At 68.9% G+C, this 56,712-nt stretch carries 54 protein-coding genes and 1 pseudogene (1 of these 55 only partly in view); 29 read left to right on the top strand and 26 right to left on the bottom strand.

Annotation, left to right across the window (positions count from 1 at the left end; genetic code table 11):
- From LDQ05_RS04330 to LDQ05_RS04315, 4 genes are all read left to right on the top strand, one after another.
- Positions 1–766, top strand: the 3' portion of a protein-coding gene (locus tag LDQ05_RS04330) for an iron ABC transporter substrate-binding protein (protein WP_226435659.1). 281 nt of this gene lie to the left of the window's left edge; 766 of the gene's 1,047 nt are visible here — the last part of the coding sequence; the start codon falls outside the window, past its left edge; it ends in the stop codon at positions 764–766.
- Positions 767–778: 12 nt separating this feature from the next.
- The gene (locus LDQ05_RS04325) at positions 779–2,323 is read left to right on the top strand and encodes an ABC transporter permease (protein WP_226435658.1); all 1,545 of its coding nucleotides are present in this window, start codon (positions 779–781) and stop codon (positions 2,321–2,323) included.
- Positions 2,320–3,444 carry an ABC transporter ATP-binding protein gene (locus LDQ05_RS04320; RefSeq protein WP_226435657.1) on the top strand — a complete coding sequence of 375 codons (1,125 nt, stop codon included), beginning with the start codon at positions 2,320–2,322 and terminating at the stop codon, positions 3,442–3,444. The genes LDQ05_RS04325 and LDQ05_RS04320 overlap by 4 nt, the downstream gene beginning before the upstream one ends.
- A 238-nt stretch (positions 3,445–3,682) precedes the next feature.
- Positions 3,683–4,687 (top strand): hypothetical protein, encoded by a 1,005-nt coding sequence (locus LDQ05_RS04315; RefSeq protein WP_226435656.1) that lies wholly within the window; start codon positions 3,683–3,685, stop codon positions 4,685–4,687.
- Between the two features lie 28 nt (positions 4,688–4,715).
- Here the strand turns inward: LDQ05_RS04315 and LDQ05_RS04310 are convergent, their stop codons facing one another.
- Positions 4,716–6,179, bottom strand: a complete 1,464-nt coding sequence (locus LDQ05_RS04310) for an FAD-dependent oxidoreductase (protein ID WP_226435655.1) — start codon at positions 6,177–6,179, stop codon at positions 4,716–4,718.
- A 50-nt stretch (positions 6,180–6,229) separates the two neighbouring features.
- Positions 6,230–7,081 (bottom strand): LLM class F420-dependent oxidoreductase, encoded by an 852-nt coding sequence (locus LDQ05_RS04305; protein WP_226435698.1) that lies wholly within the window; start codon positions 7,079–7,081, stop codon positions 6,230–6,232.
- A gap of 137 nt (positions 7,082–7,218) precedes the next feature.
- Here LDQ05_RS04305 and LDQ05_RS04300 point away from each other — a divergent pair, with 137 nt between their 5' ends.
- The gene (locus tag LDQ05_RS04300; RefSeq protein ID WP_226435654.1) at positions 7,219–7,863 is read left to right on the top strand and encodes a TetR family transcriptional regulator; all 645 of its coding nucleotides are present in this window, start codon (positions 7,219–7,221) and stop codon (positions 7,861–7,863) included.
- 51 nt (positions 7,864–7,914) lie between these two features.
- Here the strand turns inward: LDQ05_RS04300 and LDQ05_RS04295 are convergent, their stop codons facing one another.
- From LDQ05_RS04295 to LDQ05_RS04270, 6 genes are all read right to left on the bottom strand, one after another.
- The gene (locus LDQ05_RS04295) at positions 7,915–8,757 is read right to left on the bottom strand and encodes a hypothetical protein (protein ID WP_226435653.1); all 843 of its coding nucleotides are present in this window, start codon (positions 8,755–8,757) and stop codon (positions 7,915–7,917) included.
- A 147-nt stretch (positions 8,758–8,904) separates the two neighbouring features.
- Positions 8,905–9,012, bottom strand: a complete 108-nt coding sequence (locus LDQ05_RS04290; protein ID WP_226435652.1) for a methionine/alanine import family NSS transporter small subunit — start codon at positions 9,010–9,012, stop codon at positions 8,905–8,907.
- Complete coding sequence (locus tag LDQ05_RS04285) at positions 9,009–10,577, bottom strand: sodium-dependent transporter (RefSeq protein ID WP_264184432.1); 1,569 nt, start codon at positions 10,575–10,577, stop codon at positions 9,009–9,011. Before LDQ05_RS04285 ends, LDQ05_RS04290 begins: the two co-directional genes overlap by 4 nt.
- Before the next feature lie 174 nt (positions 10,578–10,751).
- Positions 10,752–11,879, bottom strand: a complete 1,128-nt coding sequence (locus tag LDQ05_RS04280; protein ID WP_226435650.1) for a lysylphosphatidylglycerol synthase transmembrane domain-containing protein — start codon at positions 11,877–11,879, stop codon at positions 10,752–10,754.
- Positions 11,879–13,309, bottom strand: coding sequence for an HAD-IB family hydrolase (locus LDQ05_RS04275; RefSeq protein ID WP_226435649.1), 1,431 nt, complete (start codon positions 13,307–13,309; stop codon positions 11,879–11,881). Before LDQ05_RS04275 ends, LDQ05_RS04280 begins: the two co-directional genes overlap by 1 nt.
- The gene (locus tag LDQ05_RS04270; protein ID WP_226435648.1) at positions 13,306–15,681 is read right to left on the bottom strand and encodes a glycerol-3-phosphate 1-O-acyltransferase; all 2,376 of its coding nucleotides are present in this window, start codon (positions 15,679–15,681) and stop codon (positions 13,306–13,308) included. The genes LDQ05_RS04275 and LDQ05_RS04270 overlap by 4 nt, the downstream gene beginning before the upstream one ends.
- A 215-nt stretch (positions 15,682–15,896) precedes the next feature.
- Here LDQ05_RS04270 and LDQ05_RS04265 point away from each other — a divergent pair, with 215 nt between their 5' ends.
- The 4 genes from LDQ05_RS04265 to LDQ05_RS04250 all read left to right on the top strand — a co-directional run bounded on the left by LDQ05_RS04265 (position 15,897) and on the right by LDQ05_RS04250 (position 19,851).
- Complete coding sequence (locus tag LDQ05_RS04265) at positions 15,897–17,357, top strand: bifunctional aminoglycoside phosphotransferase/ATP-binding protein (RefSeq protein WP_226435647.1); 1,461 nt, start codon at positions 15,897–15,899, stop codon at positions 17,355–17,357.
- Positions 17,358–17,748: 391 nt separating this feature from the next.
- On the top strand, positions 17,749–18,525 hold the full coding sequence (locus LDQ05_RS04260; protein ID WP_308013157.1) for an iron-siderophore ABC transporter substrate-binding protein: 777 nt from the start codon (positions 17,749–17,751) through the stop codon (positions 18,523–18,525).
- Positions 18,526–18,547: 22 nt separating this feature from the next.
- On the top strand, positions 18,548–19,018 hold the full coding sequence (locus LDQ05_RS04255) for a MarR family winged helix-turn-helix transcriptional regulator (RefSeq protein WP_226435646.1): 471 nt from the start codon (positions 18,548–18,550) through the stop codon (positions 19,016–19,018).
- Positions 19,019–19,128: 110 nt separating this feature from the next.
- On the top strand, positions 19,129–19,851 hold the full coding sequence (locus LDQ05_RS04250) for a VIT1/CCC1 transporter family protein (RefSeq protein ID WP_226435645.1): 723 nt from the start codon (positions 19,129–19,131) through the stop codon (positions 19,849–19,851).
- Positions 19,852–19,917: 66 nt separating this feature from the next.
- On the opposite strand, the gene LDQ05_RS04245 is transcribed toward LDQ05_RS04250, so the two are convergent.
- The 3 genes from LDQ05_RS04245 to LDQ05_RS04235 form a co-directional block, all read right to left on the bottom strand.
- Positions 19,918–20,811, bottom strand: a complete 894-nt coding sequence (locus LDQ05_RS04245; RefSeq protein ID WP_226435644.1) for a universal stress protein — start codon at positions 20,809–20,811, stop codon at positions 19,918–19,920.
- Between the two features lie 62 nt (positions 20,812–20,873).
- Positions 20,874–21,866, bottom strand: a complete 993-nt coding sequence (locus tag LDQ05_RS04240) for a zinc-binding alcohol dehydrogenase family protein (RefSeq protein WP_226435643.1) — start codon at positions 21,864–21,866, stop codon at positions 20,874–20,876.
- Positions 21,867–21,944: 78 nt separating this feature from the next.
- Complete coding sequence (locus tag LDQ05_RS04235) at positions 21,945–23,462, bottom strand: CYTH and CHAD domain-containing protein (RefSeq protein ID WP_226435642.1); 1,518 nt, start codon at positions 23,460–23,462, stop codon at positions 21,945–21,947.
- 226 nt (positions 23,463–23,688) lie between these two features.
- Here LDQ05_RS04235 and LDQ05_RS04230 point away from each other — a divergent pair, with 226 nt between their 5' ends.
- Positions 23,689–24,213 carry a flavodoxin domain-containing protein gene (locus tag LDQ05_RS04230; protein WP_226435641.1) on the top strand — a complete coding sequence of 175 codons (525 nt, stop codon included), beginning with the start codon at positions 23,689–23,691 and terminating at the stop codon, positions 24,211–24,213.
- A 46-nt stretch (positions 24,214–24,259) separates the two neighbouring features.
- On the opposite strand, the gene LDQ05_RS04225 is transcribed toward LDQ05_RS04230, so the two are convergent.
- Positions 24,260–24,766, bottom strand: a complete 507-nt coding sequence (locus LDQ05_RS04225; RefSeq protein ID WP_308013161.1) for an SRPBCC family protein — start codon at positions 24,764–24,766, stop codon at positions 24,260–24,262.
- A 26-nt stretch (positions 24,767–24,792) separates the two neighbouring features.
- The gene (locus LDQ05_RS04220; RefSeq protein ID WP_226435639.1) at positions 24,793–25,713 is read right to left on the bottom strand and encodes a pseudouridine synthase; all 921 of its coding nucleotides are present in this window, start codon (positions 25,711–25,713) and stop codon (positions 24,793–24,795) included.
- 181 nt (positions 25,714–25,894) lie between these two features.
- On the opposite strand from LDQ05_RS04220, the gene LDQ05_RS04215 reads away from it, so the two are divergent.
- A complete protein-coding gene (locus LDQ05_RS04215; RefSeq protein ID WP_372461034.1) occupies positions 25,895–26,884 on the top strand; it encodes an alpha/beta hydrolase in 990 nt (329 codons plus the stop codon).
- The gene (locus LDQ05_RS04210) at positions 26,874–27,746 is read left to right on the top strand and encodes an oxidoreductase (protein WP_226435638.1); all 873 of its coding nucleotides are present in this window, start codon (positions 26,874–26,876) and stop codon (positions 27,744–27,746) included. Before LDQ05_RS04215 ends, LDQ05_RS04210 begins: the two co-directional genes overlap by 11 nt.
- 142 nt (positions 27,747–27,888) lie before the next feature.
- Here LDQ05_RS04210 and LDQ05_RS04205 read toward each other — a convergent pair whose 3' ends face one another.
- Both LDQ05_RS04205 and LDQ05_RS04200 read right to left on the bottom strand, forming a co-directional pair.
- Complete coding sequence (locus tag LDQ05_RS04205) at positions 27,889–28,524, bottom strand: response regulator (RefSeq protein WP_226435637.1); 636 nt, start codon at positions 28,522–28,524, stop codon at positions 27,889–27,891.
- Complete coding sequence (locus LDQ05_RS04200; protein ID WP_226435636.1) at positions 28,521–29,729, bottom strand: sensor histidine kinase; 1,209 nt, start codon at positions 29,727–29,729, stop codon at positions 28,521–28,523. Before LDQ05_RS04200 ends, LDQ05_RS04205 begins: the two co-directional genes overlap by 4 nt.
- A 129-nt stretch (positions 29,730–29,858) precedes the next feature.
- Here LDQ05_RS04200 and LDQ05_RS04195 point away from each other — a divergent pair, with 129 nt between their 5' ends.
- The 3 genes from LDQ05_RS04195 (at position 29,859) to LDQ05_RS04185 (ending at position 32,757) form a co-directional block, all read left to right on the top strand.
- Positions 29,859–30,941, top strand: coding sequence for an ABC transporter permease (locus LDQ05_RS04195; protein ID WP_226435635.1), 1,083 nt, complete (start codon positions 29,859–29,861; stop codon positions 30,939–30,941).
- On the top strand, positions 30,938–31,630 hold the full coding sequence (locus LDQ05_RS04190; protein WP_226435634.1) for an ABC transporter ATP-binding protein: 693 nt from the start codon (positions 30,938–30,940) through the stop codon (positions 31,628–31,630). The genes LDQ05_RS04195 and LDQ05_RS04190 overlap by 4 nt, the downstream gene beginning before the upstream one ends.
- An 86-nt stretch (positions 31,631–31,716) precedes the next feature.
- Positions 31,717–32,757 (top strand): YeiH family protein, encoded by a 1,041-nt coding sequence (locus LDQ05_RS04185; protein ID WP_226435633.1) that lies wholly within the window; start codon positions 31,717–31,719, stop codon positions 32,755–32,757.
- A gap of 70 nt (positions 32,758–32,827) precedes the next feature.
- Here the strand turns inward: LDQ05_RS04185 and LDQ05_RS04180 are convergent, their stop codons facing one another.
- Positions 32,828–33,388 (bottom strand): FBP domain-containing protein, encoded by a 561-nt coding sequence (locus LDQ05_RS04180; RefSeq protein WP_226435632.1) that lies wholly within the window; start codon positions 33,386–33,388, stop codon positions 32,828–32,830.
- 184 nt (positions 33,389–33,572) lie between these two features.
- The gene (locus LDQ05_RS04175) at positions 33,573–35,855 is read right to left on the bottom strand and encodes a DEAD/DEAH box helicase (protein WP_226435695.1); all 2,283 of its coding nucleotides are present in this window, start codon (positions 35,853–35,855) and stop codon (positions 33,573–33,575) included.
- A gap of 184 nt (positions 35,856–36,039) precedes the next feature.
- Between LDQ05_RS04175 and LDQ05_RS04170 the strand changes: the two genes are divergently transcribed.
- From LDQ05_RS04170 to LDQ05_RS04155, 4 genes are all read left to right on the top strand, one after another.
- Positions 36,040–38,460, top strand: a complete 2,421-nt coding sequence (locus LDQ05_RS04170) for an ATP-dependent Clp protease ATP-binding subunit (RefSeq protein ID WP_226435631.1) — start codon at positions 36,040–36,042, stop codon at positions 38,458–38,460.
- 540 nt (positions 38,461–39,000) lie between these two features.
- On the top strand, positions 39,001–40,086 hold the full coding sequence (locus LDQ05_RS04165; protein ID WP_226435630.1) for a 3-deoxy-7-phosphoheptulonate synthase: 1,086 nt from the start codon (positions 39,001–39,003) through the stop codon (positions 40,084–40,086).
- A gap of 40 nt (positions 40,087–40,126) precedes the next feature.
- Complete coding sequence (locus LDQ05_RS04160; RefSeq protein WP_226435629.1) at positions 40,127–40,942, top strand: MerR family transcriptional regulator; 816 nt, start codon at positions 40,127–40,129, stop codon at positions 40,940–40,942.
- Positions 40,939–41,802: a hypothetical protein gene (locus LDQ05_RS04155; protein WP_226435628.1), complete on the top strand. Its 864-nt coding sequence runs from the start codon at positions 40,939–40,941 to the stop codon at positions 41,800–41,802. Before LDQ05_RS04160 ends, LDQ05_RS04155 begins: the two co-directional genes overlap by 4 nt.
- Here the strand turns inward: LDQ05_RS04155 and thpD are convergent.
- A complete protein-coding gene (gene thpD / locus LDQ05_RS04150) occupies positions 41,786–42,676 on the bottom strand; it encodes an ectoine hydroxylase (RefSeq protein ID WP_226435627.1) in 891 nt (296 codons plus the stop codon). The two genes, LDQ05_RS04155 and thpD, sit on opposite strands and share 17 nt — an antisense overlap.
- A gap of 257 nt (positions 42,677–42,933) precedes the next feature.
- Between thpD and LDQ05_RS04145 the strand changes: the two genes are divergently transcribed.
- Positions 42,934–43,359, top strand: a complete 426-nt coding sequence (locus LDQ05_RS04145; RefSeq protein WP_226435626.1) for a VOC family protein — start codon at positions 42,934–42,936, stop codon at positions 43,357–43,359.
- A 29-nt stretch (positions 43,360–43,388) separates the two neighbouring features.
- Here the strand turns inward: LDQ05_RS04145 and LDQ05_RS04140 are convergent, their stop codons facing one another.
- Positions 43,389–44,393: an AraC family transcriptional regulator gene (locus LDQ05_RS04140; protein WP_226435625.1), complete on the bottom strand. Its 1,005-nt coding sequence runs from the start codon at positions 44,391–44,393 to the stop codon at positions 43,389–43,391.
- Positions 44,394–44,396: 3 nt separating this feature from the next.
- Positions 44,397–45,605, bottom strand: a complete 1,209-nt coding sequence (locus LDQ05_RS04135) for a pyridoxal phosphate-dependent aminotransferase (RefSeq protein WP_226435624.1) — start codon at positions 45,603–45,605, stop codon at positions 44,397–44,399.
- Positions 45,606–45,730: 125 nt separating this feature from the next.
- On the opposite strand from LDQ05_RS04135, the gene LDQ05_RS04130 reads away from it, so the two are divergent.
- Positions 45,731–46,402: a carboxymuconolactone decarboxylase family protein gene (locus LDQ05_RS04130; protein WP_226435623.1), complete on the top strand. Its 672-nt coding sequence runs from the start codon at positions 45,731–45,733 to the stop codon at positions 46,400–46,402.
- Here the strand turns inward: LDQ05_RS04130 and LDQ05_RS04125 are convergent.
- The gene (locus LDQ05_RS04125) at positions 46,324–46,740 is read right to left on the bottom strand and encodes a VOC family protein (RefSeq protein ID WP_226435622.1); all 417 of its coding nucleotides are present in this window, start codon (positions 46,738–46,740) and stop codon (positions 46,324–46,326) included. The genes LDQ05_RS04130 and LDQ05_RS04125 overlap by 79 nt on opposite strands.
- A gap of 2 nt (positions 46,741–46,742) precedes the next feature.
- A complete protein-coding gene (locus LDQ05_RS04120) occupies positions 46,743–47,693 on the bottom strand; it encodes a sigma-70 family RNA polymerase sigma factor (protein ID WP_226435621.1) in 951 nt (316 codons plus the stop codon).
- A 94-nt stretch (positions 47,694–47,787) separates the two neighbouring features.
- On the opposite strand from LDQ05_RS04120, the pseudogene LDQ05_RS04115 reads away from it, so the two are divergent.
- The 3 genes and pseudogenes from LDQ05_RS04115 (at position 47,788) to LDQ05_RS04105 (ending at position 49,238) form a co-directional block, all read left to right on the top strand.
- Positions 47,788–48,121 (top strand): annotated as a pseudogene (locus LDQ05_RS04115) (hypothetical protein).
- 86 nt (positions 48,122–48,207) lie between these two features.
- Positions 48,208–48,537, top strand: a complete 330-nt coding sequence (locus LDQ05_RS04110; RefSeq protein WP_226435620.1) for an ArsR/SmtB family transcription factor — start codon at positions 48,208–48,210, stop codon at positions 48,535–48,537.
- Positions 48,537–49,238 carry a cation efflux transmembrane domain-containing protein gene (locus LDQ05_RS04105; protein ID WP_372461032.1) on the top strand — a complete coding sequence of 234 codons (702 nt, stop codon included), beginning with the start codon at positions 48,537–48,539 and terminating at the stop codon, positions 49,236–49,238. Before LDQ05_RS04110 ends, LDQ05_RS04105 begins: the two co-directional genes overlap by 1 nt.
- A 40-nt stretch (positions 49,239–49,278) precedes the next feature.
- On the opposite strand, the gene LDQ05_RS04100 is transcribed toward LDQ05_RS04105, so the two are convergent.
- A complete protein-coding gene (locus LDQ05_RS04100; protein WP_226435618.1) occupies positions 49,279–49,638 on the bottom strand; it encodes an Rv2640c family ArsR-like transcriptional regulator in 360 nt (119 codons plus the stop codon).
- A gap of 96 nt (positions 49,639–49,734) precedes the next feature.
- Between LDQ05_RS04100 and LDQ05_RS04095 the strand changes: the two genes are divergently transcribed.
- Positions 49,735–50,190: an ArsI/CadI family heavy metal resistance metalloenzyme gene (locus LDQ05_RS04095; RefSeq protein ID WP_226435617.1), complete on the top strand. Its 456-nt coding sequence runs from the start codon at positions 49,735–49,737 to the stop codon at positions 50,188–50,190.
- A gap of 44 nt (positions 50,191–50,234) precedes the next feature.
- Here LDQ05_RS04095 and LDQ05_RS04090 read toward each other — a convergent pair whose 3' ends face one another.
- Genes LDQ05_RS04090 through LDQ05_RS04080 form a run of 3 tightly spaced genes read right to left on the bottom strand, consistent with a single transcriptional unit; the run spans position 50,235 to position 52,151 of the window.
- Complete coding sequence (locus tag LDQ05_RS04090; protein ID WP_226435616.1) at positions 50,235–50,645, bottom strand: arsenate reductase ArsC; 411 nt, start codon at positions 50,643–50,645, stop codon at positions 50,235–50,237.
- 4 nt (positions 50,646–50,649) lie between these two features.
- Positions 50,650–51,747, bottom strand: a complete 1,098-nt coding sequence (arsB, locus tag LDQ05_RS04085) for an ACR3 family arsenite efflux transporter (protein WP_287221666.1) — start codon at positions 51,745–51,747, stop codon at positions 50,650–50,652.
- Positions 51,744–52,151 (bottom strand): ArsR/SmtB family transcription factor, encoded by a 408-nt coding sequence (locus tag LDQ05_RS04080; protein ID WP_226435615.1) that lies wholly within the window; start codon positions 52,149–52,151, stop codon positions 51,744–51,746. The genes arsB and LDQ05_RS04080 overlap by 4 nt, the downstream gene beginning before the upstream one ends.
- 294 nt (positions 52,152–52,445) lie before the next feature.
- Here LDQ05_RS04080 and LDQ05_RS04075 point away from each other — a divergent pair, with 294 nt between their 5' ends.
- From LDQ05_RS04075 to LDQ05_RS04060, 4 genes are read left to right on the top strand one after another with little or no spacing between them, the layout of a single operon-like run.
- Entirely contained in the window at positions 52,446–53,552 is a 1,107-nt protein-coding gene (locus LDQ05_RS04075; RefSeq protein WP_226435614.1) for an ABC transporter substrate-binding protein, read from the top strand.
- Entirely contained in the window at positions 53,549–54,385 is an 837-nt protein-coding gene (locus LDQ05_RS04070) for an ABC transporter ATP-binding protein (RefSeq protein ID WP_226435613.1), read from the top strand. The genes LDQ05_RS04075 and LDQ05_RS04070 overlap by 4 nt, the downstream gene beginning before the upstream one ends.
- Positions 54,372–55,274 (top strand): ABC transporter permease, encoded by a 903-nt coding sequence (locus LDQ05_RS04065; protein ID WP_226435612.1) that lies wholly within the window; start codon positions 54,372–54,374, stop codon positions 55,272–55,274. The genes LDQ05_RS04070 and LDQ05_RS04065 overlap by 14 nt, the downstream gene beginning before the upstream one ends.
- A gap of 29 nt (positions 55,275–55,303) precedes the next feature.
- The gene (locus LDQ05_RS04060) at positions 55,304–56,659 is read left to right on the top strand and encodes an LLM class flavin-dependent oxidoreductase (protein WP_226435611.1); all 1,356 of its coding nucleotides are present in this window, start codon (positions 55,304–55,306) and stop codon (positions 56,657–56,659) included.
- Positions 56,660–56,712 lie beyond the last annotated feature (53 nt).

Genomic DNA, 56,712 nt, shown 5'->3' with positions numbered 1-56,712 from the left:
GTTCTACGGCCAGGACGCGGGCGCCCTGGGTGTCCTCGACGATGCGGGAGCGCTCGCACCACTACCGGACGACGTCCTGCAGCTCGTTCCCGAACAGTATCGGGCCGCCGACGGGACGTGGGTCGCCACGTCCGCGCGTGCGCGGGTCCTCGCGTACAACACCGATCTCGTGCAGCCGACCGAGCTCCCCGACGGCATCGACGGATTGCTCGACCCGAGATGGCGGGGGACGATCGGATACGCACCGACGAATGCGTCCTTCCAGGCGTTCGTCACCGCACTGCGTGTCCAGCGCGGCGAGGACGGTGCCCGGGAGTGGCTCGAAGGATTCGTCGCGAACGACCCGGTGCCGTTCGAGGGCAACGGACCGTTGATCTCGGCGGTGAACGACGGGCAGATCACCGCGGGACTGACCAACCACTACTACTGGTACCCGTTCACGGCCGAACGCGGTGGAGACGCTCCCATCGCATTGCACTACTTCGCACCCGGCGACCCCGGGGCGTTGGTCAACGTGGCGGGCGTGGGTGTCCTCGCGGCCTCGGACAACCAGGCTGCGGCACAGGAGTTCATCCGTGAACTGCTCTCCGCCGAATCGCAGACCTACTTCGCGAACGAGACCGCCGAGTACCCTGTGATCGACGGTGTCGAGTCCGACTACGATCTCCCGCCGCTGGCCGAGTTGGGTGTGTCCGACATCGACCTCGGCGATCTGGCATCCCTGGAGCAGACGCAAGCGTTGCTCGCCGAAGTCGGAATCATCTGATTGTCCTCGATCGTGCGCGGCCGTCCCCTTCTCGCGGGGACTGCCGCTGTCGTGGCCGTGTTCGCGCTCAGCCCGATCGTCCACCTGACGGTCCGGGTGTTCGAAGGGGGAACCGGCGCAGCCTTCTCGTTGTTGTTCCGGCAGCGGACCCTCGATCTGGCGGTGCGGACCCTCGTGCTGACCCTCGTCGTCGCGCTGGGATGCCTGATCGTCGGTGTGCTCGCGGCGTGGCTCGTCACCCGCACCGACCTGCCCGGACGCAGATTCTTCGCGGTTGCCCTGGCGGCTCCGCTCGCGATTCCGTCGTACGTGGCCGCCTACGTGTGGATCGCCGAGTTCCCCGTGCTCGCCGGCCTGCCCGGCGCTGCCCTCGTCCTGATCGCGTCGTGCTTCCCGCTGGTCATGTTGCCGGTCGCGGCGGCGTTCGCCAGCGCGGACCCCGGGGTGTCCGAGGTGTCGCGGACCCTCGGCAGGAACGCATTCCGGACGGCGTGGACCGTCGAGGCCAGAGGCGTGGTACCCGCGGCCGCCGCAGGCACGCTGCTGGCGTCGCTCTACACGATCAGCGACTTCGGGGCGGTGGCGTTGATGCGATACGACGCGTTCACGCTGGGTGTGTACAGCGCGTATCGGGGCGGACTCGACCGCACCGTCGCGGCGGTACTCGGGCTCGTCCTCGTCGTGATCGCCACGGTGCTCACACTCCTCGAACGCCGGTTGCGGCGCGGAGCGACGGCGCGAACGGGTTCGGGAGTGTCGCGTGTCGCCGAGCCGATCCCACTGAGACGCTGGGTCGTTCCGGCCTGGTCCGTGGTGCTCGCCGTGCTCACCGTGTCGGTACTCGTGCCCATGCTCGGGCTCGTACGGTGGATGATCCACTCGCTGCGATTCACGATCGCGTGGCGCGACGTGCTCACCGCGATGCTCACGACGATCCAGTACGCGACGGCGGCGGCGGTGGTCGTCGTGGTGCTGGCGGTACCCGTCGCCGTGTACGTGGCGAGGACGTCCTCGCCCGTCGGCCGGGCCGCCGAAACCGCGGTGTACATCGCGCACGGGCTGCCGGGGATCACCGTCGGACTGGCGGTGGTGTTCTTCGGAATACGTTTCCTTCCCGCCTTCTACCAGACCGCGGTGCTCCTGATCGTCGCGTACGCGGTGCTGTTCCTGCCCCTCGCGGTCGGACCGGCCCGCGCCGCGATCGTGTCCACCTCGGCGGCGGTCGACGACGTGTCGCGCACGCTCGGATCGGGACCCGCCCGGACGGATCGCCGCGTGACTCTTCCCCTGGCGCTGCCGGGCATCGCCGCGGGAGCCGCGCTCGTGTTCCTCACCGTGGCGAAGGAGCTGCCCGCCACCCTGATGCTGCGACCTCGGGGAGCCGACACCCTGGCGACCGAACTGTGGTCGGCGACGCAGGTTCTCAAGTACGGAGAGGCTGCTCCGTACGCGCTCGCCCTCGTCCTCGTCTCGGTCGTGCCCACCATTGTCCTCGACCGGGCGGTCCGTCGCCGGTCCGTTCCGGTGCGCGAGGCACCCGTGGAGGTTGCGTCGTGACGAGGATCGAAGCCCGCGGTGTGTACGCCTCCTACGGCAGGACCCGGGTACTGAACGATGTGGACCTGCACCTCGACGCCGGCGAGATGCTGGCGGTCCTCGGGCCGTCGGGGTGCGGTAAGACCACGCTGCTGCGCGCGATCGCGGGACTGCACCGGATCGACGCGGGTGTGATCGTCGCCGGAACCCGTGTTCTCGCGCGACCACCGGCGGTGCACGTCGACCCGGAGCGCCGGCGGGTCGGTCTGATGCCGCAGGAAGGCGCGCTGTTCCCGCATCTGACGGTTCGACGGAACGTCGAGTTCGGTTTGGTCCCGCCGTTGCTGCGTCGTCGCCGCGGTGGTGCGGCGGCGCGGCGACGCAGGGTGGACGAACTCCTGGAGTTGGTCGGGCTCGCGGACTCGGGTGACGCACGGCCGCAGGAACTCTCGGGTGGTCAGCAGCAACGGGTGGCGCTCGCGCGTGCGCTCGCGCCGCGACCGGACGTCGTCCTGATGGACGAACCCTTCGCCTCCCTGGATCCGGCGCTGCGCGCGGAAATCCGGACCGAGGTGAAGGACATGTTGAAGGCGGACGACACACCCGCGATCCTCGTCACCCACGATCGTGCGGAGGCGATGTCCGTCGCCGACCGGCTCACCATCCTTCGTGCCGGGCGCACGCTGCAGACCGGCACCCCGGTCGACGTCTACCGGAACCCGGTGTCGCCGGAGGTCGGTGCGTTCATCGGTGACGCGGTGATCGTCGAGGCATCCGCACGCGGGGCCGCGGCCGACACGCTGTTCGGGCCGGTCCGGGTCGCCGGTGCCGTGGGTGGGCCCGTCGACGGCCGCATCCTCATCAGGCCGGAACAGATCGAGCCGGCCGCCGACCCGGACGGCCGATTCGTCGTGGCACGCGTCGTGTTCGCGGGTGGGTACTCGCTGGTCACGATCACCGACCCGCGCTCGGGCACCACCGGAACGGCGCTCGTTCGCGGTGCGTCCCTGCTCGACGTGGGCGGTCGTGTCTCGGTCCGTGTCACCGGGGAGGCGGCGTTCTTCCCGTCGTCCGTCCCCGAGAGCGACGACGAATGCGAACACCGTTCGCCGGTGCCGGAGGCGCCCTCGGGTTCCCGGTGACCGCGACGGTCGTACGGGGACGGGACGGCGGGCCGGTACGGTGGACTGGTTCCGTTCACCCCCGAGTCGACCGGCAGATGCAGCGAGAGAACTGGATGTTCGTACGCTTCCCACGCAGTACCGAGTTGTCCCGCGCCCGGGTCGTTCCGCCGGCCCGGCATCCGGTGTCCGGTGCGGGGACACCTCCCGGATCCGGCCGTGACGGCGCGGGTGTCGCCGGCGCGGCAGGCCGCCCCTCATGACGGCGCGGGTCGCCCGCGGGGGTGTCGCCGCGGCGATGGCCCTGGGGATGCTCATGTCCGCCGGGTCGGTGGGAGCCGCCCCGCTGTCGGTGTCTCCGGACGGATTCACGACGCGATGCACCCCGACCGCCCCGGATTCGGACGCACTGTCCGGGTTGGTGTGGGCGGGGGACGTCGCCTACGCGATCGGAGACCGCGGGAACGACGATCGGCTGGCCGTGCTCGACACCGCGACGTGCACGGTGAACCGATGGATCGAACTCGACGGCACGATCGACGTCGAGGACCTGGCGCTCGACGGCAACGGTACGGTCTGGGCGGCAGGCACCGACGACAACGATTCTCGCCGGGACACCGTCGCACTGATCGGCATTGACCCGGATTCCGGGGCGCAGACACGGCTGACCCTGCGCTTCCCCGACGGCCCGCACGAGGTGGAGGCGGTTGCGCTCACCCCGCGCGGGGTCCCGGTGCTGGTCGGCAAGGTCGGTGACGGAACGGCGGCGGTGTACACCGCGGACGGTGAGGGCGCCGTGGACGCGGTGGCGGACGGGGCGACCATCGACCTCGTCGAGGCCGGACCGGTACGGGCGTCGGCGATGGACGGCACGACCCGACCGATCACGGGCGCGGCGGTCTCGGCCGACGGGACGATCGCGGCCCTGCGCACGAAGAAGGACGTCTATCTGTTCGCTGTCCACGACGGTGATGCCGCCGGTGCGTTCACCTCGGCGCCGGTCGTCGTGATCGAGGCACCGGAACAGCCGCAGGGCGAGACGGTCACCTTCACCGAGGACAACGCCCTGCTGCTGGCATCCGAGTCCGCCGGAGAACCGACACCACCGATCCTCGAACTCCGCGGCGCAGCCGATCTGGTGGCGCGTGGCGGCGCCACGGCCACCGCGTCACCGGATCCCGGTGTGGCGGTGGCCGTGGTGCTCCTCGCGGTGGTCGTCGGCTGCAGCGGGGGTTGGGCGCTGCTCCGGCGCGTGCGGGCGTGAACCGGCCGCGGACCGGAGAGGCCCGGGATCAGTTCGCAGCCGCCGACACACCCGCGCGACGGCCGAAGAAGCTGCCGTCGCCGAGCGAGGTGCCGCTCGCGTACCCCCACGCACACACACCGGACGTGCAGCGGCCGGCGGCGAACAACCCGGGGATCGGCTCACCCGAGACGTGCAGGACCTCCGAGTCCACGGTGGTGCGCAGTCCGCCCAGGGTGAATCCGGCGGTGCAGTTGCGCAGATCCAACGCTGCGACCGGGGTGCCGATCGGCTTGACCCACTCGCTCTTCTTCCCGAGCACGGGATCGACGCCGTCGGCAGCGTGCCGGTTGTACACCTCGACGGTCGTCTGCAGCGTCCCGCCGGGCAGGCCCATGTCGGATTCGAGTTCTTCGACGGTCTCGGCCACCCACTTGGGTTGGAAACGGAAGAACGGCGTGGAACTGGTTGCGGCGCAGCCTTCTTCGTACGAAGCTTCGTCGATGATCAGGAATGCCCGGTTGTCGTTCTTCAGCAGCGTGAGTTGGCCGATCCGACCCGGGTAGGTGTCTTCGGGAACGTACCGCTGGCCGCGGCCGTTGACGAGGATGCCGCGGGCCATGAGCTGCGGGTCGCCGAAGAACGCGACCTCGGTGGCGTCCATGTGTGCGAGATCGGCGCCGAGCGCCTGCGCCATGCGAATGGCCCGGCCGTCGTGCTCCTCGATGGCGGCTCCGGGCCGTCCCTCGAGCTGCGGGGCATACGCGGCGACCATCTCCTTGTTGTAGGCGAAGCTGCCGGTGGCGAGGACGACGCCGCGACGGGCGCGCACGGTGAGTTCCTTGCCGTACTGCTTGGCTGCGACCCCGACGACGCGGCCGTCACGGTCGACGACGAGACGCTGCACCCGCACGTCGTACTCGGCGCGCACGCCGAGTTCGGCAGCGACCCGCGACAGCGGTTCCATGATCATGTAACCCCCGCCCTTCTCGCCGGTTCGCTTGTCGCTCATCTGCGGAACGTGACCGCGCGGGGCCGGGGTGGCGATCTCGTTGAACGGTGCGGCGTTCTCGCCGCCCGAGAACATCAGGCCGTCGTCGCCGGGGATCTCCCAGCCGGGTTCGCCCCAGAAGCTCTCCTTGAACACGACGCCGTTCGCGACGAGCCACTCGTAGTGTTCGACGCTGCCGTCGCAGTACTCGGAGATCTTCGCTTCATCGGCGCCCGGGCCGAGCGCGGCGAGCATGAACGCTTTCATGTTCTCGGGGGTGTCCTCGAATCCGAGGGCCTTCTGCAGCCGGGTGCCACCGCCGAGGTAGAGGATGCCGCCGGACAGCGATGCCGCACCGCCCCACCCGCCGGTGCGTTCGAGGACGAGGACGTCGGCGCCGGCCCGCGCCGCCTCGATGGAGGCGGAGACGCCGGCGATGCCGTATCCGGCGACGACGACGTCGGCTTCGTGGTCCCACGAGGTGATCTCGTCGGCGGACAGGGGGTGCAGATCGGTGCTCAAGCGTCATCCGTTCTCGTTCGGTGTGTTCGTCGTGTGGCGGGTGCCGGTGCTCAGGGCAGGTCGGCGAGGGTGTCGGCGAGGCGGTCGAGGTACGTCAGGACCTCGGCCTCGGGTGCGTCGGGCAGTCCGAAGAGGACCTCGGTGACGCCGGCGTCGCGCCACTGCGCGAGCCGGTCGCGCTTCGGGGGGCCGGCGAGCGCGAGCACCTCGGGGGTGCCGGTGCGGCCCGCGTCGGCCCAGGCCTTGTGGAGGCACTGCACGTGGTCGACGATGTCGCGTTCGGTGGGGGTGGTGATCCAGCCGTCGGCCGAACGCACGATCCAGGCGAAGTTGCGGTCGGTGGCGCCGGCGCCGAGCAGCACGGGTGGGCGGGGCTGCTGGACGGGTTTCGGCCACGCCCAGCTCGCACCGAACTCGACGAACGTCCCCTCGTAGGACGCCTCCTCCTGCGTCCACAGGGCCTGCATCGCCTCGAGGTACTCGCGCAGCGCGGTCCGCTTCTTGTTCGGAGGGACACCGTGGTCGGCGAGTTCTTCGGCGTTCCAGCCGAAGCCGGTTCCGAGGACCACCCGCCCGCCGGACAGGTGGTCGAGGGAAGCGATGGTCTTGGCGAGCGTGATGGGGTCGTGTTCGAGGGGGAGGGCCACCGAGGTGCCGAGCCTGATGGTCGAGGTGACGGCAGCGGCGAGAGCGAGTGCGACCCACGGGTCGAGGGTGCGCATGTACCGGTCGTCGGGGAGGGTCTCGTTTCCGGTGCCGGGATGCGCGGATGTGCGTCGAGCGGGGATGTGGGTGTGTTCGGGAACGTAGAAGCTGTCGAATCCGCGGCTTTCCGCGGCCTTCGCGGCGACGTCGGGTCGGATACCTCGGTCGCTCGTGAACAGGGTGATTCCGTGGCGCACTGCGGCCCCTCTCATCGGATGATGCAGAAAATGTAACGCGTTCTACCGATGGAGGGAAGACTTTTCCGGACAGGTGTCCGGAAAATCTGTGGGCGCTTCGGTCGACTATCCTGGTTCGGCGACGAAAGGGTGTGTTCATGGCGGACGAGCGGTCCCGGGCGGCCAAGCGGGCCGCGACGCTTCCGGGCGCGGGCCTGCGGCCGGCGCAGCGGGCGCGTTACCTGCGCATCATCGACTCGGCGAAGGAACTGGCCTCCGAAGGTGGCTACGACGCGGTGCAGATGCGTGCCGTCGCCGAACGCTCCGAGGTTGCGCTCGGCACCGTCTACCGATACTTCCCCTCGAAGAACCAACTGCTCGTCGTCGCGATGGTGATGCAGTTCGAGGAGGTCGGGGACCGGTTCGCCGGCGTCGACCTACCCGGCGCCACCGAGCACGAACGGGTGATGAGCGCGTTGCGGGCGTCCGTTGCGCGGCTCGAGAGCGACCCGAGCCTGTACGACGCGCTGGTGCGGGCCGTGATGTTCGCCGACGCGTCGTCGGCTCCCGAACTCGACCGGCTCGGGGCGGTGCTGACGGGGTTGTTCGCGAAGGCCGCGGGGCACGAGGACCTGTCGGAGGAGATGCTCACGGCCGTCCGCATCATCGCGGACGTCTGGATGTCGTCGCTGGTGTCGTGGGCGGCCGGCCGGCAGAGCGCCGACGAGGTCATCGACCACATGGACACCGCGGTGCGTCTCGTCTTCGACCGGCTCGACGCGGCGCGGCGCCGGGCGAGCTGACGCCCCGACACCCCATCCTTTCCGGAGTTGTTCAGGAGACCCGGGAGTCGTTCACGGAACGTCGACGATCCCGACGGTCGGGAGGAAGAAGCACGACGTCTCGCCGTTGCGCACCGTCCCGAATGCCGCGGCGAGGACGGTGCCCGATCCGGTCTCCACGGGGACGACGCGGGCGCCGCCGAACGGGATCGTCGAGCGGATGACGTTCGAGGCCGTCTCCGCGATGCCGGCCCGCAGGACGGCGGGGGTGCTGTCCGGCACGGCCGCCGCGGCGACCTCGTCGATGCTGCCCATCGGGACCAGATCGCCCTGCAGTGTGGTGACGTTGAGCCAGGCCAACTGCATCCCGCTCGTGTCGTCGCCGTCCTGCTCGATGCCGACGGGGACGAAGGCGAACAGCGTCTCGCCGGGGGCGACGACGTGCAGGGGGATGCCCGGGATGCCCAGGTCCGGCCACGGGCCGGGCACGGCGCCGGCCGCGGCGGGCACGATGCCCAGCGGTAGGCCGCTGTCGTCGGAGCAGAACGGGGAACCGGTCGGGTGGAGGAACGGTTCGATGCCCAGTGTGCGGAGGAAGTCGACGGCGTCCCGGTAGCTGTTCAACGGTGCCGCGTCGGCGGCATCGATGGCGCTGCCGCGCGCCCCCGCGATCGCCTCGGCGGCGGCGAGCGCCACCCGATCGGCACCGGGGGTCGACCGCAGGGCGGCGAGTGCCGTCGCGAGAGTGGCCGCGTCGCTGTCGCCGACGGGGGCGGGTGCGTCGACGACGGGAACGTCCACGGGAACCACGGGTTGCGCGGAGGCGACCGCGGGTAGCGCGAGTCCGGCAGCGGCGGCCAGTGCGGTGGCAGCGGCTCGGGTGCGCATCCGGGTGCGGGTGGTCGTGCGAGGCATGAGTGCTCCTGGGGTCGACGAACAACCCTCACTCTAAAGTTCAGCTTTAGGGTTGTCGTGTCAGGAAACCACACGGGGCGGCGTGCCTGCCAGCGCGCCGCCCCGTGCGTTATCCAAACGACACCCCGCTCCCGGCGGGTCGTGTCGTCACTCCGGGTCGTCGGGGTGGTTCCGCAGGTGGATCACGCTGGTGATCAACCCACCCCACAGCGTGGCCAGCGCCAGGATCATCATCACGATCGCCGATGTGTTCACAGCACGCCTCCCGGCTTCGATGTCCCGTCCGTGTGGGTGTCGCCCGGCGGGGCAGGGACGGACACCGAGGGGGACGGATCGTCGTCGATGGAATAGGTGAGATCGACGTCGCGCCGCCACGGCACGAACGACATGGCGATCGCGAGCACGATCACCGCGCCCTGCACTCCCCAACCGAACGTGACGACCAGGCTGTCGGGCAGACCGCCGTAGCCTTCCTGCACACGGTCGCTGATCTCGCTGATGAGCATGTAGCCGAGCACGATCGGGGTGATCACCCCGACGAAGAGCTGCCAGACGAGGCCCACCTTGAACGACGACACCGAGTTCAGATGGTCGCGCAGCTCCGGAAGGCGCCGCAGCACCCAGGCGATCACCACGATCGCCGCGAACGCCACCCCGACGATGCCGAACTGGTTCGCGAACCGGTCGACGACGTCGAGCGTGTTCAGGCCGGTGGTCGTCGGGAACAACAGCAGTGACACGACCGCCGAGGCGCCGCCGATGATCAGAACCGCCGGGACCTTGCCGAGGCCGGTCTTGTCCTCGAACGCCGACACCGTCACCTGGATGATGCTGATCATCGACGTGAATCCGGCGAACACGAGCGACGCGAAGAACAGCACACCGAAGATCGGGCCGCCCGGCATCTGCGACACGATGGCAGGGAATGCGATGAACGCGAGCCCGATACCGCCTGCGACGACCTCGCCGACCTGCACACCCTGCGCCTGCGCCATGAAACCGAGCGCCGAGAACACCCCGATGCCCGCGAGTACCTCGAAGCTCGAGTTGGAGAAGCCCACGACCAGGCCCGAACCGGTGAGATTCGTCTTCTTCTTCAGATACGACGAATACGTGAGCATGATGCCGAACGCCACGGACAGGGAGAAGAAGATCTGGGCGTACGCGGCGATCCACACCCCCGTGTCGGTGAGTGCGTCCCAGTTCGGGGTGAAGAAGGCGTTGAGGCCCTCGACGGCGCCGTCGAGGAACAGCGCCCGGATCACGAGGGCGCCGAACAGCAGGACCAGCAGCGGAACGAAGATCCGGTTCGCGTTGCCGATGCCGCGCTGCACCCCGAGGGCCAGCACCCCGAGAACGGCCACCCACACCAGCAGGAGCGGCCACGTGACCCCGGGGACGAAGTCGAGCCCGAACGAGGCCGCGCTGTCGATGTGCAGGAACTCTTCGAGGAAGAATGCCTCGGGGTCGTCGCCCCACTGCTCGGTGATCGAGAAGTAGGTGTAGCACGCAGCCCACGCGACGATCACCGCGTAGTAGACGCCGATGACGAAGCAGACGAAGACCTGCCACCAACCCAGGAATTCACTGCCCCGAGCGAACCGGCGGAACGCCAGCGGCGGTGACCCCCGGAACTTGTGGCCCAGTGCGTAGTCGACGAACAACAACGGGATTCCGGCGGTGAGCAGTGCGATCAGGTACGGGATCAGGAACGCGCCGCCGCCGTTCTCGTAGGCCACGTACGGGAACCGCCAGATGTTTCCCAGGCCGACGGCGGATCCGATCGCGGCCATGATGAACACGGACCGTCCCGACCACATCTCACGTTTCTGTGTCACCTCGTGCTGTGCCACGGGCTACACCTTTCCACTCGATCCATGGCTACAGACGGTATCCCTCGGGGAAGCGCTGCACGAAGTTTTCGTGTCCGAGGGCCCCACCCCCGTGCGCACTTCTGGTAGCCCCGACCACCGGAAGAGCGCACGGGTCGGTGCTCAGTCCTCCCAGAGCTTGTCGAGCGCCGGACCCGGATCGTCGTCGCCCTCGTCCTCCGGATTGCCGCGATACCGGAACGCGAACACCACCCAGCCGATGACCGCGATGAGCAGGAAGCTGATCAGCCGGTACACCACCACCGCCGACAGGGCCTGGGCCGCGCTCATCCCGCTCGCCGTCAACGCGGGCACGAGCACCGCGTCCATCACACCCAGTCCGGCGGGAAGCAGAGGGATCGCGCGACTCGTCGCGGTGCCGGCCGCGTAGGCGACGGCGATGCCCGCGAGGCTCGGTGTTCCGCCCACCGCGTACGCGGCGAACGCGAGACACGCCCCGTCGCACAACCAGTTGAAGATCGACCAGCTGAAGGCACGGACCGCGTGCGGGCGGTCCAGTTGCACGGCACCGAGCTGATCGACGATTCGCTTCCACGCGCGGGCGCCGGCGTCGGCGGACTTCTTGCGCAGGCGGTTGAAACCGCGCAATGTGATCAGGCCGATCGACTCGAGCGAGCCGGGATTGCTCGCCGCGTACTGGATGAGGACGAGGAATGCGACGAGCCCGCCGATGGAGAAGATCAGGGAGAACGGGTTCGTCGTGGCTCCGATCAGGAGTGCCCCGACGAGGCCGAGCAGCGCCAGACCCGCCGCCTGCAGCAGTCCGGCCATCACCAGCTGCCACGTCGCGACCACCGGGGTCGCGCCCCATTTACGCATCTGCCGGTACGTGAACGTGGTCCCGACGACCGGCCCGCCGGGCAACGTGACGCTCATCGAGTTCGATGCCAACGCGACCGACAATGACTGGCGTTGCAACACTTTCACTCCCGCCGCGGACAGCAGGACGCGTTGCACGCTCGCGAAGCTCGTCATCTCCATGACGGACGCGGCGACCGCCGCGACCACCCAGAACCAGTTGAGGTCACCGAGATTGCGGACGCTGTCGCTGATCTCGGGCCACACGAGGATCGCCTCGACCGTGAGTACCACGACGAGCAGGATGCCGATCGCCCACTTGAGGTAGCGCTTGCGGGCCGGGGTCAACGCCGACGAGGTACCGTTGCCGTTGTCCGCGGTCTCGTCGCGCCCCGTGCGGCCCTGGTCTTCGGCACCGTCGTCGGTGGACATCACTCCTCCGGCCAGTTCGTGAGGGTCGCGCGGAAGAGTTCCTCGACGTCCGCGATATGCGTTGCGAGGTCGTCGAGAGTCCAGTCACCGACATCGATCGGATCGAGCACCGCAACGTCGACGATCCCCGAGCGAACCAGTGTCGAATGCTTCCAGAGCATCTCGCCGGCGTTGCGGATCACCACCGGCACGACGGGCACTCCGGCCTCCATCGCGATCCGGAACGCGCCCTTCTTGAAGCGCCCGATCTGCGGGGTCAGCGACCGGGTTCCCTCGGGCGCGACGACCACGGACATGCCCTCGCGGAGGGTGTCGACGACGGGGCCGAGCGCGGCGACGGCGCGTTCGGTGTTCTGCCGGTCGACGAAGGCGGTGCCGACGAAGCGCAGCAGCGGTCCGAACAGCGGATCGTTCGCCATCTCCTGTTTGGTGACGCCCGTGAAATCCTGGCGCAGCACCTTCGCGAGGATCACGGGGTCGAGTTGGCTCTGGTGGTTGAAGACGAACACTGCGGGGCGCCGCACCCACGCGTTCGCTTCACCGGAGACCCGCACGTCGATCCCCGCGAGCGCGAGCGAGACGTCCGAGCCGATGCCGAGCATGGAGTCCAGGGCCACCTTGCGGCTGCGATTCACCAGCCCCAGCCCGATTCCGGTCCACACCGAGCCGATCATGCCCGCGTACGCGGCGGCGGTGCGGACGACCTCCTTCGCGCCGGGTGTGCCCCGCGGGCGGAACCGGAGAATCGGCCAGTTCCGTTTGCGCGCAATGCGTTCGAGTGTTCCGTCGGGGTTGGTGGGGGTGGGGTGTCCGGTTTCGGAGAGGAACTCGGCGTCCTCGCCGCCGTTGGAATAGGTGTAGCTGTCGTCCGCGAGGATGTCGTGGGAGTCGATGAAGGCGCGCGTTGCTTCGGCCTTTCCACTGCGCCACAACGACTTTCCGTCCACCTTTCCGGTGAGGACGCCGTCGACGACCTCGAGCGGTGTGAACAGGATGTGCTCGACGCCGAGCGCGTCGGCGGCGGCCTGGATCTGGTAGCGCGACGCCGACGACGCGATGACGACGGTGTGCCCGGCCTCGCGATGCGCGGCGATCAGCTGCCATGCTTCCGGATACAGGTGACCGGCGATCGTCGACGCGAACAGCCGTTCGCCGATCTCGTACAGTTCCTGTTCCGTGTGTCCCCGCCACGCCTTGAAGGCGACCGCGACGAACCGTTCGAAGTCCGCCTCGCTGTCGGTGCCGCGCAGGCCGTTGATCATCGTCCCGGCGAGTTCGGCGGCGCTGACCTTGCCCGCCAACAGTCGGTCCCGGAAGAAGTGCACCCCCGAGAAGCCGTGCACGATCGTGCCGTCGAAATCGAAGAACGCCGCGACCCGGGGCCCCTGAGGTCCCGTGCGCACGCGTTCCAGTGCCTGCCCGATGTTCACCGTTCCGCCTTCCTGTTCGACACGTCGAGCGACTCGGCGAGCTCGACGTGCTCGCCGACGGCCAGTAGCTGGGCCGCGAAGACGCGCCGCTTCTCGGCGACCGCCTCGTCGTCCCGGTCGAGCAGACCCCGGTTGCGGGCCAGCTCCAGCGCCGCGGCGAACAGCTCAGAGGATACGGACTCCGGGCCGTAGAGGCGGCCCTGGAGCAGCATCTGTTGCCCCACGGCGACGCACTCCTCCAAGAAGGCCGACCGGTCGATCTCCAGCGCGGGATCGCGCGCCGTCAACCTTTCGGCGACGACGAGTTGGGCGTCGAAGAACGACCGCAGTGTGCGATGCGACATGAAGAAACCGGTCTCGACGAGGGCCGACAGCACCGCATCCGGGCCCGGGGGACGTTGCCCCCACCCCGTGCCGAGCAGCTCGAGTTCGTCGCGCATCTCTGCCTCGAACGTGTCGCGGTCGGGGAAGAAGAACTCGAATTTGAGCAGGTCCCGCAGGTCCTTGCACCGTTCCCACCCGGCGGTCACCGGATCGGTGTCGGTCACGGAGCGGGCGTGCAGTGCCGACAGCTCGAGGATCGCCCGGTTGACGAACCAGTGCACGCCGCTGTTGCGGTAGAACGCGGCGACCAGGTGCTGGCCGCGTTGGATCGAGTACACCGGCTCCACCCCGCCCGCGTACGTCGTCACCACACCCACGTCGGTGAGCGACGCCAACACCTGCTCGAGGCCGCCTTCGACGTCGAGGACCCGCAGGGTGCCCTGCGGCACGTCGCGCCGGTCCAGATACCGCCGGACCGGTGCGACGACCGCACGCACCTCCGAGACCGTCAGCGCACGATCACGCACACCCAGCAGCGCGAGCGTGACGAGGCAGTTCACGGTCACCGGGGTGTTCCGGTTGATCCCGACGGCGATCTCGAACGCGACCTTCTGCAGAGCCTTGCGGCGACGGTCGCGGGCGTCGGATGCCGGAACGGTCGTGCCGGTGCCGGTGCCGGTGTCTGTCTCCGTGTCCGTGTCGGTGAGGTCCGGGTCCCCGGCCGCGGTCAGCGAGGCCCGCATCGACAACGGTTCCCCGAACCGGACGTACACGTTTCCGGCGCGACGTTGCTGATTGCGTGCGTACCGGGCCAGCCACGTCAGACCCTCCGGCTTCTTCGCCGTCCCGGTCTGTTCCGCCGCGACCGCCGCGACCTCGGCGAGTCCCTCGTAGGTGATCGACACTGGTACGAGCATGGCGTCGTCGACCCGTTTGCGGCGAAGTGCGTTCGCGACGTAGTTCAACAGCCCGTACCGGGGGATCCGGAGCTTGCCGGTGCGGGTGCGTCCGCCCTCGAAGTACCACTCGAGGTTGAATCGTTTGCTCAGCAGGAACGCGAAGTATTCCTCGAGGGACGCCTTGTACACCGCGTCCTCGCCGAAGCTTCGACGGATGAACACCGTTCCGGTGCGCCTGGCGATCGGGCCGATCGGCCAGAACGTCAGATTCGCGCCACCCATGAGATGGTTGCCCGGAAAATCATTGTTGGCGAGGATGTCCCCGAGCACGAACGCATCGGCATACGAACGGTGCGACGGCAGGAACACCAGCGGATGGGTGCGGTTGAGTTCCCGCAGCCGTGTCAGCCCGGATGTGTCGGCGTGGACGGTCCACGCCGACGAATGCAGCGGTCTCATCGCCTGGGTGAACAGGTCCGTCACCAGGCGCGACTGGACGGCCACCAACTCGCCGAGCGCCGTGCGGGCCCGGGCCTCGACGTCGTCGCGTGGCAGCCGGTGCTCCACCGCGATCGCGTCGAGACGCTTCCGGAACGCTGCCGAGTCCATGATCTGCTCCGCCACCAGCCGCGGTACCTTGTAGCGGTCGCCGATGACGGCGCGTTCGGCCCGTTCCAGGGCCACCACTGCCCGGTGGGTGATGTATCGGGACAGCGACGCCGGATCGGGGTCGCCGCCGTCCTCGACGAGGCGGGCACGAAGATCGTCCAGGCGCGCGGGTTCGGCGACGACGACCCGATGCCGGTCGGGGGAGCGTCCGACCAGCCATTTCTGCAGGAACCGGTTGGGGTTGCGCGGGTTGGTCAGTGCGAGGGCATCGGAGAAACGGACCCGGCGCGCGCCGTCGCGTTCCGCGGGGAACCACACGACCCGCACCGGCAGGACCAGGGGATCGTCGGTGCGGGTGACGAGTTCCGTCTCGAGTACCCGTGAGTCGAGCGGGAGCGCGGGCGTTGTCGTCGGGGAGATCGTCGGGGCATCGTCGGAACGGAGCCACCGGTCGATCAGGTCGCGTTCGATCCGCGTGGTGGTTGCCGCGACCACCACCACCGGTACCCCCTCGGTGTCGTCGTGTTCGTCGCCGGTCATGTCGCTCCCACCCCGTTCCGTGCTCTGCTGTGTGCCCCGATGATCAGCAAACTACCGTCTCGACACCGTCGTCTCGGGTCAACGGGACAACTCGCCGGTGCGGTCCGGCCGTGGGTTCGGGTGGTGAGCGGACGGTGAGCGGGTTGTGGACACGGGTGGGGGCGGGGCGTGGACAATGGGCACGACACGACCGGGCGAGTGCCGGGGAGGCAGCGGTGGCCGGATACGCGCAGGTGCGGGAGACCCACACGTCGGTGGTGTTCTTCGTGGGGGACCGTGTGTACAAGATGAAGAAACCCTTGGACCTCGAATTTCTCGACAATCGCACGCGTCGGGCTCGGGAGGTCGCGTGCCACCGCGAGGTCGAACTCAACCGTCGGCTCGCCCCCGACATCTATCTCGGTGTCGCCGATGTGCACGGCCCCGACGGTGCGGTGTGCGAGCACCTCGTCGAGATGGTGCGGCTGGCCGACGACCGTCGGCTGGCTGCGCTCGTCGGGCGTGGCGAGCACGTCGACGAGATCGTGACGGAGATCGCACGTCGGATCGCGGAGTTGCACGCGGCCTCGCCGCGCGATCCCGCGATCGACCGGTGTGCGTCGCGGGAGTTCGTGGCGGGATTGTGGACGGCGAACCTCGATCACCTCGAGCGGTTGCCCGTCGGGCGGGACCTGCCGGACGCGCTCACCGGAATCCGATCGGCCGCCCACCGGTATCTCGCGGGACGGGGCGTGCTGTTCACCGACCGTATCGCCGCGGGCCGCGCCGTCGACGGGCACGGAGATCTCCTCGCCGACGACGTGTTCTGCCTCGACGACGGTCCCCGCATCATCGACTGTCTCGAGTTCGACGACGAACTCCGGTACGGCGACGGCGCCCTCGATCTCGCGTTCCTCGCGATGGATCTCGAACGACTCGGTGCCGTCGGTGCGGCGCGCCGGTTGCTCACCGCGTACGCGGAGTATTCCGGTGACCGTCCGCCCGCGTCGCTGCTGCACCATTTCATCGCGTACCGGGCGTTGGTCCGAGCGAAGGTCACGGCTCTGCGTCACGAGCAGGGAGACGAGGCGTCGCGGGAGGTGGCGGCCGCGTTCGTCGCGCAGGTCGCCCGCAATCTCGATCGGGGGCGGGTGCGGCTCGTGCTCGTCGGTGGCATCACCGCGACGGGCAAGACCACACTGGCCCGTCTCGTGGGCGAGCGGCTGGGTGCGACGGTGTTGCGCAGCGATGTGGTGCGCAAGGAGTTGGCGGGTCTCGCACCGACCGACCGCACCGGCGACGGCCTGCACACGGGCCTCTACTCGCCCGAGCACACCGCCGCCACCTACGACGAACTGTTGCGCCGCACCGAAACCCTGCTCACCCACGGCGAATCCGTGGTGTTGGATGCCACGTGGCTCGAGGAGCCGCAGCGCGTGGCGGCGCGGCGGCTCGGCGAGCGTGCGGTCGCCGACTCCGTCGAGATCGAGTGCATCGCGGATCCGGCGGTGCTGCTGCGACGAATCCGGGATCGGGTCGAGCGGGGTGACGACGCCTCCGACGCGACACCCGCGGTGCTCGACGAGCAACTGCATCGCCGCCACGAATGGCCCGGGGCGACACGGTTCGACACGAGCGAAGGGGCGATGCCCGGAGACGAACTGCTCGATCGGATCGTCGGAGTCGGTGGATGGTGACCGGGATCACGAAAGTGTATCTGAGTAAGAAGTATATGACATCGTGTTGCGAGGATAGCCTTACTGAAGTCGTCGGGTTCGATTCTCGGCGGCGGCCTCATGGACGGAAAGAGCGATGTTCGTACGACACACAACCATCCGCCGCGGAACGGTGCGGTCCGCATCGATCGGGATAGCGGCCCTCGCGTTCGCGCTTGCGGCCTGTTCGAGCGGGCAGGGCTCGACGTCGACCGTCGACACCGTGACCCCGCCGCCCGTCAGTGGCGGATTCGTGGCTCCGCGGACAGTCCCGGAGGGAATGGGCAGCGGGCAATCGGACGGCGAATTCCCGCGCACTGTGGTTCATTTCGCGGGAGAGACTGTCATCGGTGCTCAGCCGGAACGGGTCGTCGTGATCTCCACCGGTCAGGCCGACGCGTTGCTGTCCCTCGGCGTCGTCCCCGCCGCGTCCACGCGGGGCGACGGAGCCGACCTGATTCCGCGCTACCTCATCGACGCGTATCCGCAGTACGCAACCGAACTCGCCGCTGTCGTCGATGCAGGTGGCAGGTTCGAACCGAACTTCGAAGCCATCGCGAACCTGCAACCCGATCTGATCCTCATGAACACCGCCGGCAAGGACGCCGACGCGTTGTACTCGCGGCTGTCGGCGATAGCCCCGACCGTCGCGACGCAGGGAACCGGGGTGTATTGGAAGCAGGACTTCCTGCTCGCCGCCGACGCACTCGGCCGTTTCGACCAGGCATCCGCCATGCTCGACGAATTCAATTCGGACGCGGCTGAACTCGGCGAAACACTCGAATCGGTTCCGACGGTCTCGTTCACCCGGATGAACGGTGATCGTATGCGTGTCTTCGGTGTGCCGTCGTTCACCGGAAGCATCGCACAGGACGCGGGGCTCGCACGGCCCGAATCCCAGGAGTTCGACGAGACCTCCCGCGACATCAGTGCCGAGGAACTGACTCTCGCCGACGCGGACCGGATCTTCTACGGCGTCCAGGGCGGCGACGCGTCGGCGCTGACCGGTGCGCCGTTGTGGTCCGGACTACAGGCGGTGCAGGCCGGTCGGGCCGTCCAGGTCGACGACGACGTCTTCTACCTCAACACCGGCCCAACCGCCGCACGGCAGGTGCTCGACGTCCTGGAGGACACCCTGCAGCAAGGGTGACCGGGTCGGGAAGAATGCCCGTATGAGCGACCACAGGCCGGACGAACTGGCCCGCAGGACGATCGATGCCGCCTTCGAACTACGTCGGGCACTGCGTGAATACATGGATTCCTCCGGCAGCGACGAGACCCTCCCCGAAGCCCAGTCCGAGGTCCTCCGCGACGTGGCCGACCACCCCGGAACGCGCATCGGTCAGATTGCGCGCAGGCTGTCCCTGCGACCGAACACGGTCAGCACCCTGGTGCGAACCCTCGAGGGCAAGGGGCTGCTCGTCCGTGCACCGGATCCCGCGGACCGTCGGGTGAGCACACTGACGGTCGCGGACACGCGCGCCGAGCGCCGCGACCGACGCGCGGAACGTCGAGTGAACGTGCTGGCAGCAGAACTGCATCGGCTCCGACCCGGTGACCTCGGCACCTTGGCGGATGCGCTGTCCGTTCTCGACCGCGTCAACACGTCCCTGCGGACACATTCACCCGTCGGGCGCGCGTAGCGCGGACCGGCCGTGGACGTCCGAGAACCCGATCCGCGGCGACGGGACCTCGCGGTGAGGTGAGGCTGACCGTGCTGTCGCAAACCGGATTTCGGTCCTAGCCTGGCGGTATGGACGCTGCCGGAGTCGCCCCGCACGACACCGAACCGCACTCGGGCGGTGGGCTCGCCGCGAAGCTGAACTGGCTGCGCGCGGGGGTACTCGGCGCCAACGACGGCATCGTGTCCACCGCGGGGCTCGTCGTCGGTGTCGCGGCCGCCACCACGGACCGCCCGACCATCCTCGCGGCGGGAGCCGCGGGACTGGCCGCCGGCGCCGTGTCGATGGCGCTCGGCGAGTACGTGTCGGTGAGTACGCAACGCGACACGGAACGGGCTGCATTGCGCACCGAACGACACGAACTGGCGGTGATGCCGGAGGCCGAGCTCGAAGAACTCACCGATCTGCTCGAAAGCAAAGGGATGAGCCGGGACACGGCGGGGATCGCTGCCCGGGAGCTCACCGACCACGACGCGCTCGCCGCACACGCCGAGGTGGAGTTGGGTATCCGTCCGGCCGAGCTGGTGAACCCGTGGGCGGCGGCGCTGTCGTCGGCGGTGTCGTTCACGCTCGGGGCCCTCGTGCCGCTCCTGGTGATCGTCCTCGCCACCGAGACCGTCCGGATTCCGGTGACGTTCGTGGCCGTGCTGCTCGCGCTCGCCGCGACCGGAACGATCAGCGCGTGGCTCGGGGGCGCCCGTCGAGGGCGGGCCGTCGCGCGGGTGGTGATCGGCGGTGCACTCGCGATGGTCGTCACGTACGGCGTCGGTGGCCTCGTCGGAGTGGTGATCTGATCCCGTCGACACGGAGACGCCCACGCGCCGAACGGGCGCGTGGGCGTGCGGAACTCGCTCGGAGGATCAGATCTTGCGGGCCACCAGGACCGGGCACGGAGCGTTGTGCAGCAGGTTCTGGCTCGTCGAACCCAGCAGGGCCGCGGTGAACTGGTTGCGTCCGTGACTTCCGACGACCGCGAGCTGGGCATCGGGCAGGTGCGACAGCAGAACCTTCGCGGCGGGACCGCGATCGATCACGCGGCGCACCTCGACGTCCGGGTACTTCTCGTGCCATCCGGCGAGCGACTCGGCGAGGACCGCGGACTCCGATTCCGCGACCGCGTCCCAGTCGACGAGTGCAGCGGTGGCGCCGACACCGAGCGCAGCGTCGCCGATCCACGAGTGCACCGCGATGAGTGGAGTGCCGAACAGCTGCGCATACTCGAATGCGTAACGCACTGCGGTGCTGGACAGTTCGCTCCCGTCGACACCGACGACGACGGGCCGGTGATCGGGAAGCGGATTCGAGGTGTCGCCGCGCCACACCACCACCGGGCACGAGGCGTGATTCGCGACACGAACCACGGTGGAGCCCAGCAGGAAGTTCTCGATCGCGCCGGCGCCGGTCGCGCCGAGCACGGCGACACGCGCATCGTCGGCGGCCTCGAGCACCGCGGACGCGGCAGGGCCGGGGCCGATGAAGCTCTGGACCTCGACGTCGGGGTGGTCGGCGCGGACGAGATCGGCGACGTCGGCGAGGACCTTCTCGCCGTCCTTGCGGAGCTGGTCCATCATCTGCGACTGGATCAGGACCGCGGCCTCGCTGTAGAAGATGCCCTCGCTCGGCATCGAATGCACGAGGTGCAGTGGTGCGTCGATGCGGGCGGCGACGGCGCCGGCCCACCGGGCGGCCGCAGCGGCGGTGTCGGAGCCGTCGACGCCTGCGACGACGGCCTTACGGGTGCTCGGTGTGCTCATCGAACGTCCTTTCCTGAAGGTGGTCGAGAACCGGTGAGCCGGTGTCGGCCTCGGTTGTCACGTTACGCCACGAGGACGGCGGCGCCGGGGAATCGGCCCGCCGCGAGATCCGTCAACGCCCGGTCGGCGCGAGCGAGTGGATACGGCGTCGTGGTCACGTGGATGCGGTGCCGCGCCGCGAAGCCGAGGAACGCGTGCGCGTCGTCGCGAGTATTGGAGGTGACGCTGCGGATCTGCCGCTCGCGGAACAGATGCCGTTGGTAGTTCAACTGCGGGACATCGGTGAGATGGATCCCTGCGATCGCGAGGGTGCCGCCGGAGCCGAGCGCGGACAGGGCCGTGGGGACGAGGTCGCCGACGGGTGCGAACAGGATCGCCGAATCGAGGTGTTCCGGCGGCTCGTCGTACGCGCCCTGTGCCGACGACGCCCCCAGTTCCAGTGCGAGCCGTTGCGCCTGTTCGCCGCGGGTCATCACGTGCACGCGGGCGCCGCCCGCGAGCGCGACCTGCGCCGTGATGTGCGCGCTGCCCCCGAACCCGTACAGACCCAGCACACCGCCGTCGGGGAGTTCGGCGCGCAGCAGCGACCGGTACCCGATGATCCCCGCGCACAGCAGCGGAGCCAGTTCCTCGGCGGTGTACCCGGACGGCAACGGGAGTGCGTAGTCGCGGGGGACGGTCGTGTACTCGGCGTAGCCGCCGTCCGCATCCCAACCCGTGTACAGCGAAGCGGGGCAAAGGTTCTCGTGTCCGCGTCGGCAGTACCGGCAGTGTCCGCACGTGGAACGCAACCACGGCACGCCCACACGATCACCGATGCGGTGCGACCCGAGATCGCCCCCGACGATCTCGCCGACGACCTCGTGACCGGGCACGACGTGCGGGCGGTGCACCGCCAGATCACCTTCGGCGACGTGTAGGTCGGTGCGGCACACCCCGCAGGCGAGCACGCGGACGAGGAGCTCACCGGTGGTCGGTTCCGGCACGGGTTCGTCGACGGCCCGCAGCGGATGTGTCGTGATCGGGCCGGGAACGGCGACGCGCCACGCCCTCATGGTGCCCTCCCTTCCCGTGCGCACTTCTGGTAGTCGGAGCTACCAGAAGTGCGCACGGCTCGGTGACGTCGCACGACGTCACGTCCACAGGCGGCGGGCCGCCCGGTGGGCCCGCTGCCACGCCCCTTCGACCCGGTGGGCCTGCTGCTCCCCGATCTCGGCCTCGATCCGATGCAGGATGCCCAGCCCGAAACTGGACTCGGCGGCATGTCCCTGTTCGGACGCCATGTCGACGAGATGGTCGCGGGCGACCACCGAATCCTGGAACTCACCGAGCAGATCCTGGAACTCGTCGAACCGGTCGAGGGCCCGAGCGGCGCGTTTCGGATGCAGCGGGGAGATCACCTCGATGGCGTAGCGCAGCCGCTTGGCGCCCTTGCGGGCGCGGTGCATCCGCTCGTCCCGTTCGACCGGATCGTCGGTCCGCGACACCTTCGCGACCCGTTTCGCGACCTTCCCCGCCACCGTCTCCGCGGACCGGGTCAGCTCCGCCGGCTTCGGTCGGTGCCCGCCCTGCTCGCGACCGTCGGGTTCGGCGAGGCCGTCGATCAGCGCGTCGAGCGACCGCAGCAGCTCGAGATAGCGCCCCGAATCGAGGGTGTCGATCGCCTCGACACGCGCGGCGGAGGCCTTGGCGGTGAAGTACTCGTCGATCCGGGCTCGCGTCGCCTCCCGGAACGCCACCACCGGAAGCTCCGCGACCCGGCCGGTGAGCCGCTCGTGCTGGACCTCGAGATCGCGTGCGGGGCTCAGGCGCTGTCCGAGCCAACGCAGTTCTCCGACGAGTGCGGTGTCGAGATTCAGATCGTGCGAGTACGTCTGGACCGCGCTGCGCAGCCGGCGTGCGGCCTTGCGCATGCTGTGGACGGCATCGACCGCGTCGCGTCGCACCGCGATGTCGGCGAGCGCGAGCACGTGCCGTTCGTGATCGAGATATTCCCGCAGGTATCCGGCCGCCCCCTTCACCCTCGGGGCCGGAGGGATCAGGTCGCCGAGGACGCGGTGGAGCTTCGACGGGCTCGGCGACCGGGTGATTCCGGCTGCGGCGAGCCGGTCCTCGACGGCGTCGAGCAACGCGATGTCGCCGGTCGCGAGTTCCACCTCGATCTCACGCCAGTGCAGTTCGGTGTCGTCCGCGCCGCGGACCGCGGTCACGTCGTCGACGACGACCTCCGCGAGCAGCGCTCCGTCCGCGTCGCGAAGGCGCTGTCGGGCACGGGTCGTGGAGACGAGCGCGGCCAGGGCGACGGGTTCGTCGCGGACCACGCTCCGCAGCAGTCGCAGCAGCGACGGGGGCACCGAATCGTCGTCGGTGAGGGGCACGTGCAATTCCGTGCGGGTGTCCGTGCCCGTGGGCAGCTTCACGTGCCAGCCGGCGTCGTCGCCGCCCTCGCGACGCCGCACGGTGATTTTCGCGCGCAGCAGAGCGAGGTCCGCGGTGTCGAAGTACTGTGCGGACAGTTCGACCACGTCGGAGTCGATCGATGCGACGCCGGACACGGTCGACAGGTCGGGTAACGTCTGCCCCGCGGTGGCCGCGTACTTGCGTTCGATCTCGTCTGCGGTGCTGCGGGGCGGCTGCGGGGACGATGACATCGATGCTCCTGTCGGGCTGCTCGTGGCCGGACACCCGGACCGCCCGGTGTCCTCGATGTCGAGGCTGTCACGATCCGAGCGCGCCCACCACCGAACCGGCGTCCGTAATGTCGTGAATCACGGGCCGGAATCCACGCGATCCGGTCAATGGGCACTTGTGCCCTGGTCAAACGGGCGATCGGCGGGTGATCATGGAGGGCGCGGGGGGAGTTCCGAAGGGTTGAGGATGAGGATTCTGGTGGCGGCGGCCAGCAAGCACGGCTCCACCTCCGAGATCGCCACGGCACTTGCCGCGGCGCTGCGCCATCACGGCGCCGAGGTCGACGTGGTGGCGCCCGAGCGGGTGACCGGGGTGCAGGGGTACGACGCTGTCGTCGTCGGCAGCGCCGTCTACCGCAATCGCTGGTTGCGGCCTGCGCGGGAGTTCGTCGAGAGGTTCGCCACCGACCTGCGCGGGCGCGCGGTGTTCCTCTTCTCGTCCGGTCCGATCGCCGAGCAGGGGCATCCCGTGAACCGGCCCTACGTGATCTCCGACGTCGCCGCGCGGCTCCGCGCCCGTGAACACCGGATGTTCGCCGGCAAACTCGACCCGTCGGTCCTCGGGCCGGGTGAACGCATCGTGGCGCGGGTCATCGGCGCACGCATCGGCGATTTCCGCGACTGGGACGCCATCGGCGCGTGGGCACCCGAGATCATCGAACAGACGGCGCGGCGCCGCTCCGGTCGGGTCGCGACCGATCACCCCGGCTGACCGCCCCCCGACTCGTGCGCGGTACGCGTCGGCGTTTCGTCGACGTTCAGGCCCCCGGGCCGCGGTAGTGCTCCGCCAGTTCGATCATCCGCTGCGACGGTGACCAGTCGACGGGGCGGCCCTGCAGCTGGGCTTCGAACACCTCGAATCCCGCGTGCCAGCCCGCGCCGTGGGCGTACGCGTCGTCCTCGTCGTCGGTGGTGTGGGTGAGGGTGAGCCAGCATCCGCCGGATCCGTCGGGCGTCAACTCCCAGTGCAGGATGTCGGAATCCCACATGAATTCGAGGATCTTCCCCGTCTGCACGACGAGGACGGTGCCCGACGTCGTGTGACCGTGGGGGAGTACCCGGCGGCGTAGGTCGTCGTCGGCGAGGTGGAAACGCACCGTCGCGCCCGGGGTGAGGTCGACATCGGCGTTCACCGGGAACCATTCGCGTAGGCGCTGCGGGTCGGTGAGGACCTGCCAGACGGTGTCCGGGGCCTGTGGGAATTCACGCTCGAAGCGCAACGCCACCCGCCCGTCGTAGGTACGGGAAATACTGCCGAGTTCCATGGATCCTCCCGACGTGAATGACGCGGTCAGCGTCGGTCCCGGTGCGGTGCTGTCCATGCTGCCAGGTTTCTTCGGCTTGTGAAGAGGGTCCGCCGACCCGTGATCGGATCGTCGAATTCCACCGAGCGTGCCAGCAACTGCAATGGCGACGAGAAGTCGTCGCGCGCAAGGTCGTACACCTCGGGGTAGAGCGGGTCGCCGAGAATCGGGACACCGAGCGAATTCATGTGCACCCGCAGTTGGTGGGTCTTCCCGGTGCGTGGGCGCAGCCGGTACAGGGCACGATCGCCGTCGACGTCGCCGACCTCGATCCGCGTGACCGCATTCGGTTCGCCGGGCACCTCGCGGGCCTGCAGCACACCGCGATCCTTGCGGATCCGGCTGCGGAGTTCGCGCGGGAACGTCAGGTCGGGGCGGATACCGGCCACGGCCTCGTACTCCTTCGTGACGAGACGTCGCTCGAACAACATCTGGTACGGGCGTCTCAGTTCGCGCCGGACGGTGAAGATCAGAACACCCGCGGTGAGACGGTCCAGGCGGTGTGCCGGAGTCAACTCGGGAAGGTCGAACTCGCGCCGCAACCGCACCACCGCGGTTTCGGTGATCCACGACCCGCGCGGCGTGGTCGGCAGGAAATGCGGTTTGTCGACGACGAGGACGGAGTCGTCCCGGTACAGCACGTCGATCTCGAACGGGACACGGTCCTCGACGGGCGGATCACGGTGGAGGAACACGAACGCGCCTGCGACGTACCGGCTCGTCGCGGTGACGGCGCTCCCGTCGCCCCAGACCACTTCGCCCGCCGTGATCTTTTCGGTGAGCCGATCGGCGTCGTCGGGGAACCTGCTGGTCAGGTAGTCGACGACGGTTTCCGACGGGCAGTTCTCCGGGAGTCGGAGGCGGGTCGGGTTCAGGCCGTCGCGGACGGGCAGCGGGGCATCGGGCACGTCCCGACAGCGTAGTCGTCGTGCCGGATCGGAGGCGTCTGCGCGGGTGGATCGCACGGGCGGGGATCGCCATTCGACTTTGCAGGATAACGATTGTGTGCAAGCCTGCTTGAGGCTCGTGTCCGCGTATACCGTGTGACTGGAGTTACTGATGGTGTCGGACGCACAAGGGGAGTTCGGTGTGACGAATACGACCGAAGTTGGAAGGCGTCGGGGGGCGCGCGCGCTGGTCCGGTTGCTGGTGGCAGCCGTCGTCGTGCCGCTCGCCCTGGTCTTCACGGGTCTCGGCGCGGGTACCGCATCCGCCGACCCCTACACGCGGTTCACCGAGGACATGGTGCCCGCACCGGGCGGCGTCGGTGAGATCAAGGTCCGCATCTGGTTCGCGAACAACGGCAGCAACAAGGCCGTGTATCTGCTCGACGGGCTCCGCGCGACCGACGACGTCAGCGGCTGGGAACACGAGACCAACGCGGCGTGGCTCGCCGACAACGGCATCAACGTCGTCATGCCGGTCGGAGGACAGTCGAGCTTCTACGCCGACTGGTACGCGCCGAGCAACTTCAACGGTCAGCCGTACACCTACAAGTGGGAGTCCTTCCTCACCCAGAACCTGCCCGATCACCTCACCCGGTACGGCATCGACCGCAACAGCAACGCCGTGGTCGGTCTGTCGATGGGCGGCAACGCGGCCCTGATCCTCGCGGCCTACCACCGCGACCAGTTCACGTTCGCGGGTTCGCTGTCGGGCTACCTGAACCTGTCGGCGCCCGGCATGCGCGAAGCCATCCGTCTGGCGATGCTCGACGCCGGCGGCTACAACTCCGACGCGATGTGGGGTCCGCCGTGGGATCCGGCGTGGCTGCGCCACGACCCGTTCGTCGCCGCACCGCAGCTGCGCGGCCTGCCGATGTGGGTGTCCGCGGCCAGCGGTCTGCCCGGACAGTACGACAACCCGGACTCGCTGGTCGGCGTCTACAACACGTCGAACGCGATGGGTCTCGAAGCGCTCGCGCTCGCACAGAACCGCGCATTCCAGGTGCGGCTGGCCACCCTGGGTATCGACAGCGCACACTTCTCGTTCCCCGCGCGCGGCACCCACACGTGGGGCTACTGGCAGGACGAACTCTGGGCCATGCTCCCGATGATGAAAGCGTCGATTGGCGCCTGAGTTCGCACCGCTGGCCGACCGCACCTTCGTGGTGACCGGGGCGACCAGCGGTGTGGGAGAAGCAACCGCCCGATCCCTCGGAGCGGCCGGTGCCACCGTGGTGCTCGCGGGCCGCAACGTCGACAAGGGGCGTGCGATCGCCGAGGAACTCGGGTCCGGCGCATCGATGCACCGGCTCGACCTCGCCGACCTGGCGTCGATACGCGCATTCACGGAAGAACTCGGCGACCGGCGTATCGACGTGCTCGTCAACAACGCGGGCGTCATGGCGTTGCCGTACACGCGCACCGTCGACGGTTTCGAGATGCAGTTCGGGACCAACCATCTCGGACATTTCGCGCTCACGGGACTGCTCCTCGACCGACTCACCACTCGGGTGGTGACGGTGACGAGCGCGGCGCACCTCGTCGGGCGCATCGACCTCGACGACCCGAACTTCGAGCATCGTCGCTACCGTCGCGCGGGCGGCTATGCGCAGTCGAAGCTCGCGAACCTGCTGTTCAGTCTCGAACTGGAACGACGGCTCGCCGCAGCGCGGTCGCCGCTGCGGGCGGTCGCGGCGCACCCCGGCTACGCCGCGACCGGCGTCGGCGGGCACACCGGAACGTGGTTCGACCGATTGTTCACGTTCGGCAAGACGATTCTGCAGCGCACACCCGCGCAGGGCGCGGAATCGGTGGTGTTCGCGGCGACCGAACCCGACCTGCCCGGGGGATTCGTCGGCCCGAACCTGCTGCTGTACGGGTCGCCGCACCCGGCGCGTGCCGCCCGTCGTGCCCGCGACCGTGGGGCCGCGCGTCGACTGTGGGAGTTGTCGGAGAAGCTCACCGGCGTCACCTACCCGATCCCGCCCGGAGGCTGACGGCTGACGCCTGACGACTCGTGGCCCGTCGACCTGTGTTCGCGGTGCGGCGTGCGATACACCCCTCCCCGCATCCGAGCGAGTGGTACACCCGATCGATTCGATCGATCGAGCGATACGTTCGCTCGGACACGGGTGAGCGTCAGCGGCGGATGAGGCCGAGTTCGGCGGCCGCCGCGACCGCGGCGGTACGCGAGGTGACGTCCAGCTTGGTGTAGATGTGCGCCAGATGTGATTTGACGGTGCCCTCCGTCAGGTGCAGGCGACGGCCGATCATCTGGTTGGGGAGGCCCTCCGCGACCAACGTCAGCACCTCCACCTCGCGGCGGGTGAGGGTCACCGCCGGATTGCGCATCCGGTCGACGAGCCGATCGGCCACCGACGGCGCGAGTGTGGTGCGTCCCGACGCGGCCGACCGGATCCCGGCCGCGAGTTCCTCCGGTGGTGCGTCCTTGAGCAGATATCCGGTGGCACCGGCCTCGATGGCGGGGAGGGTGTCGGCGTCGGTGCCGTATGTGGTGACGACGAGGACACGCGGTGCCCCGGGGCGCGCGGTGATCGCGGCGGTGGCCTGCGCCCCGGTCATCCCGCGGCCGAACTGCAGATCCATCACGACGACGTCGATGTCACCGGCGGCGGACCGCTCGACCGCCTCCTCCGCCGTCGCCGCCTCCGCGACCACCGTCATGCCGGGTTCGGTGTCGAGGACCGCGCGGAGACCGGCCCGCACGATCGGATGGTCGTCGGCGAGCAGGAGCCGGATGGGGGTAGCACTCACGCTTCGACCTCCGCGTCGGGGATCGGCAGTCGCGCGGCGAGCGCGGTGCCGTGTCCCGGTGTGGACTCGATGGTGAACGTACCGCCCAGATCGACGGTGCGGGCGCGCATCGCCGCCAGACCGAATCCGCCGGCGTCGGGGCTGGGGTGGGGGGTCGCCACCGGATCGAAACCGCGGCCGTTGTCGACGATGTCGACGGCGACCTCGTCGTCGAGGTAGCTGAGGGTGACCTCGACCGCGGTCGCCTCCGCGTGCGCGACGGTGTTGCCGAGCGCGGACTGCGCGATGCGAAGCAGCGCCACCTCGTAGGGGGTGGGCAGCGGCACCGGGGTACCGGTCGCGTGGAATCGGGCGGCGATCCGGTGCCGGGCGGAGAGATCGGTGCACAACCGGTCGAGTGCACCGGCGAGGGTCGAATCGTCCAGTGCCGGTGGGGTGAGCGCCGCGACGAACCTGCGCGCCTCGGCGAGATTGTCGGTGGCCGCGGTACGGGCCTGCACGACGTAGGCGGCGGCGTCGTCGACGCGTGAGGGCAGGGCACGTTCGGCGGCGCGCAGCAGCAACTGGATGCTCGACAGTCCCTGCGCGAGGGTGTCGTGGATCTCGCGGGCGAGACGTTCCCGCTCGGCGGCGACACCGGCGTCGTGCTGTGCGGCGGCCAGATCCGCGCGCGTCGCGGTGAGCTCCTCGATGAGGAGGCGGCGTTGCTCGCTCTCCCGATAGAGAGCCTGATAACCCCACACGACCGCCACCGCCACCGCCGCGCCGAGCGCCGGTCCGAGCGCGGTCGCCGGTGCGAATGCGCCCTGGTGCGCGGTGAATCCGACGACCGCGGCAACCGCGGTCGCGATCACCGCGACGAGTGCCGCTCGCGGCGGCAACAGGTGCAGCGCCACGAAGTACAGGGGGAAGGCGAGCCACACCGCCTCCGCGGACAGTGTCAGCAGGGCCAGCCACAGGGCACCGACGGTCGTGAACCACACACCCGTCGCGACGGGTGACGTGCCGACGGCGGGGGTCGACGGTCCCGCCGCGTACGCGACGAGCATCGCGATCGCGATGACGGCGATCACACCGGCCCGCGGATCGTCGGCGGTCACCGCCCGGACCACGGTCAGTGCCAGCAGCCCGGCGACGAGCACGTGCAGGCAGGCTGCGAGGATCCGCAGAGCGGGAGGCGGGGTTCGGGGGATCGGGGTGTGCACGATCGTCCCAGCCTACGGGTGTTCGGCGTCTGCCACATCTGTCGAAAGATGGAGACACGCCGCCACCGTTCGGTGCCGGAAGTGCTCACCCGCGGGCGATGTCGCCGGGGCCCGGTTCGACGAGGGTGGATGTCGACCCCGAAACCCGACGAGAAAGCAGTTGCCGTGTTCGTTGCCTGGAGAGACCTGAGTTTCGCGAAGGGACGATTCGCCCTGATGGGCACCGTCATCGCGCTGATCACCCTGCTCGTCGGGATCCTGTCGGGCCTGACGGCGGGACTGGCCCAGCAGAACATCTCTGCGATCGAGGCGCTGCCCGCCGACAGGATCGCGTTCGCCGAACCCGCCGACGGGCAGGACCCGTCGTTCACGACGTCCACCGTCTCACGTGACCGGTGGGAGCGTCTCGGCGCGATGCCGGGCGTGACCGCCGCGGAACCCCTCGGTGTGTCGACGGCCCGCGCGAGCGCACCGACCGGCACGGCGACGGTGTCGGTGTTCGCGGTCCGGTCGGGTTCGGCGCTGGTGCCGGGCGGGGAGTCCGTCACCGTCTCGACGACGGTGTTGTCGACCGCCGCGGCCGACGAACTGGCCGCGACGGTGGGAGACACCGTGCTCGTGGGGGACCGTGAGCTCACGGTCGTCGCGGTGCGCGGCGACGATTCGTTCTCGCACACCCCCGTCGTGTGGACGGAACTCACCGACCCGGAAGCCTCGGTGGTGGCGTTGACCACGACCTCCGATTTCGACGCGGACGCCGTCGGCGAGGCGACCGGTGTCCTGGCGGTGTCGAAGACCGACTCGTTGTCGGCAATCGGTTCCTTCACGGCGGAGAACGGCTCGTTGCAGCTCATGCGGGGATTCCTGTTCGTCATCGCGGCACTCGTCATCGGCGCGTTCTTCACGGTGTGGACGATCCAGCGCAGCGGCGACATCGCGGTGCTCAAGGCGCTCGGTGCCTCCACCGGATCGTTGCTCCGGGATGCGCTCGGGCAGGCCGTGGTCCTGCTCGTCGCCGGTACCGCCGTCGGGACCGCGCTGGCGGCCGGGATCGGCGCGGCCGTGTCCGGGACGGTGCCGTTCGATCTCGCCCCCGCCACCCTCGTCGTCCCGTCACTGGTGACGGTGGTGCTCGGCGCTGCCGGAGCCGCCCTCGCCGTCCGCCGCGTCACGTCCGTCGACCCTCTGATCGCCCTGGGAAGTGCCCGATGAGCCTGAAACTGACCGATGTCACCCTCACCTACCCCGACGGCGACGGCCGTGTCGTCGCACTCGATCACGTCGACCTCGACGTGCCCGCCGGCTGCGTCACGGCGGTCGTGGGACCGTCCGGGTCGGGCAAGTCGAGTCTCCTCGCGGTTGCCGCGACCCTCGTGACTCCCGATTCGGGATCCGTGGTGGTCGCCGGCACCGACATCGCCGGCCTCGGTCGCGGTGAGCTCGCCGAGCTGCGGCGCCGCCGCATCGGGATCGTGTTCCAGCAGCCGAACCTGCTTCCGTCGCTCACCGCCGTCGAGCAGCTCCAGGTGATGGCGGTGATCGACGGGCGATCTCCCTCCGGCGTGCGCGACCGCGCGCTGGCACTCCTCGACGCGGTCGGGTTGGGCGACGTCGCGGATCGTCGGCCGCACCAGTTGTCGGGCGGCCAGCGCCAGCGGGTGAACATCGCCCGCGCACTCATGAACGAACCGTCGGTACTGCTGATCGACGAACCGACGAGCGCCCTGGATCACGAGCGCGGCGCGGCGATCGTCCGGCTGATCACGGACCTGACGAGGGAACGTGACTGTGCCACGGTGCTCGTGACCCATGACCTGACCCATCTCGCCGGAACGGACCGGGTCGTGCAGGTGCGGGACGGACGCGTCCTCGAGTCCCCATCTCATGCGCAACACGTATGAGATGACTCGGATACATATCGTTTCGATATGATCTGATGTTCGAACGGCGGCTACCGGCCGGAGTGGTTCCGGTGGACGCTTGCACCATGCGACACACCACCCACCCGCCTCCCGGGACCCCGGCACGACCCCTCGCCACCGCACCGGCAGGGGTCGTTCCGGGTCTCGCCGTGTGCGCGGTCGCGACAGGCGTGTCGCTCGCGGTGCACCGCCTCGTTCCGGCGGTCAGTCCGCTGCTCGTCGCGATCGTCGTCGGTGCCGTGGCAGCCAACGTCGCGGACCTTCCCGGCCGGTGGCGTCCGGGCCTGGACTTCTCCGCGCGGCGCGTCCTGCGGGTCGGTATCGCGCTGCTCGGCCTGCAACTGCTGATCGGTGACGTGCTCGGACTCGGCGGGCCGATGATCGCCACGGTGGTTGCCGTCGTCGGTCTCGGCATCGGCGGCAGCCTCCTGGTCGGCGCACGACTCGGGCTGTCGTGGTCCCAACGCGTGCTCATCGCGTGCGGATTCTCCATCTGCGGTGCCGCGGCGGTGGCTGCCGTGAACGGCGTGGTCGACGCCGACGAGGACGACGTGCTCACCTCGGTGGCCCTCGTCGTCGTGTTCGGAACCCTCATGATCCCCGCGGTCCCACTGCTCGCGGGTGCCCTGGGTATGTCGGATGTCGACGCGGGACTGTGGGCCGGCGCCTCCGTCCACGAGGTGGGGCAGGTGGTCGCGGCCGGAGGCGTGATCGGTGGCGGCGCACTCGCCGTCGCCGTGGTCGCGAAACTCGCCCGCGTGGTGATGCTCGCCCCCGTCATCGCGATCCTCGGTGTGCACCGCCGGATCACCGAACCCGCGGCGGATACCCGTCGCCCGCCCGTCGTGCCCCTGTTCGTCGTCGCGTTCACGGTGCTGGTGGCGGTCCGGTCCACCGGGGTGATCCCCGACCCCGTCCTGGCGGTCACCACCGAGGTGCAGACCGCCCTGCTCACCGCGGCGATGTTCGCGCTGGGCACCGGGGTGCGGTTCGCCGCACTCACCCGGGTCGGTGCCAAACCATTCGTGCTCGCGTCCTTCGCCACCGTGTGGGTGGCCTCGATCGCCCTTGCCGGAGTGCTGCTCTCGGGTGTGTCGGGTGCGTAGTCCCGCGAGTGTGCAGTTACCGCAGTGTTCTTCGGGGATACGCATCGGCAACTGCACACTCGCGGTGAGATCAGGTCGCGGCAGCCAACAGGTTCCCGACGAAACCCGCGGTGCGCAGCCGCAGGGCGTCGATTCGTTCGTCGCGCAGCGCTTCCCGATCGAAACCGGGATACGGAAGCGGGTCGAGCCTACGTACGTTGCGCGAACACTCGAAGTCCTCGCAGAGCAGCAGGCCGACGGTCGCGCCGTTGCGTCCCGCCGCCCCCACCTTCCTGGTGCTGTAGAACACCACCGGGTTCGGCAGCGTCACGTCGTTGCACCACGAGCACTGCGCCCGACGGCGCGGTGTCGCGTCCGCCCGCCGCAGGATCAACCCCACCGGGTCGCCCTCGAGCGTCGGAACCACGACGTACGCGCGGCCCTTGAACTTCGGGTCGCGCCAGCCCAGGAAGTCGAGCCGGTCCCAGTCGAGGCCGTCGAACGCCGGTGGGAGGGTGAGAACGGACACCTCCTTGCGGGAGGCGTTGGCGAAGCAGGCGCGCAGGGTCTTCTCGGAGACGGGTTGCATGGTGGAATGTCCGATCATGTCCGTGCCCGGCGCACAGTGCAGCGCGACCGGGAGAGAGTTCACATGGTGTGACCGTGCCCCGGGCGCACACGACCCTCGACAGGGTGGTGACGCGACCGGTGCGGAGCCGGGTCATCTGCTACCGGCGGCAGAGCCGTCGGCAACCTCCAGACGCCCGGGGGCACAGGTGAACGGGTAGGACATGTTCACGAACGTACCGGTGGCGCCGCGACGCGCGCAAACGGGTTCACAGGAACTCGGGTCCGACGGTGGGCAACGCATCGCGGCGGCACAACCCGGTCCCGTCGAGGAGATCGAGGGTGCGCAGACACCGTCGCACCAGATCTCCCGGAGTGGACGCCACGGTGCCCGCAGCGTGGAGAGCTGCGGCCAGTCCGTCGCCGCGCGCCCACCGGTGGATCGGGGTGACCCACGTCGGGTCCGGCTCCGCGGTGATCGGCAGGTCGTGGCGTTCCTCCGCGACGACGAGGTCGCGCCAACACCGCCGTGTCGCGTCCAGCGCCGCCGTGAGCGCAGGGGAGACACGCCCCGCCGTCGTCGCAGTGTGACGACGACCCTCGCCGAGAACGGTCGAGGCAACCGCCGCGAGTTCGGCGGGATCGAGGCCCGACCAGGCCCCGGTGCGAAGACACTCGGCCACGAGAAGATCGCTGCTGCAGTAGATCCGACGCAATCGCTGCCCGTCGTCGGTGATGTGGATCGATCCGCGCGCCGGATCGGCGAACACATACCCGCGTTCGTCGAGCAGGTCCAGGACACGGTCGAACCGCGCGGTGAGGCCCGCCGTGGCCGCGTGTACCTGCGCCCGCATGCGCTCGGTGTCGGCGGCGACCGCGGCGCGGCGCGCGGCGACGGAGAGCAGGACGTCGCGGTCGCGGTGCCGATGACCGGGGTGGGAGCGGAGCGCCCGGGCGAGTGCCGCGGCGGTGTCGGCGGTGCCGGAGCGTCGGGCGATCGCGAGTCGGTCACTCAGTTCGCGGTATTCGCCGAACCCGGCGACATCCGCCAGTTCGGCATCGAGTTCGGCGAGCACCGCGGTGTTGGTGCGCACCGCATCGGCGAGAGCGGCAACGGACCTCTCCGCCTCGAACTGCGCGAACGACCGACCCAGCAGTGCGCGGGCACCGTCGTGCCCGTGCCGCGCGACGAGATTGACGGTGGTGTTGTAGCCGACCGACAGCGAACTGTGCAGCGGATAGGTGCGGGTGGAGGCGAGGCCCGCGACGGTGGCGGGTGCGACGTCGCGGCTCCACACGACCACGACGTGCCCTTCGTCGTCGATGCCTCGGCGTCCCGCCCTGCCCGTGAGCTGTGTGTACTCACCGGCGGTGAGGTGGGTCGGCCCGGTCGCGGTGTGTTTGACGAGTCGTTCGAGGACGACGGTGCGCGCCGGCATGTTGACGCCGACCGCGAGGGTCTCCGTCGCGAACACCACGCGGACGAGACCCGCCGCGAACAGCTCCTCCACGACGTGCCGGAAGGTCGGTACGAGGCCCGCGTGGTGCGCGGCGAATCCTCGTTCGAGGCCGTCGAGCCAGTCGGGGAAGCCGAGTGCGTCGAGGTCGGCCGGGGGCATCGTCGCGGTGTGTCTCTCCGCGACCGCCCGGATGCGTGCGGCGTCCGCGGCCTCCGTCAGACGCAGTGGGGTGGAGAGACATTCGGAGACGGCCGCGTCGCAACCGGCGCGGCTGAAGCGGAACCAGACGGCGGGGAGCAACCGTTCGGCCTCGAGTCGCGTGACGACCTCGGCGACATCGATCCGGCCGCTGTCGCGGTGTCGGGTGCGTCGGCGGCGTCGACCCGGTTGCGGCGCGGCCTCGACCAGCTGCCGGTGTGCGATGTACCGCTCGAGGGTGGCGTCGACGGAGGTGCTTCCGGGGGAGAGCAGGTCGAACAGTCGACCGCCGGCGAGCATGTGCTGGGTGAGGGGAACAGGGCGTTGTTCGTCGACGACGACGTCGGTCGTACCGCGCACCCGGCTGAGCCATTCGCCGAAGGATTCCGCGTTGCTCACGGTCGCGGAGAGGCTGACCAGTCGCACCTCGGCGGGCAGATGCAGGATGGATTCCTCCCAGACGGCGCCGCGTTCACGGTCGGCGAGGTAGTGCACCTCGTCCATCACGACGTACCGGAGTCCGACGAGCAGCGGAGAGTCCCCGTGCAGCATGCTGCGCAACACCTCGGTGGTCATCACGACGATCGGCGCGTCGGGCAGCAGCGAGATGTCGCCGGTGAGCAATCCGACCCGGTCGTCGCCGAACCGCCTCGCCAGCTCGCCGTGTTTCTGGTTGCTCAGGGCCTTGAGCGGCGTGGTGTAGAAGAGGGTGCCGTCGCGGGCCAGCGCGAGGTGTGCCGCGAATTCGCCGACCACGGTCTTACCCGCGCCGGTGGGCGCGCAGACGAGGACGTCGCGCCCGGCTTCGAGTGCCCGGCAGGCCCGGACCTGGAATTCGTCGAGGGAGAATCCGAGCCCCGCCGCGAACTCGTCGAGATGCGGCACGTCCTGCATGTACACGCCTCCACGGTACGTGGGCCGGGTGGCGGGTCCACTCCCGTCACCGGCGACGTCGTGTCCGTGCCGCGATGCGAACGATGACAATCGGTGATGTAGATCACTCGTAAGGGGGAATTGATGGCGGATCGGGCACGTTAGTTGAGTTGAACAGACTCAAGTCGCAGAGAAAGGCTACGGAATGCCGGCATTCTTCGGGCCTGGTGGCCCCGGCCGCATCGACATCACGCGCTTCATGAGCCGCGGCACCCAGGAACTCATGGCGACCGCCGCGCGCTACGCCACCGAGCGTGGCGACGCGGACCTCGATGTACTGCACGTCCTCCGTGCGATGGCGGAGCAGGACCCGGCCCGGACGGTGATGACCCGTTCCGGAGCCGATCCCGCCGCCGTGATCGGCGCGGTCGACGAACGGCTGCCGCAGAGCAACCCCGACGCGGGGTCCGCGACGCCCGCACTGAGCGGCGCGGTCCGCACCGCACTGCTCGAAGCGCATCAACTCGCGCGTGCACTGGGCTCCACCTACATCGATCCCGAACACCTGTTCTTCGCCCTCGCGGCCGATCGCACGCGGTCGGCCGGTCGTCTCCTCGCGTCGCTGGGCGTGACACCGCAGTCGCTGCAGGCGGCGCTCCAGCCGGGTCCGGCCGAGGAAGCGACGGTGGAATCGCAGACTCCCACACTCGACAAATACGGTGTGGACCTGACCGACCGCGCTCGGGGTGGTGGAATCGACCCCGTCATCGGCCGCGCCGACGAGATCGAACAGACCGTCGAGATCCTCGCCCGGCGAACCAAGAACAATCCGGTGCTCATCGGCGAGGCCGGTGTCGGCAAGACGGCGATCGTCGAGGGCCTCGCCCAGCGGATCGTCGACGGCGACGTGCCCGCGAAGTTGCAGGACAAGCGTGTCGTGCAACTCGATCTCACCGCGATGGTCGCGGGTACCCGCTACCGCGGTGACTTCGAGGAACGATTGACGTCGGCGCTCGACGAGATCGCGGCGCAGGACGGTGGGCTGATCGTGTTCATCGACGAACTGCACACGGTCGTCGGGGCAGGCGGCGGTGGCAGCGAGGGCGCGATGGACGCCGGCAACATCCTCAAGCCGAAGCTGGCCCGAGGTGAACTGCACGTCGTGGGCGCGACCACGCTCGACGAGTACCGCAAGCACATCGAGAAGGACCCGGCGCTCGAGCGACGATTCCAGCCGGTCACGGTGGGTGAACCCGCACGTGCGGACGCCCTCGCGATCCTGCACGGTCTACGCGACCGGTACGCCGAGTTCCACGGTGTCCGGTACACCGACGACGCGCTCGACGGAGCCGTCGACCTGTCGGTGCGGTATCTGCCCGATCGGCACCTGCCCGACAAGGCGATCGATCTGATCGACCAGGCCGGTGCCCGGTTGCAGCTGCGCAACCCGCGGGTGGACACCGAGCAGCTGCGAGAGCAGTTGGCCGTGCTCGAGGCGGACAAGGATGCCGCGGTCGCCGCGGAACGCTACGAGGAGGCGTCGCGTCTGCGTGACGAGATCACCCGGGTGCAGAACAGCATCGAGGCGGGTGCCCCGACGGACGCCGACACGCCGGTGGTCGACACCGACGTGATCGCCGAGATCGTCTCTCGCGCGACGGGGATTCCCGTCACCCGGATGACGAGCGCCGAGAAGGATCGACTGCGCACTCTCGAGGACGAACTGCACAACCGCGTCATCGGGCAGGACGACGCGGTCCGGGCGGTGGCACGTGCGGTGCGGCGCAGCCGCTCCGGCATGAGCGACCCGCACCGTCCGGTCGGCAGCTTCCTGTTCCTCGGGCCCACCGGTGTCGGCAAGACCGAACTGGCCAAGGCGCTTGCCGAAGTGCTGTTCGGTGACGAGAAGAAGATGCTGCGGTTGGACATGAGCGAGTTCGGTGAGCGCCACACCGTCAGCCGTCTCGTCGGTGCTCCTCCGGGCTACGTCGGATACGGCGAGGCCGGTCAGCTCACCGAGCAGGTGCGGCGCAATCCGTACTCGGTGGTGTTGCTCGACGAGATCGAGAAGGCGCACCCGGACGTGTTCAACACGTTGCTGCAGGTCCTCGACGACGGTCGACTGACCGACGGGCAGGGACGCACGGTCGACTTCGGTAACACCGTGGTGATCATGACCAGCAACCTGGGCTCCGACATCATCTCGAGCAAGGGTGGGGCCCTCGGATTCACCACCGGCGATGCGGAAGCCGCGGAGAAGCCGCTGCGTGATCGCGTGATGGCGCGGCTGCGCGAGACCATGCGTCCGGAATTCCTCAACCGGATCGACGAGATCGTGCTGTTCCGCAAGCTCGACGACGAGCAACTGCGGCACATCACCGATCTGCTCCTCGCGGACACTCGGAAACGTCTGCAGGAGAAGAACATCGGTTTCGACATCGATGCTGCCGCCGTCGACTGGCTTGCCGACCGCGGGCGTCAGCCCGAGTTCGGCGCCCGCCCGTTGCGCCGAGCGATCCAGCGTGAGGTCGACGACCGCATCGCCGATCTGCTGCTCGACGACCTGCTGGTCGAGGGTGGTGCGGTGTCCGTCGAGGTCGAGGACGGTGACCTGATCGTCCGGTAGGGCGTGACACAGCGGGACGAGCCGGCGGGCCCCTCGTCGAAACGAGAGGCCCGCCGGAGGCAGGGACCGGGAGTTGCTGCAGCCCTCAGCTCTCCGCGCGATCCGCAGTAGGCCTGACCAGAAATCTAGGTTAGGCAAACCTAATGCGCAAGTGTTTCGTGAAATCTCTTCCGACTCGATCCACCGCAGCGTCGCGACCTGGAAGAACGGACCGTCCCGTCCCGTCCCGTCCCGTCCCGTCCCGACGCGAGGCGAGGTGAGGCCGTCCCTTTCCGAGCGAGTGGTACACCCGATCGACTGAATCGAGCGGGTGTACCACTCGCTCCGGGGGGCGGGGCGGGCGCGACCGGCACGGCTCTGTTATCGTGGCCGACATGCAGCGCGCATATTTCTGGTTTAGCAGGCCGGCCCGGGGTGGGTCGGTCGGCGTAACCGAGCGCTGACTTCTTCCACCCACGAGCCGGATTCCGACCGGCTCGCGGGCGCTTTCGAGGGTTCTTCCGGGTCGGTCTCCCACCACCGAGAACAGGAACGCAACCCATGAGCACCGTTTCCACCGAGATCTCCACCAGCGACCTCGACGAGCAACGCACCGTTCGGATCAGTCCGTTGGCCGCGCCGTCGCAGATCCGCGCCGAGTACGCTCCCGACGAGGTCACCGCGGCGACCGTCCGCTCGGGGCGCGCCGCGACCGTCGACATCCTGAACGGCACCGACGACCGCCTCGTCGTGGTCGTCGGCCCGTGCTCCGTGCACGATCCCGTCGCCGCCATCGACTACGCGCGCCGTCTCGCCGCGAAGGCCGAAGAACTGCGCGACGACCTGCACGTCGTGATGCGCGTGTACTTCGAGAAGCCGCGCACCACTCTCGGTTGGAAGGGTCTGCTCAACGATCCGCACCTCGACGGCACCTACGACATCAACACCGGTCTGCGCATCGGACGGAAACTGCTGCTCGACGTCTCGAGCCTCGGCCTTCCGGTGGGGTGCGAGTTCCTCGATCCGATCCTCCCGCAGTACTACGCCGACCTCGTCACCTACGGCGCGATCGGTGCGCGCACCGCGGCGAGCCAGGTGCATCGCCAGCTGTGCAGCGCGCTGTCGATGCCGGTGGGGATCAAGAACTCCACCGAAGGAGACGTGCAGGTCGCGGTGGACGGCACCCGCGCCGCCGGGGCGAGCCACGTCTTCCCCGGAACCGACCTCGAGGGCAACACGGCGCTGATCGAGACCGCCGGCAACCCGGATTGCCACGTCATCCTGCGCGGCGGCAGCGCCGGACCGAACTACGACGCCGCGACCGTCGCCGACACGATGGCGCGACTGCGCAAGGGTGGGCTGCCGGAGCGTGTCGTCATCGACGCGAGCCACGGCAACAGCCGCAAGGACCACGAGAAGCAGGTCGACGTCGTCACCGACATCGCGGAGCGCCTCGAGGCGGGCGAGAAGGGCATCGTCGGGCTCATGCTCGAGAGCTTCATCGAGGCGGGTCGTCAGGACCTCACACTCGGTGAGGCCGACAAGCTCGACTACGGCAGGTCCATCACCGATGCCTGCATCGACTGGGCGACGACGGCCGCGCAGCTCGATCGTCTGGCGGAGGCCGTGCGCACCCGCCGCTCATGATGCTTGACCCGGACGTAGCGTCAGGGTTGATCCTGGAATCGTGAAGATCGGTGAACTGGCCGAGGCTGCCGGCACGACCGTCCGCGCCATCCGGCACTACCACCGGCTCGGGCTGCTCCCCGAGCCACCGAGGTCCTCCAACGGGTATCGCGTGTACGCGTTGGAGGATCTCGTGCGTCTGATGCGTATCCGCTGGCTGGCCGGTTCAGGGGTGCCGCTCGCCTCGATACCGACGATGCTCGGATCCGCCACCGACGGCGACGCCCGGACAGATCTCACCGCCGATCTCGAAGCTCTCCTCGCCGACGTCGACGCACAGCTGACCGCTCTCGCCGGCAAGCGGCGCGCGCTCGGCGCGATGCTCGACGGGCATCGGCGGGGCGGAGCGATCTCGCCACTGCCCGAATCGCTCGCGGCGGCCTTCGACGAGCTCGTCGAAGGCGAGAACGATCCGGACACCCGCGCGCTGTTCGTGCGTGAACGCGACAGCTGGGAGATCCTCGCGCTCTCGGGACGCACGCCGCAGACCTATCTGGACGCGGCGAGCGCGATCGTCACCGACCCCGTGCAGCGGCACGCCGTCGTCGCGCTCTACCGGCGGTTCGGGGCGCTCGCCGGGCGGGATCCGGCCACCGCGCGATCGGAGATCGACGCCGTCGCCGACGGGCTCGTCCGGTTCGTGGCTCCGCTGCTGGACACCGCCGACACACTCTTCGCCGATTGGGCCGCACAGGCCGCCGACGCCGTGGCACGGGGCGAACCCCTCCTCGTCGAGATGCTCCCCGATCCCGCGCAGCGGGCGGTGGCCGTCCACCTGATCGAACACCTCGCCGCCGGACCGGAGGAACACCGATGACCGATCCCGCTGCACGCCGCCTCCACGCGGCGGCCCTGGCGATCACCGTCGCGGCCGCGGTCGTCAACGCCGTCCTCGCCGCGGCCGGGATCGTGTCGCCGACGACCGCGTTCACGCTGTGGCTCGCCGTCGAACTGCCGCTCGCGGCGATCCTGACGACGATCACGGTCGTGAGGGTCCGAGCCGCCCGCCGGCGGGGGCGCACGTGGAGCGAAGTCCTCGACGACGTCGCCGGACCGACCCCGGCCGAACTCATCCGCTTCGAACTGCGCGGATACCGTTCGTTGTGGTTGTGGTTGCGCCGTCGGTACGACGGGGTGTCGTCCGGTGTCGAACCGATCGGCTACACGAAGGGCACGATGGCCGTACCGGTGGCCTTCCTCGTCGCCGCCGTCGCCGAGACGGTCGTCGTGCACGTGCTGGTGCCGTGGCCTCCCGTTCGCACCGTGTTGCTGTTGCTGTCGCTGTGGGGGCTCGTCCAGATCGCCGGTGTCCTCACCGGCCGCATCACGCATCCGCACCTGCTCGCCGCCGACCGGTTGATCGTGCGGTCAGGTCACCAGGTGATCGTCGAACTCGAGCGCGCCGCCGTGCGCAGGTGTGTCGCGCGGCGGCGGTGGGAGCACACCGACGTCACCGTCGACGGCGAGGCCCTGTACCTGCCGGGGCCGGACGGGACGTGCGTGGACCTCGTCCTCACCGAACCCGTCGAGGTCCGGGTTCCACGGTTTCTCGCGCACCGGCGCCCCACCGCGACGGTGTCGCGCCTGTCGTTGCAGGTGGACGACCCCGACGCGGTGGCGGCGTCGCTGACACCGCGGTCGACCGACGGTGCCTCGCGGATCAGAGCAGGGGAGTGAAATCCCTGCTGCCCAGGTAATCCGGTCGCGGATTACCCGCCGCGAACGGTTCGACCGGGAGGTTCTCGACGCTGTTGAAGACCACGAACAGGTTCGAGCGCGGGAACGGGGTGATGTTCCCGTTCGAGCCGTGCATGCAGTTCGAGTCGAAAACCGTGGCGGAACCGGCGGATCCGAGGAAGGTGGTGATCCCGAACTCGGCGGCCATGCGGGTGAGGGTGTCCTCGTCCGGCGACCCCGTCGGCGGAACGTGCGTCACCAGTGACTCACGGTAGTAGTCGTCGGGGGTCTCCCCGGCGCACGACACGTACGTGCGGTGCGAGCCGGGCATGATCATCAAACCACCGTTGTACCCGTAGTTCTCGGTGAGCGCGATCGAAATGCTCAGTGCCCGTGGCGCGGGCATCCCGTCCTCGGCGTGCCACGTCTCGAAATCCGAGTGCCAGTAGAACGGTCCGCCGCGGAAACCCGGCTTCACGTTCAGCCGTGACTGATGGACGTACACGTCGGATCCCAGTATCTGCCTGGCGATCCCGACGATCCCGGGGCGTCGGATGATCGAATCCACCAGCGGGCTGAGGCGATGAACGTCGAACACGGAGCGGACATCGCCGCTCCCGCGCTCACGGACGACCTTCTCGTCGTCACCGAGCTCACGACCGAGTCGTGACGTTTCCTCCAGCAGATTTCCGACGTCATTGGCTGCGAGAAGCGCTTCCGCAGTGTGGAATCCGCGCATATCGTAATCGGCGATCGCCGCGGAATCCAATGGCCCGTCGTTCGCGGATCCCCACACGACGGGGTCCTTCCGCTCGACGGATTCCCAGTTCGTTCGGCCACGGGTCGGATATTCGTCCTTGACGACCGTGCGCATACGGTTGAATCACCCTCTCGTTGATCGATGACGGTCCGATCCCGACCGTCCCACTACCGAGCGCGGGATGCAACCCGGCCGGTCGGCGGTGTCGCGCGCGTCGTCGCAGTTCGTCGTGCTGCGGTGCCCCGTGCCGAGGTGTCCCGTGCCGCGGTTCCCGAACCCACGACGACAGCGGAAACGCCGTCGGTGACGACACCGGAACATTGTCGGTGCGACGGCAGCACACTGTCGGTGGCCCTCGGTACTGTCTTCGCATGGGATACGAATTTCAGGTGACGATCGATTCCGGCAGCCCACACACCCAGGCGAAATGGTGGGCGGAGGCACTCGGGTGGCGGGTGGAGCCCAGCGACGAGGACTTCATCCGCGGTCTCGTCGCCGCAGGTCATGCCCGTGAGGACGACACCGAGGTCTTCGAAGGCAGGCTCGTGTGGCGGGTGGGGGCGGCGATCTCCGACCCCGACAATCCGGCGCGGCCTCGCGTGCTGTTCCAGCGGGTCCCCGAGGGTAAGACGGTGAAGAACCGGATGCATCTGGACATCCGGGCCGGCGACGACAGCGAGGCCGTCGTGGCGCGACTGGAGGCGGCGGGCGCCGCGGTGCTCCACCGTGGCCGGCAGGGCCCGTTCGAGTGGATCACGATGGCCGACCCCGAGGGCAACGAGTTCTGTGTGGGGTAGCGGGAGCGCCTTCCGGGCAGTTCCTCGACTCAGCTCCGGACGCGAAACGAACTGGGCGTCTTACCCGTCCAGCGTTTGAACGCGCGCCGGAACGCACTCGGCTCCGAGAATCCGAGGCGGGCGGACAGGTCGTCGACGGGTTGGCCGCGTCGCAGGCCCGCCACGGCGAGATCGAGCAGCACCTGTTCCCTCAACTGACCGAGGGACGTGCCTTCCTGTCGCAACAGTCGACGCAGATGCGGTGGACTCACCGCGAGCGTCGCGGCGATCTCGTCCGCCGTCGCCGTCCGCCCCTTGACCCCGGACTCGAAGATGCTACGCACCTGCGCGGACACCGTCGAATCGTATTCGCGTTCCGACAGCATGAGATTCGGTGACTCACGGAGATACTCCTCGAGCGTCTCCTCGGTCCGGACGACGGGCGCCGACAGCGCGGAGCCGTCGATCTCGAGGGCGGCCCGACCCGCCCCGAACGTCACCGGCACTCCGAAGATCGCGTCGTAACTGCGGGCGAGTACCGGATCGGGTGCGGCGTACGGCAACAGCACCGACACGAGCGGCACCCGACCTCCGACGAGCCACGCGGCGAACCGATGCAGCAGCATCAGCAGGAAATCGATCGTCACCCGGGTCTTCTCGGTGACCTCGCCGGGCAGCACGATATCCAGGAACGTGGTGTCCTCACCGGGTGTCAGGCTCAGTGGCGGCAGGGATATCAACACGCGGTTGACATCGACCATCCGTTCCAACACGTGGGCGAGGTCGCGGCAGTGGACCAGCGTCAGACACATGATGCGGAACGATCCGCGCGGCACCGGACCGTCACCGAGACCGAACAACTCGTCGTCGGTGATCTGCCAGACCTTTCTGGTGAACGCGCTGACCTGTTCCGGTGTGAGTCGCGCGTGCGGATGGCTCAGCACCGCGCGGCTGATCCGGCCCGCGTCGAGGGCCGGGGTGAGATCGATACCTTCGTTCGCTGCGAGATGGACTGCACGACCGACGAAGTCGGAGGGGATCGTGGGCGACGACATCGGTTACGGTGTCTCCCGGCGATCGGCGGGCGCCAGGGTGCGCAACCGACGCACCGCTTCGGCCAGGACATCGTCACGTTTGCAGAACGCGAAGCGCACCAGGTGGTTCCACGACGCGGCATCATCGGCGAAGACGCTCACCGGGACGGCGGCGACGCCGATCCGTTCGGGGAGCGACCGGCAGAAGTCGACCCCGTCGTCGAATCCGAGGGGTCGGATGTCGGCGCAGACGAAGTATGTTCCCGCAGAATCGAGAACGTCGAACCCGGTTTCGGTGAGCGCCCGGGACAGCGCGGTCCGTCGGCGTTGCAGGTCGGCCCGCATCGTCGATATCCACGACTGCTCGTGCCGCAGCGCGTACGCGACGGCGGGTTGGAACGGACCGCCGCCGACGAAGGTCAGGAACTGTTTCGCGGCGCGTACCCCGTCGACGAGTTCGCGGGGGCCGAGCGCCCACCCGATCTTCCAGCCGGTGACGTTGAAGGTCTTCGCGGCACTCGAGACGGTGACGGTGCGTTCGGCCATGCCCGGCAGGGAGGCGAGCGGCACGTGGCGGCGCCGGTCGTAGACGAGGTGCTCGTACACCTCGTCGGACAACACGAGCAGGTCGTGGTCGCAGGCGAGGCGGGCGAGTGCCTCGAGTGCGTCCGGCTCGTACACGGTGCCGGTCGGGTTGTGCGGGGTGTTGACCACGATCATGCGGGTGCGATCGGTGACGGCGGCACGCAGGGCAGCGACGTCCGGAACGAATCCGCTGCCCCGTCGGGCGAGCGGCACGGCGCGGCGGGACGCCCCGGCCAGCGCCACCGCAGCGGCGTACGAGTCGTAGTAGGGCTCGGTGAGCAACACCTCGTCGCCGGGTTCGACGAGACCGAGCAGGGCTGCGCTGATCGCCTCGGTCGCGCCGACGGTGACGAGAACCTCGGTGTCCGGGTCGTATCGCACTCCGTAGCGTTCGGCGCGGTCCGCGGCGATCGCCGCACGCAACTCCGGTGTTCCGGGGCCCGGCGGATACTGGTTGAGTCCGTCGGCGATGGCGCCGCGGGCAGCCTCGAGCATGGCCGGTGGTCCGTCGACGTCGGGAAAGCCCTGCCCCAGGTTGATCGCGTCGTGTCGCACCGCGAGCGCCGTCATCTCGGCGAAGATCGTGGATGTGAACGGTCGCAGCCGCGCGACGGTGCGGCTGGGGCCCGAAGACGACGAATCGACCATTTCTGCAGCGTAGCCGCCGGGCCGAGTGGTGTGGTGACCGCCACGTCACATCTGCGGGGCCTGTCTCGTCCACATGATGGAGACTCGGAAATGCGAGTCGGGAATCACGGACGAGGGAGGACGTCATGACCAGGATCGCGCCGGTGCGCCCGGAGCAGGCCGGACTGTTCACGAAGATCGCCTACAGGATCGCGGGGCGCATGTTCGGCGAGGTGCCCGAGCCGTTCGCGGTGAGCGCGCATCACCCGGGCCTGCTGCGGGCGAGCGGCCTGCACGAGATGCTCGCCGAGCGCACCTCGAAGACACTGCCGAAGAACGTGCGGGAGATCGCCGTGTACCGGGTGGCGTGGACGATCGGATGCTCGTGGTGCGTCGACTTCGGGACGATGCTCCAGCGTCTCGACGGTCTCGACACCGAACGGCTCGAGCACATCGCCGAATATGCCACGTCCGACCTGTACAGCGACGACGAGAAGGCAGCGATCGCATACGCCGACGCGATGACCGGGGACGTCGCGAACGCGGTGACCGACGAGCAGGTCGCCGATCTCGAGCGTCGCTTCGGGCCGGCGGGGGTGGTGGAACTGACCTACCAGATCGGGCTCGAGAACATGCGTGCCCGGATGAACTCGGCGCTCGGCATCCACGACCAGGGCTTCAGCACCGACGCGTGCCGGGTGCCGTGGGAGAGCACCGACAGCGGTGGCGGGGATGCGGGTCAGGGCAGCACGATCTCGGCGATCACACCGGGGTTGAACGCGACTTCCCAGCGGAAGCCGTCCGGATCGGCGAAGTAGCCGGTGTAGCCACCCCACGAACGTTCGACGCCCTCCCCGACGGGATCCGCGCCGGCGCTGCGCGCGGTGGCGAGGACGGTGTCGACCTCCTCGCGGGTCGCGACGTTGTGGGCGAGGGCGATCGGGGGAGGAGCGTCGGGTGTGAGGTCCACCCCGACCTCCTCCTCGAATTGCGCGCGGTCCCACAGGGACAACATCACGTGCTCGCCGACGCAGATCATCAGGACCTCGCCGGGCACGTCGACCGTGGACGTCCAACCGAGCCCGTCGAGGTAGAACCGGCGGGAGCGGTCCACGTCGGCGACGGCGAGCGTGATGAAGCTGATGCGTTGGTCCATGGTCACTTCTCGACCTCCGGTGTCGGGGTTTCGGCCTCGGAGTGTGCCGCGATGCGCAGGCCCGCGAACTTCTCCGGGTTCGCGATGTCGTAGGCGGCACACACCCGTCCGTCGCGGACGGTGACGGCGAGGACACGCGGCGGGAATCCGGGGTGGGTGTCGTCTCCGGGAGAACCCGGGTGGACGAAGCCGAGCCTGCCGTTGACGAGCACCGGTCGGAAGGCCAGCAGCGATTCGGGGCCGTACATCCGCACCAGCCCGAGGAAGAACCGGGCGGACCGGTCGGCGCCGACGATGACGTTGAGTGCGGTGCGGGTGGTGCCCCCGGCGTCGCCGATGGCCCGGGCATCCGGTGTCAGCGCCGCCAGGACGGTATCGATGTCGCCGGTGGCGAGCGCGGCGACGAGTTGCTGGGCCGCCCGTTCGTGTTCTTCCGCCGGCACCGGGGGCGGCGCGTCGGCGACGGCCCGCCGCCCCCGCGACGCGAGTTGCCGGGCCGCAGGTGCCGCGATGTCGAGGATCCGCGCGATCTCGTCGAACGGCACTCCGAATCCGTCGTGCAGCACGAACGCGATGCGCTGCGACGGGGTGAGGGTGTCGAGGATGACGAGTGCGGCCAGCCGATTGTCGTCGCCCCGAATCACCTCGTCGAGGGGGTCGGGTGGGGTGGTGCCCGTGAGCGGGGTGACGATCGGTTCGGGCAACCACTGGCCGGTGTACGTCTCTCGCCGGACCGCCGCCGAACGCAGCCTGTCGAGACACAGCCGCCCGACGACGGTGGTCAACCAGGCGCGCAGGTCCTCGATGCTGTCGTTATCGGCACCGTCGAGTCGCAGCCACGCCTCCTGCACGGCATCCTCGGAGTCGGCGACGCTGCCCGTCAGGCGGTAGGCCACGGACATCAGATGCCCACGGTGTTCCTCGAACGAGACCGCCGGTTCGGCTGCGCGCATGCCCTCGATGCTCGCACACTGCCGGTGTACGCGCCGCGACACATCGCGCATCCGGGAGGCCGGAAATGAACAGGGGACAACCGGTGGGGGAGCCGTGACGGTCACGAGTGCGGGTCTGCTGCTGTACCGGATCGACGACGCAGGCCTGCTGTCGGTGTGGTTGGTGCATCCGGGCGGGCCGTACTGGCGGAACAAGGACGAGGCGGCCTGGTCGATTCCGAAGGGCGAATACGTCGATGGTGAGAACCCGCGGGATGTCGCGCTGGCCGCCGCGTTCGGGGCGGATCCGACGGTTCCCGGAGGTGGACGACGCACGGTGGCAGACCGTTCCGGAGGCCACGCCCCGACTCGTCAGGGGGCAGCGGCCGATCCTCGATGCGTTGAGGGTACACCTCGACGATGTCGGCAGGCGGTACCGGGTGCGGTGATCGCCCCGTGCTCGACGACATGTCCGTCCGGACGGGCAAGACTGTTCAGGGTTTTCTGAATTCAGGGTTTCATGTACTGTTGGGGCGTGGAATCGGTGCTGCATCGGGACGCGCTCACCCGCTTCGGATATGCCCTGTCGGATACGACGAGGACGCAGGTCCTGCTGAACCTTCGGGCGGGTCCGGCGTACCCGTCCGAGTTGGCCGACCGGATCGGGGTCTCTCGGCAGGTGCTGTCGAATCATCTTTCCTGCCTTCGCGGTTGCGGGCTGGTTGTGGTCGTTCCGGAAGGTCGGCGCAGCCGGTACGAGTTGGCCGACCCGCGCATCGGGCGGGCGCTCGACGATCTGGTCGGACTCGTGCTGGCCGTGGACCCGAGCTTCTGTCCGGACGCCGACGACAGGGGATGCTGCTGATGCCTTCCCGTCTCGGAACGCCGACGGGCAGATCTGTGCCGTCCGGCGACCGGAGGCGAGTGCTGGCACGCAGGATCCGGTGGTTCGTCACCGCGACGATCGCGTACAACATCATCGAAGCGGTCGTCGCGATCGGCGAGGGAGCGCGGGTGTCGTCCACCGCGCTCATCGGTTTCGGTCTCGATTCGGTGATCGAGGTGTCGTCCGCCGCGGCGGTGGCGTGGCAGTTCGCGGGTGCGGACCCGGAGAGGCGGGAGAAGGTCGCGCTGCGGATCATCGCGCTGTCGTTCCTCGCGCTGGCCGGGTACGTGACGGTCGACGCGATCCGTGCCCTGTTCGGTCTCGGCGAGGCCGGGCACTCGCGCATCGGGATGGTGCTCGCTGCGGTCAGTCTGATGATCATGCCCGTGTTGTCGTGGGCGCAGCGCCGCGCCGGTCGTGAACTCGGCTCACTCTCCGCGGTTGCCGATTCCAAGCAGACCCTGCTGTGCACCTACCTGTCCGCGGTGTTGCTGATCGGCCTGCTGCTCAACGGTCTGTTCGGCTGGTCCTGGGCCGATCCGGTCGCCGCCCTCGTCATCGCGGCCATCGCCGTGCGGGAGGGTGTGAACGCATGGAACGGTGACGTCTGCTGCACCGCACCGGTTTCCAATGGAGCGTCCGCTGAGTACGGCGCGGATGCCGACTGTTGCGGTCGTTGATCGTGCTCGTTGCAGTGGGACGTCCCGGTCGACGCGTCGCTCAGCGGCAGCAGTTCGGGTCGAGTACCGCGCGCAGTGCTTCGAGTGCGGCGCCGCGTGCGCGATGGTGCACGTTCATGCCGCGTCGCTCGGACTCGACCATGCCCGCCTTGCGGAGCTGACCGAGGTGGTGGCTGACGGTGGATTCGGCGAGTCCGACGGCGGCCGCCAGGTCGCACGTGCACGGTGCACCGTCGTCGGCGGTGAGCAGGATCGACATCAGTCGGACGCGAACCGGATCGGCGAGAGCCTTGAGTCGGAGTGCGACCTCCAGGGCGGCGGCGTCGGTCATGGGGGCGGACGAGACGGGCGCGCAGCAGATGGGTGCGGAGACGTCGATCGTCGGGAGCGTCTTCGGCATGACACCACCCTAGCCAGGCTCTTGACTTATGTCGAACGGGTAGCGCACTCTGGCGGGCGCCAGCAATTCGATATACATCGCAGAGGTGGAGGCGTCATGTCCCGCGTACAACTCGCACTCAACGTCGACGACCTGGAGGAGGCGGTCACGTTCTACACGAAACTCTTCGGCTCCCCGCCGGTGAAGCTGGAGTCGGGCTACGCGAACTTCGCGCTCACCGAACCACCGCTGAAGCTGGTGCTGTTCGAGAACCCCGGCAGCGGTGGCACCATCAACCATCTCGGAGTCGAGGTCGGTTCCTCGGAGACCGTGCACGCGGAGATCGCCCGGCTCACCGGTGAGGGACTCTTCACCGACGAGGAGATCGGAACGACCTGTTGTTTCGCCACGCAGGACAAGGTGTGGGTGACCGGGCCGTCCGGGGAGAAGTGGGAGATCTACACCGTCCTCGCGGATTCGGAGACCTTCGGTTCGAGCCCGCGACACATCGACGGCCCGTCCGTCGCGGAGGCCGACGGCTCCTGTGGCGCCGTCACCGAGCCGGCTCGCTGAAGGTCGTGCGTCGGGGCCACCGTGCGCGGGTGGCCCCGACCCACTCACCTCCGGTTCTCGCCGATCAGCTCGACGATCAGTGCGTGGACCTTCGTCCGGATCTCGTCGCGGATCCGACGTACGCTCTCGGTTCCCTGCCCGGCCGGGTCGTCGAGCACCCAGTCCCGGTACGAGATACCGGGGAAGACCGGGCACGTGTCGCCGCACCCCATCGTGATCACCACGTCCGATGCCTCGACCGCGTCCGCGGTGAGGACCTTCGGGTTCTGCGCGGAGATGTCGATGCCGAGCTCGGCCATCACCGCGACCGCGACCGGGTTCACCCGATCGGACGGTGCGCTCCCGGCGGATCGCACCTCGATCCGGTCACCGGCCAGTTCGGTGAGGAACCCGGCGGCCATCTGCGACCGGCCGGCATTGTGGACGCAGACGAACAACACGCTCGGTGTGGGCACGGTGTCAGACCTCCTTCGGTGACAGCGGTGCGGTGGATGATTCGCGGTCCGTGAACCGTGCGCGCAGCGCGAGCGAGACGTAGACCAGGCCGACGAGCACCGGAACCTCGATCAGTGGGCCGACCACCCCGGCGAGGGCCTGTCCGGAGGCGGCCCCGAAGGTGGCGATCGCCACCGCGATGGCCAGCTCGAAGTTGTTGCCCGCCGCGGTGAACGCAAGGGTGGTGGTGCGCGCGTAGCCGAGTCCCAGTGCGGCACCGAGTAGATAACCGCCGGCCCACATGATCGCGAAGTACGCCAGCAGCGGAAGCGCGATCCGCACGACGTCGACGGGGTTCGAGGTGATCCGGTCGCCCTGGAGCGCGAACAGGATCACGATCGTGAACAACAGCCCGTACAGGGCCCACGGACCGATGCGGGGCAGAAAACGCTCCTCGTACCAGGTTCGTCCCCGGGCCTTCTCTCCGATGCGGCGGGTCAGGAACCCGGCGAGCAACGGGATGCCCAGGAAGACCAGCACGGAACGCGCGATCTGCCACGGAGAGACATCGAGGGTGGTCTGCTCGAGCCCGAGCCATCCGGGCAGCACGGACAGGTAGAACCAGCCCAGGGCGGCGAACATGATCACCTGGAACACCGAGTTGATCGCGACCAGTACCGCGGCGGCTTCTCGGTCGCCGCAGGCGAGGTCGTTCCAGATGATGACCATGGCGATGCATCGCGCCAGTCCGACGATGATCAGTCCCGTGCGGTACTCCGGGAGATCCGGCAGGAACAGCCACGCCAACGCGAACATCAGCGCCGGGCCGAGGATCCAGTTCAGCAGCAGTGAACCGAGCAGCATCCTGCGGTCGCCCGCGACGGTGTCGAGGCGGTCGTAACGCACCTTCGCCAGCACCGGGTACATCATGATCAGCAGGCCGAGCGCGATCGGCAGTGAGATTCCGTCGATCTCGACGGCGGACAATGCGTCGCCGAGTCCCGGGACCGTGCGCCCCAGAAGGAGCCCGGCGATCATCGCGACACCGATCCACACCGGGAGGAACCGGTCGAGTACGGACAGTCCGCCCACGACGGTGGGGGCTGCTGTCGCCCCGGTCACCGGTGGGCCTCCGCCGCGGAGTCGTCCGGGACGGGGCTGCACCGTGAGCCCTCCACTACGCCCGGTTCGGGTGCGAGCGCCCTCGCGAGCTGCGCCAACGCGGACGGGATCACCCGGTAGTACACCCATGTCGCGCGGCGTTCGCACTCGAGCAGACCGGCCGTGCGCAACACCTTGAGGTGGTGGGAGATCGTCGGCTGCGACAGGTCGAACGACCCGGAGATGTCGCAGACACATGCCTCTCCGCCGGGGTGGGAGGCGATCAGCGACATCAAGCGCAGGCGCACCGGGTCGCCGAGAGCCTTGAACATCGCGGCCAGCTCGCCGGTCCGGTGTTCGCTCAGCGGCTCGTGCATCAGCGGCGGGCAGCACGGCTCGGCGCCCACCTCGATCTGGTTCGACATCTTTCTATATTGACAGCTATCGATTCAATGCGCGAATCCGACCGGTGCGCGGTGGCGGTCCGCATCCACCCTTTCGTTCACCGTGCGCGCAACCGTTGGCGTCGACCGCGCCGACCGAGATGCTGACCGGGTCCTGATCGAACCGTTCCCGACCCGACCGGAAAGGGGCTGTCGTGCACAGCTGTCCGAACTGTCGCTGAACAACGCCGAACGTTCTCGAACCGCAGCCCGCGCCGAGCGGGCCGACACGATACCGCTCGCGCCGAGCGGGCCGACACAAGGACACCTCCCACGATGTCGCAATCGACACAACAACCGTCGACCTCGCGCCGACGACTCGCCCCCGCTGTAGCCCTCGTGACAACGCTGCTCGCCCTGGTCGTCGTCGGCACTGCGTGCTCGTCGCGTTCCGAGGCCGCGGTCACCGCAGACGGCCGCACCGTGCTTCGCTACGAAGGCGCGGCCGGACAGGTCGGATTCCCCGAACTCGCCGAGGCTCTCGGGTACTACGAGAGGATCGAACTCGACTGGATCGGCGACAACGGCAACGGCCCCCAATCGCTGCAGAACACCGCGACCGGCCAGATCGACTTCGGTTCCGCGTTCAACGGTGCCGTGATCAAGGCGCAGGCCGGCGGGTCACCGCTCACCGGGGTGCTCGCCTCCTACGGGTCCGACGAACGGACCTTCAACGGGTACTACGTCCTCGACGACGGTCCCATCCGCTCCGCCCGCGACCTGATCGGCAAGAAGGTCGGGATGAACACCCTCGGCGCCCACCACGAGTTCCTGGTGCGTGAGTGGCTCGCGCAGCAGGGGCTGACCGCCGACGAGATCGCCCGGGTCGAACTGATCGTCGTGCCGCCCGTCAACACCGAACAGGCATTGCGAGAGGGACAGATCGACGTCGGCACGCTCGGTGGCATCTTCCGCGAGACCGCCGTCGAACGCGGCGGCCTCCGGCCGCTGTTCACGGACGAGTCGTTGTTCGGCTCGTTCAGCTACGGAACCTACGTGTTCCGAAACGATTTCATCGCGCGCAACCAGGATGCCGTGGCCGATTTCGTGCGGGGAACCGCGCGTGCCATCCGGTGGGCCCAGACCACCCCGCGCGACCGGGTCGTCGCGACGTTCGAGGAGATCATCGACGGCCGCGGACGCAACGAGAACACCGACCTCGTCGGGTACTGGAAGAGTCCCGGGATCGCCGGACCGGGCGGTGTGGTCACCGACCAGGAGATCCGGACGTGGCTCGACTGGCTCACCCGCAACGGCGAACTCGACGACGGTGCGCTCACTCCGGCCGACGTCTACACCAACGACCACAACCCGTACGCCGACGGCACCTACGACCCGGCGAGCGGCCCCGACGGACAACCCCTGCAGGAGGAGTCGAAATGAGCAGCGACCCCAAACTCCGGCTCGAACACGTCACCAAGCGATTCCCGGTGCGCGGCAGCGACGACACGTTCACCGCGCTCGACGACGTCAGCTTCGATCTCGCCGAGGGGGAACTCCTCGTCCTCGTCGGCCCGAGCGGATGCGGCAAGTCCACCCTGCTCGATCTGCTCGGTGGGCTCACCGCCCCCACCTCGGGGCGAATCCTGCTCGACGGCAGACCCGTCACCGGCCCCGGGCTCGACCGGGGAATCGTCTTCCAGCAGTACGCACTCCTTCCGTGGCGCACCGCCCGCGCGAACATCGAGTTCGGTCTCGAGGCCGAGGGGCTACCCGCACGGACCCGGCGCGAAGTCGCCGACCACCATCTCGAACTCGTCGGACTGGCCGGTTTCGGTGACCGCTACCCGCACGAGCTGTCCGGCGGGATGAAGCAGCGCGTCGCGATCGCTCGCAGTCTCGCGTTCGACCCCGAGGTGCTCCTCATGGACGAACCGTTCGCGGCGCTCGACGCCCAGACTCGTGAGTCGCTGCAGGACGAACTGTTACGGATCCGGCTCGAGACCGGCAAGACCATCCTGTTCATCACCCACGGTATCGATGAGGCCGTCTATCTGGGGCAGCGCGTCGCCGTCCTCACACCTCGGCCGGGGCGTGTGAAGACGATCGTGGACGTCGACATCGACCGCACCGTCGACGACGTCCGCTCGACCGAAGAGTTCCGTCACCACCGCCACATCGTCTGGACCGAGTTGCACTCCGAGACCGACCCGGCGGCGGGAAGTTCGCACGCCTCCGCGCCCCTAACGAAAGTGGTGGATCATGTCCGGAACTAGCGCGACCCTCGTTCGTGGCACTGCCGATGCGGTTGCGGCCGGCCCGGGCGTCGGCTCTGCGGGCCCCGCCGACGCGGGTGCCACAGATTCGGTGACGTCCGCGCGCGCGGGGCTCGCTCGACGGTTCGGCTCGTTCGTGTGGGGGCTTATCGAACCGGCCGTCGCGATCGTCGTGTTCTTGGCGCTGTGGGAGATCGCGCCTCGGGTCGGGCTCGTCGACGCGGTGTTCCTTCCTCCGTTCAGCACGGTCGTCGATGCGCTCGTCGACCTCGTCGTGTCGGGTCGACTCGCCGACCACCTCGGAGCCAGCCTGTCGCGTGCCGTCACCGGGTTCGCGGTCGCGTTGCTCGTCGCGGTGCCGTTGGGTGTGGTGATCGGCTGGTATCGGTCGGTCTCCGTGCTTCTCAACCCGATCCTCGAGATGTTCCGCAACACGGCGGTGCTCGCGTTGCTACCGGTCTTCGTTCTGGTGCTGGGGATCGGTGAGACCTCCAAGGTTGCGCTCGTGATCTACGCGAGTGTGTTCCCGATCCTGCTCAACACCATCTCCGGTGTGCGTACCGTCGATCCGCTGCTCGTCAAATCAGCTCGCTCACTGGGGCTTCCGACCTATCGATTGTTCCAGAAGGTGATCCTTCCGGCTGCCGTACCCACGATCTTCACCGGCATCCGGATGGCCGCCGCATCCTCGGTCCTGGTGCTCATCGCGGCCGAGATGGTCGGTGCGAAAGCAGGTCTCGGATACCTGATCACCGCATCACAACTCAACTTCCAGATCCCGAACATGTATGCCGGGATCGTCGCGATCTCCGTCGTCGGACTCGTCTTCAACGGTGTCCTCGTCGCCGTCGAACACCGGCTGTCGCGCTGGCGCGGCGCACAGCAGTAACAGTTCCCACCACTCCCGAGAGGTAGTTCATGTCCGATCAACACATCCACCTCAACGCCTTCCTCATGGGCGTCGGACACCACGAGGCCGCCTGGCGGCACCCCCGCACCGAGGCGCACCGCGTGCTCGACGTGGAGCACTTCCGCGAACTCGCGCGGATCGCCGAACGCGGCCGGCTCGACTCGGTGTTCCTCGCCGACGGACTGGCCGTCGGTCCCCGCATCGAACACAACACTCAGGCGGTGTTCGAGCCGCTCACACTCCTGTCGGCGATGGCGGTGGCCACCGACCACATCGGTCTCATCGCCACGGCGTCCACCGGCTACAACGCGCCGTTCCACCTGGCCCGTACGTTCGCGTCGCTCGACCACATCAGCGGTGGTCGTGCGGGCTGGAACATCGTCACCTCCGGCGGCGACGACGAAGCCCGCAACTTCGGATACGACCGGGTGCCCGACCACGCCGGTCGTTACGCCCGCGCCGCCGAGTTCGTCGACGTCGCGTTGTCGCTGTGGGACAGCTGGGAGGACGATGCCGTCGAACTCGACGTCGCGTCCGGCCGCTTCGCCGACCCCGCGAAGGTGCACGAGATCGACCACCGCGGAGAACGGTTCACGGTCCGTGGGCCGCTCAACACTCCGCGCTCCGTGCAGGGGCGCCCGCTGCTGGTGCAGGCCGGGTCCTCGGAGAGCGGCAAGGACTTCGCCGCCCGCTTCGCGGAGGCCGTGTTCACAGCGCAACGCACCCTCGCGGAAGGCCGGGCGTTCTACCGCGACCTGAAGGCACGCGTGGTCGCGGCGGGGCGCGATCCGCGGTCGCTGAAGGTGTTGCCGGGCATCGTTCCGTTCATCGGCGGCACCGAACAGGAGGCACGCGACCTCGAACGGGAGTTCACCGAGCTGATCTCACCGGCCTACTCGCTGCGTCAGTTGTCACGGATGGTGGGTGTCGACCTCACCGAGCACGCCCTGGATTCACCGTTGCCGCCGCTGCCCCCGATCGAGGAGATCCAGGGCAACAAGAGTCGCTTCCAACTGGTGAAGGATCTCGCCGTGAACGAGAACCTGACGGTGCGGCAGTTGATCGCGAAGCTCGGCGGGGGACGCGGGCACCGCAGGTTCGCCGGCACCCCGGAACAGGTCGCCGACCAGATCCAGCTGTGGGTGCGCAGCGGAGCCGCCGACGGTTTCAACGTCATGCCCCCGTACCTGCCCGGTGGGCTGGAGGACTTCACGGATCACGTGGTTCCGATCCTGCAGGCGCGGGGACTGTTCCGCACCGACTACGACGCCACCACACTGCGCGGCCACTACGGGCTGGACCGACCCCGGAGCAGGTTCGCCGCAGCCGAGACGGGGGCCGAGGTGGGGGTGTCGTCGGCCTGAACACCCGCGTGACCCGGTGCCCGCGTGACCCGGTGCCCGCGGGAACGCGGGCA

Origin of the sequence: Rhodococcus yananensis, assembly GCF_020515525.1 — a bacterium.
Taxonomy (GTDB): Bacteria; Actinomycetota; Actinomycetes; order Mycobacteriales; family Mycobacteriaceae; genus Rhodococcus; species Rhodococcus yananensis.
This window is presented reverse-complemented; position numbering and strand designations above follow the sequence as displayed.

Excerpts from the sequence above, each read along its gene's own strand:
- LDQ05_RS04315 (WP_226435656.1), top strand. The coding sequence starts at position 3,683 with ATGACGGCGCGGGTCGCCCGCGGGGGTGTCGCCGCGGCGATGGCCCTG.
- LDQ05_RS04300 (WP_226435654.1), top strand. The coding sequence starts at position 7,219 with ATGGCGGACGAGCGGTCCCGGGCGGCCAAGCGGGCCGCGACGCTTCCG.
- LDQ05_RS04295 (WP_226435653.1), bottom strand. The coding sequence starts at position 8,757 with ATGCCTCGCACGACCACCCGCACCCGGATGCGCACCCGAGCCGCTGCC.
- LDQ05_RS04285 (WP_264184432.1), bottom strand. The coding sequence starts at position 10,577 with ATGTGGTCGGGACGGTCCGTGTTCATCATGGCCGCGATCGGATCCGCC.
- LDQ05_RS04280 (WP_226435650.1), bottom strand. The coding sequence starts at position 11,879 with ATGTCCACCGACGACGGTGCCGAAGACCAGGGCCGCACGGGGCGCGAC.
- LDQ05_RS04270 (WP_226435648.1), bottom strand. The coding sequence starts at position 15,681 with ATGACCGGCGACGAACACGACGACACCGAGGGGGTACCGGTGGTGGTG.
- LDQ05_RS04255 (WP_226435646.1), top strand. The coding sequence starts at position 18,548 with ATGAGCGACCACAGGCCGGACGAACTGGCCCGCAGGACGATCGATGCC.
- LDQ05_RS04250 (WP_226435645.1), top strand. The coding sequence starts at position 19,129 with ATGGACGCTGCCGGAGTCGCCCCGCACGACACCGAACCGCACTCGGGC.
- LDQ05_RS04245 (WP_226435644.1), bottom strand. The coding sequence starts at position 20,811 with ATGAGCACACCGAGCACCCGTAAGGCCGTCGTCGCAGGCGTCGACGGC.
- LDQ05_RS04240 (WP_226435643.1), bottom strand. The coding sequence starts at position 21,866 with ATGAGGGCGTGGCGCGTCGCCGTTCCCGGCCCGATCACGACACATCCG.
- LDQ05_RS04235 (WP_226435642.1), bottom strand. The coding sequence starts at position 23,462 with ATGTCATCGTCCCCGCAGCCGCCCCGCAGCACCGCAGACGAGATCGAA.
- LDQ05_RS04230 (WP_226435641.1), top strand. The coding sequence starts at position 23,689 with ATGAGGATTCTGGTGGCGGCGGCCAGCAAGCACGGCTCCACCTCCGAG.
- LDQ05_RS04225 (WP_308013161.1), bottom strand. The coding sequence starts at position 24,766 with ATGGAACTCGGCAGTATTTCCCGTACCTACGACGGGCGGGTGGCGTTG.
- LDQ05_RS04195 (WP_226435635.1), top strand. The coding sequence starts at position 29,859 with ATGTCGACCCCGAAACCCGACGAGAAAGCAGTTGCCGTGTTCGTTGCC.
- LDQ05_RS04190 (WP_226435634.1), top strand. The coding sequence starts at position 30,938 with ATGAGCCTGAAACTGACCGATGTCACCCTCACCTACCCCGACGGCGAC.
- LDQ05_RS04185 (WP_226435633.1), top strand. The coding sequence starts at position 31,717 with ATGCGACACACCACCCACCCGCCTCCCGGGACCCCGGCACGACCCCTC.
- LDQ05_RS04175 (WP_226435695.1), bottom strand. The coding sequence starts at position 35,855 with ATGCAGGACGTGCCGCATCTCGACGAGTTCGCGGCGGGGCTCGGATTC.
- LDQ05_RS04170 (WP_226435631.1), top strand. The coding sequence starts at position 36,040 with ATGCCGGCATTCTTCGGGCCTGGTGGCCCCGGCCGCATCGACATCACG.
- LDQ05_RS04165 (WP_226435630.1), top strand. The coding sequence starts at position 39,001 with ATGAGCACCGTTTCCACCGAGATCTCCACCAGCGACCTCGACGAGCAA.
- LDQ05_RS04155 (WP_226435628.1), top strand. The coding sequence starts at position 40,939 with ATGACCGATCCCGCTGCACGCCGCCTCCACGCGGCGGCCCTGGCGATC.
- thpD (WP_226435627.1), bottom strand. The coding sequence starts at position 42,676 with ATGCGCACGGTCGTCAAGGACGAATATCCGACCCGTGGCCGAACGAAC.
- LDQ05_RS04145 (WP_226435626.1), top strand. The coding sequence starts at position 42,934 with ATGGGATACGAATTTCAGGTGACGATCGATTCCGGCAGCCCACACACC.
- LDQ05_RS04140 (WP_226435625.1), bottom strand. The coding sequence starts at position 44,393 with ATGTCGTCGCCCACGATCCCCTCCGACTTCGTCGGTCGTGCAGTCCAT.
- LDQ05_RS04135 (WP_226435624.1), bottom strand. The coding sequence starts at position 45,605 with ATGGTCGATTCGTCGTCTTCGGGCCCCAGCCGCACCGTCGCGCGGCTG.
- LDQ05_RS04130 (WP_226435623.1), top strand. The coding sequence starts at position 45,731 with ATGACCAGGATCGCGCCGGTGCGCCCGGAGCAGGCCGGACTGTTCACG.
- LDQ05_RS04125 (WP_226435622.1), bottom strand. The coding sequence starts at position 46,740 with ATGGACCAACGCATCAGCTTCATCACGCTCGCCGTCGCCGACGTGGAC.
- LDQ05_RS04120 (WP_226435621.1), bottom strand. The coding sequence starts at position 47,693 with ATGCGCGCAGCCGAACCGGCGGTCTCGTTCGAGGAACACCGTGGGCAT.
- LDQ05_RS04105 (WP_372461032.1), top strand. The coding sequence starts at position 48,537 with ATGCCTTCCCGTCTCGGAACGCCGACGGGCAGATCTGTGCCGTCCGGC.
- LDQ05_RS04100 (WP_226435618.1), bottom strand. The coding sequence starts at position 49,638 with ATGCCGAAGACGCTCCCGACGATCGACGTCTCCGCACCCATCTGCTGC.
- LDQ05_RS04095 (WP_226435617.1), top strand. The coding sequence starts at position 49,735 with ATGTCCCGCGTACAACTCGCACTCAACGTCGACGACCTGGAGGAGGCG.
- LDQ05_RS04080 (WP_226435615.1), bottom strand. The coding sequence starts at position 52,151 with ATGTCGAACCAGATCGAGGTGGGCGCCGAGCCGTGCTGCCCGCCGCTG.
- LDQ05_RS04075 (WP_226435614.1), top strand. The coding sequence starts at position 52,446 with ATGTCGCAATCGACACAACAACCGTCGACCTCGCGCCGACGACTCGCC.
- LDQ05_RS04070 (WP_226435613.1), top strand. The coding sequence starts at position 53,549 with ATGAGCAGCGACCCCAAACTCCGGCTCGAACACGTCACCAAGCGATTC.
- LDQ05_RS04065 (WP_226435612.1), top strand. The coding sequence starts at position 54,372 with ATGTCCGGAACTAGCGCGACCCTCGTTCGTGGCACTGCCGATGCGGTT.
- LDQ05_RS04060 (WP_226435611.1), top strand. The coding sequence starts at position 55,304 with ATGTCCGATCAACACATCCACCTCAACGCCTTCCTCATGGGCGTCGGA.